We start from the raw sequence: 56,723 nt of genomic DNA on the forward strand, positions 1-56,723 counted from the left end.
TGTCGAGCCCGGCACCGTGGCGCACCGCCGCGCGCAGCCTGGTTGCCCGTTCGAACAGGTGCGCCGGCAGCGGCGTGCGCACGATGACGATTTCGGCCGCCTCGGCCTCGCGGACGAGCGTCTCGGCGTCGAGCGCGGAGGCGACCGCCAGCCGGGCCTGCCCCTCCAGCTTGGCCTCGGCCTGCGGGTGAAGCGGGTGGGTGGACAGGACGAGCGGGGTTTTGTCAGACATTCTCAAGCTGCGGATCGGGGTTGGCCGGTCCCGAACCGTCCACCGTCGTGCCGCGCTCGATCAAGCCCTTCCAGTAGCTTTCCGCGCCCTGAAGATGCGCGCTCATCAGCGCCTGGGCCAGATTGCCGTCGCGGCGCACCAGCGCATCGAAGATCTGCAGATGCTCGGCATGGGATTTCCGGCCCCGCTCGGGATCGCTGAAATAGACCGGCAGCCTGGCTTCGCCCATCACGTAATAGACGCTGCACACACGGTAAAACACGCTGTTCTTGGTCGCGCGGACGATCTCGAGATGGAAGTCGCGATCTTCCTTGTTGAGCGATTCGCCCGCCGCCAGCCGCTTTTCGGAGCGGTCGAGCACGGCGCGCAGCGCCTGATAGTTTTCTTCCGTGGCACGCTCGCAGGCGAGTTCGGAGGCCTTGATCTCGTGGATCTTGCGCAGTTCCACCGCCTCGTAGATCTGCACCGGGTCGAGCGGCAGCCCGGCGCGCGCAAACAGCGCCAGCGCTTCCACGCTCGCCCGGCTCTGGGTCAGGTAGATGCCGGATTTGGCGCGCCGCTCCACGATCTGCATGGCTTCGAGAATGGCGAGCGCCTCGCGGATCTGGCCGCGGCTGACGCAAAAGTGCTCGGCGAGCTCACGCTCGGAGGGCGTGCGCGCGCTCTGCTTGTCGGTATGGGCAAACAGGTAGGCGGCCAGGTCGGCGAGCAGGCTTTTTTCAGTCATTCCATTCAGTCCACCGCGTATTTTCTCACATAGTCCTCCGAGATGGTAAAACCGAGACCGGGTCGGTCCGGAACATCGATCATGCCGTCTTGCACGGAAATCGTCTCCTCGACGAGGTCGTGTATCATCGGATTGGCGCCAAGCGAATATTCGATGATGAAGCTTGCCGGGGATGCGGCACATAGATGCAGGCCGGCGAAGAAGCACGGTGCGCCGGCCCACAGATGCGGGGCGAGACGCAAATTGAAGCTGGAGGCGATCGCGGCGATCTTCCATCCCTCGCTGATGCCGCCGCAAAAGCCGAGATCGGGTTGGAAGATGTCCGCGGCGCGCAGGACCGCGAGATCGCGAAAGGCGAACCGCGTCGCCTCGCTCTCGCCGGCGGCGATCGGGATCGAGCAGGCCGCGCGTATCTCGGCCATGCCGGGCTTGTCGTCGGCGATCACCGGTTCCTCGAACCAGGCGACGTCCTGATCCGCGACCAGGGCGGCGAAACGCTTGGCGTCGCCGACATTGAAGGTGCCGTGTGCGTCGACCATGATGTCGACGCCGGGGCCGAGCGCTTCACGGGCGGCGCGCACGCGCGCGGCCGAGACGTGCGGCGGGCCGTCGATCGCGCCGACGCGCATCTTTACCGCGCGGAATCCGCCTTTTTCGATATAGGACGAAAGCTGCTCGCCGATCGTGTCGACGCCGGCCCAGCCGCCCGATGCATAGGCGGGCAGCCTGTCGGCCTTGCGTCCGCCCAGAAGCCGCCAAACCGGCGCGCCCAGATGCTTGCCCAAAATGTCCCACAGCGCGATGTCGATGGCGCTGATGGCGGCCAGCGTGTGGCCGCGCCGGGCCAGTTGCGGCATGGCGTGGCCGGCGCGCGCGGCGGTCTGGTGACGCACGCCGTTATAAAGCGTTTCCCAGATCACGCCCGGCTCGCGCGGGTCGCGGCCGATCAGCGCCGGCGCGACCTCGCGGTTGATCAAATGGACCAGGGCGGCATATTCGCCGGCGCTGCCGGCGGCGTTCTTGCCTTCGCCCCAGCCGACGATCCCGCACTCGGTTTCCACCCGAACGATGGCGGCATCGAATGTCGCGATCTGTCCGAAATCGCTTCGATGCTGGTTTTTCCTTTCGATGGGAACGCGCACCCACCAAGCTTCAATACGCGCTATACGCATCTTGTTCCCCGTGCCGTTCCCGCAGCCGCGGCGGGAACGGCCGAATCCGTCCCGATCCTAGCGGATCAGGGGCAGGATGGTTTCCGCCGTGATGCGCATCTGGTCGGCATAAAATGCCTCCGTCAGCACGCTCGATCCGTGATCCTGGATGAATTTGAGCTGTTCGGGCGGGATGTCGCTCGGATTGCGGTCGACCATGTCGGGATAGATCGCCGCCGGCGTCCGGTCGACGGGCGCAACGAACTCGTTGGTCAGTGCGCCGTCATAGCCGATCTCCTTCAGCGTGGCGACGATCTTGGCCCAGTCGAGATGGCCGAGCCCGGCCGCGAAACGGTTGTTGTCGGCGACGTGGAAGTCGAACAGCCGGTCGCCGGCAAGCCTGATCGCGTCATAGATGTCGGCTTCCTCGATGTTGAGATGGAAGGCGTCGAGGCAGACCCCGCATTCGGGGCTGACCGCGTCGGCGAGCGCCAAGGCCTGGGCGCAGCGGTTGAACAGATAGGTCTCGAACCGGTTCAGCGGCTCGACGGCGACGCGAACCCCCTTCTTCTGCGCATGTTCGAAACACTCCTTGGTCGATTCGACCACCCATTGCCACTCCTCTTCCTCCGTGGCGTCGGGGACCACCTTGCCGACGGTGCAGGGCACTAGGGTGATCATTTCGCCCTCAAGCTCGTTGACCATGGTGATCACGCTCTTGACGTAGTCGACCGAGGCGGCGCGCTGGGCGGGGTCCTTGGCGGCGAGATTGCGTTCGCCGAGCGTCAGCGTCACCGCACCCCAGCAGCGGATGCCATGCTCCTTGAGCAGGGCGCGCGTCTCCTTGGTGTCGTACTGGGTGGGTTCACCGGAAATCTCGATCGATTCGTAGCCGAACTTCTTGATCCGGGCGAGCGTGCGCTCGAGCGGCTCGGCGCGCATCCAGTTGTGCGTCGAAAGGTGCATGGTCCGTCCTTCTCCAAAATCGCTTGCGAGCGCCGCCGCCACGGGCACACGCTCTCCTCCCTCGAAACGGCCTGACTGGCAAACTGGTTGGACCAGTCTGGCGTTGGTGTTTTTCTAGCGGATTTCCAAACCGGTCGCAAGCATGTGCGGCAGTGAGTCTGATTTTTGGTCTAAATCTATGAAAAACATGGATTAAAAAAAAGATTATGCGCCTTGTGGAGCAAAATCGCCTTGTGGCGCATGGCTTGACCCTGACGGAAAATTTGGTAATACCAAAAATGCGAGCGGGGTAATGTCCAGTCGCGATCGCGGGTCTCCCGGACACGGCGCGACTGGACACTTGCTCCCCCCGGGAGGAGGGCGCGCCAAACGGTGCGGGGAGCATGGCGATGCTGCCCGCTTCGGGTGCGGTCCCGGTACGACCACGCCGACCAGGCAAGCCCAAGAGGGAGGAGACCATGCCGACGACAATGAAGGGCCCGGCGATTTTTCTCGCGCAGTTCGCCGGCGACGACGCGCCGTTCAATTCGCTGCCGGCGATCGCCAAATGGGCCGCCGGCCTTGGCTACAAAGGCGTTCAGATCCCGACCTGGGACGGACGTCTGTTCGATCTCAAGAAGGCGGCAAGCTCGAAGGATTATTGCGACGAGGTCAAGGGCGTCTGCGCGGAAGCCGGCGTCGAGGTGACGGAGCTTTCGACGCATTTGCAGGGCCAGCTCGTCGCCGTGCATCCAGCCTATGACAGCGCGTTCGACGCGTTCGCGCCGGCCGACGTGCACAACAACCCTAAAGCGCGCCAGAAATGGGCCGTCGACCAGGTGACGATGGCGGCCAAGGCCTCGCGCAATCTCGGTCTCGACGTGTCGGTGTCGTTTACCGGCGCACTCGCCTTTCCCTATCTCTATCCTTGGCCGCAACGCCCGGCCGGGCTGATCGAAGAGGCGTTCGCGGAACTCGGCCGGCGCTGGAAACCGATCCTCGACGCCTACGAAGAAAACGGCGTTTATCTCGGCTACGAGATCCATCCGGGCGAGGACGTGTTCGACGGCGCGACCTTCGAGATGTTTTTGGACGCAGTCGGCGGCCACAAGCGCTGCGCCATCAACTACGATCCGTCGCATTTCCTACTGCAGCAGCTCGACTATCTCGCCTTCATCGACATCTATCACGAGCATATCAGGGCCTTCCACGTGAAGGATGCCGAGTTCAATCCGACCGGGCGCCAGGGTGTCTATTCGGGTTATCAGGGCTGGGTCGAGCGGGCCGGGCGGTTCCGTTCGCTGGGCGACGGCCAGGTCGATTTCGCCGGCATCTTCTCCAAGCTTGCGCAATATGATTACGCCTCCTGGGCGGTGCTGGAATGGGAGTGCTGCCTGAAGCATCCCGAGGACGGGGCGGCCGAGGGGGCGCCGTTCATCGAGCAGCACATCATCCGGGTGACCGAGCGGGCCTTCGACGATTTCGCCGGCGGCGAGGTCGACAAGGCGGCGCTGAAGAAGATGATGGGGATCGAATAGGGAGGGCCGTCATGGTCGGCGCATCAAAGGCACAGGCGGGCGACGGACCGATCCGCTACGGCATGGTCGGCGGCGGGCAGGGCGCCTTCATCGGCGCGGTGCACCGCATCGCGGGCCGGCTCGACGGCGAGTTCGCGCTGGTGGCGGGCGCGCTCTCCTCCGATCCCGAGCGCGCGCGCGCCTCGGCGGCCGAGCTCGGGATCGATCCCGAACGCGGCTACGGCTCTTTCGAGGAGATGGCGAAGGCGGAGGCGGCGCGGGCCGACGGCATCGAGGCGGTGGCGATCGTCACCCCCAACCACATGCACTATCCGGCCGCCAAGGTGTTTCTGGAGGCGGGCATTCACGTCATCTGCGACAAGCCGATGACCGCCAATCTCGAGGACGCGAAAAAACTCGCCGCGCTGGTGAAGCAAACCGGCAAAGTGTTCGTGCTGACGCATAATTATACCGGTTACCCGATGGTGCGGCAGGCGCGCGCGATGGTGGCCGGGGGCGACCTTGGCGACCTGCGCGTGGTCCAGGTCGAATATCCGCAGGACTGGCTGACCGAGAAGCTGGAGGGCACCGGCCAGAAACAGGCCTCGTGGCGCACCGACCCCGCGCGCTCGGGCGTCGGCGGCGCGACCGGCGATATCGGGACGCATGCCTTCAATCTTGCCCGCTTCGTGACCGGGCTCGACCTCGACAGCCTGGCCGCCGATCTGACGGCGTTCGTCGACGGCCGGCCGCTCGACGACAACGCGCATGTGATGCTGCGCTTCAAGGGCGGGGCGAAAGGCATGCTGTGGGCGAGCCAGGTCGCGCCCGGCAACGAGAACGCGCTGAAGCTGCGGGTCTACGGCACCAAAGGCGGGCTGGAGTGGGAGCAGGAGCACCCGAACCATTTGTGGTTCACGCCGTTCGGCGCGCCGAAGCGGCTGATCACGCGCAACGGCGCGGGCGCGGGCGAGGCGGCGGGACGGCTTTCGCGCGTGCCGCCGGGGCATCCTGAAGGCTATCTCGAAGGGTTTGCCAATATCTATGCCGAGGCGGCCCGGGCGATCCGCGCCGCGCGGGGTGCGGGCGGCTCGGTCGATGGCGCCGTCCTCTATCCGAGCGTGGAGGACGGGGTGGAAGGCGTCGCCTTCGTGGAGGCCTGTGTGAAATCTTCGCAGCGGGACGGCGCCTGGACGACGCTTTGAGGCGGCTTTCCCGGCGCGTCCGGGGCATGGTCGGCCCTCTGCCGGGATCGCCCCGGGCGGGCGGCGGCCGACCCTGGCGGCCGCGCCGAACCCATCGAAAAACCGCAAAGCCTGGCGCGGATGTCAGGCCGGCGTGGTGGCAGCCAGCAGCGATTCGAGCTTGGCGTAGGCGCTGGCGCGCTCCGAGGCGTCGAGCACGTCGAGGCCGAGCAGGCGCGTCAGCCGCAGCCCTTCGACGGCCAGGAAGGCGACCAGCACCATATGCGGATCGCTTGCCGTGGCGGTCATGCGCGTGAGCGTATGACGATGGAAGCGCAGCACCGGCTCGAGGAAACCCGGATCTTCCGCCAGGGCGGCCAGTAGGCCGGACGGCGGTTGATCCTGCGGGCGATCCTGATCGCGGGCGAGGGCCAGAAACGCGGTCGCGAGCGCATTGGGGCTGCCGGCGCGGCGCGCGGCGTGGTCGCTCAATTCGGCCTCGACCTCGATCAAATGCTCCTCGACCAGCGCTTCCAGCAATTTCGACTTGGAGGGGAAATTGTAGAGCAAGCCGCCCTTCGACAGGCCGGCGCGCGCGGCGACCGCGTCGAGCGAGAAATGGCCGATGCCTGCCTCGCGGGCGACATCGGCGGCCGCCTTCAGTATTTTCGCACGCGAGGAAGGGCGTCTTGGCGCCATCGAAACCGTACCCATCGCTGTTGACTTTACCGACCAGACGGTACAGTTAAGCGCTCCGACGCGCAAGCGCCCGAAACGGCTTTGCCCTCGCCGGATGTCTCGTCAGCGAGTAGCATACCCAGACCCTAACTGCCGGAGCCCGCCCCGCATGGTCAAACGCTTCCTTATCGCCCTGGTTCTCGTCGCGCTGGTTGCGGGCGGTCTCGTCGGTTTCAACATGTTCAGGGACCAGGCGATCAGCCAGTTCTTCGCCAATCGGCCGCGGCCGGCGGTGACGGTGTCGACGGCAAAGGTCGAATCGCTGACCTGGACGCCGCGGATCCAGGCGATCGGCACGGTCGGGGCAGCGCGCGGCGTCGATCTGACGGTCGAGACGACGGGCATCGTCCAGGATGTCCGGTTCGAGGCCAACGATCGCGTCGAAGAGGGACAGACCCTGGTCGTGCTCGACAACAATGTGCAGCGCGCCGACCTGGAAGCCGCGCGCGCCAAGGCGCAGCTCGACAAACAGGTTTTGACGCGCGCGCAGGAATTGTTGAAGCGCGGCGTGGGGTCGGAGACGGCGGTGGAAAGCGCGCAGGCGGCGGCGACGGCCTCGGCCTCGCAGGTCGCCAAGCTCGAGGCCGTGCTTGCCCAGAAGGAGCTCATGGCGCCGTTTTCGGGCACGATCGGCATTCCGCGGGTGGAAAAGGGCCAATATATCGCGCCCGGCAACACGGTGGCGACGCTGCAGGACCTGGACACGTTGCGCGCCGATTTCAGCGTGCCGGAGCAGAATCTGCCGCTTTTGGAGATCGGCCTGCCCGTCCGCTACGGCCTGTCCGAGGACAGTCTCGACTTTTCCGGAAAAGTCACCGGCATCGAGCCGCGCGTCGACCCGCAGACGCGGCTGGTCGCGCTGCGCGCCGAAATCACCGACGCCGGCGGGCGGCTGAGCCCCGGCCAGTTCGTCCAGGTGCGGGTGGAACTGCCGGCCGAGGGCGACGTTCTGGTGGTGCCGCAGACGGCGCTCATCACCAGCCTTTACGGCGACTATCTGTTCGTGGTCGCGCCGGCCGAGGATGCGGCCGAGGCTTCCGACGGCGATGGCGCCGATGACGGGCCGGCCCTGATCGCGCGGCAGGTCTTCGTCAAGACCGGGCGCCGGGCCGGCGGCGTGATCGAGATCGTCTCGGGCGTATCGGCGGGCGACGAGGTCGTCACCGCCGGACAGAACCGGCTGACCAATAACGGCCCGGTCGCGGTCGACAACAGCGTCGAGCCGGCGGCGGCCCGCTCCGGGGAGGCGGCCGCGCAATGAATTTTTCCGACATCTTCATTCGCCGCCCCGTCCTGTCGACGGTGGTCGGCTTCCTGATCCTGCTGCTCGGCTTCCAGGGCATGATGAACCTCACCGTGCGGCAATATCCGCAGGTCGAGGAGACGGTGATCACCGTTACCACCATCTATCCCGGCGCCAGCGCCGAACTGATCCAGGGCTTCATCACCGCGCCGATCGCCGCGGCCGTGTCGACGACGGAGAATGTCGACTACGTCACCTCGCAAAGCCGGCCGTCGGCGAGCGTGGTGACGGTGCAGATGGAATTGGGCGCGGACCCCGACGTCGCGCTGACGGAGGTGATGTCGAAGGTGCAGGAGGTGCGCGGCAACCTGCCGACGGATGCGCGCGATCCGACCATCGTCAAGGGCACGGGCCAGCAATTCGCGATCATGTATCTGGCGATGCAGAACCCCAACATGTCCGCCGAACAGCTGACCGAATATCTCGACCGGGTCATCCGGCCGCGCCTGTCGACGGTCGAGGGCGTGGCCGAGGCGCAGATCCTGGGGGCGGCGGAGTATTCGATGCGGGTCTGGGTCGATCCGGTGCGGCTCGCCGCGCGCGGTATCACCGCGGCCGAAATGCTCAACGCCATCAACGCCTCGAACTTCCTGTCGGCGCCCGGCAAGGTCGAGAACGAGTATGTCGCCCATTCGATCACGCTGAAATCGACACTGCAGACGCCGGAGGCGTTCGCCGCATTGCCCCTGAGGGCGTCGGGCGACGACGTCGTTCGGCTGGGCGAGGTGGCGCACGTGGAACTGGCGGCCGAAAGCACCGACACGGTGGTGAGCTTCAACGGCAAGCCGGGCACCTTCGTCGGTATCTTCCCGACCCCGTCGGCCAATCCGCTCGACACGTCGGCGGCCGTGCTCAAGGAGCTGCCCGCAATCCAGGCGAGCCTGCCCGAGGGCATGACGGCGACCATGGTCTATGACGCCACCGAGACGATCAGCGCCTCGATCGAGGAGGTTTTCAAGACGATCGCCGAAGCGGTGGTGATCGTCATCCTGGTGATCCTGCTCTTCCTCGGCTCGTTCCGCTCGGTGCTGATGCCGATCGTGACCATCCCGCTGTCGCTGATCGGTGTGTGTTTTCTGCTCTTGGTGCTGGGCTATTCGATCAACCTCCTGTCGCTGCTTGCGATGGTGCTGGCGATCGGCCTGGTGGTCGACGACGCGATCGTGGTGGTGGAAAACATCCACCGCCACATCGAGGAGGGCATGAGCCCGATTCAGGCGGCCTATCGCGGCATGCGCGAGATCACCGGCCCGGTCGTGGCGATGACGATCACGCTTGCCGCCGTGTTCGCTCCGCTCGGCTTTACCGGCGGCCTGACCGGCTCGCTGTTTCGCGAATTCGCGTTCACGCTCGCCGGTGCTGTCATCATTTCGGGCATCGTCGCGCTGACGATCACGCCGATGATGTCGGCGCGCCTGCTCAAGGCCGGCAATCACAGCCGTTTCCAGCGCATCGTCGACGGCACGTTCGAGCGAGTGGCCAATGTCTACGAGCGGCTCGTGGCCGGTTCGCTGAACTACCGGGCCGTCACCTTCATGATCGTGGCGGTGCTGCTCGGCCTGACCGGCTATCTGTTTACCAAGACGTCCAGCGAGCTGGCGCCGGAAGAGGATTCGGGCGCGCTGTTCGCGCTCGTCAACGCGCCGCGCTACGCGACCACCAACTATACCAAGCTTTACACCGAGCAGATGCGGGAACTGACCAAGGACCTGCCGGAGCTGGACGCCAATTTCTCCATCGTCGGCCTGGGCGGGCAGACCAACAGCGCCATCGCGGTCTGGTCGTTCAAGGACTGGGCCGAGCGCGAGCGGTCGCAAGCGGAAATCCAGGCCGACATCACCGCGAGACTGTCGGAAATCGCCGGCGTGCAAGCCCTGGTGTTCGCACCGCCCTCGCTGCCGGGTTCGGGCGGCGGTCTGCCGATCTCCGTCGTCATCCGGGCGACCGGCGAATCGAGCCAGGTGTTCGAGGTCGCCGAGCAGATCAAGCGCGAGGCCGAGGCGAGCGGACGGTTCATCGTGGTGCAGAACTCGCTCGCCTTCGACGCGCCGCAGGTCACCGTGACCATCGACCGCGACCGGGCAGCCGCGCTCAACCTGCCGATCCGCGATATCGGCACCACGCTCAGCCTGCTGGTCGGTGGCGGGGCCGTGGCCCAGTTCGACCGTGAATCCAACAGCTACGACATCATCACCCAGGTGCCGCAGGACTATCGCGACAATCCGCATCGCATCGGCGAATTCTTCGTGCGCAGCGCCACCGGCGAGATGGTGCCCCTGTCGGCGGTCGTGTCGATCGACACCAATGCCGCTCCCTCGGCGATCGAGCAGTTCAACCAGTTGAACTCGGCCACGATCTCGGCCCTGCCTTTGCCGGGCGTCACCACGGGCGACGGGCTGTCGACGATCGTCGAAATCGCGGAGGGCCTGATGCCGAACGGGTTCTTCATCGACTATTCGGGCCAGTCGCGGCTCGAGGCCGAGCAGGGCAACACGATCCTGCTTGCCTTCGGTCTCGCCCTGATCGTCATCTATCTGGTGCTTGCGGCGCAGTTCGAGAGTTTCCGCGATCCGTTCATCATCATGATGTCGGTGCCCCTGTCGATCTTCGGCGCAATCGTGCCGCTCAATCTCGGCCTGGGTACGCTCAACATCTATACCCAGGTCGGGCTGATCACGCTGATCGGCCTGATCACCAAGCACGGAATCCTGCTGGTCGAGTTCGCCAATCAGCAGCGCCACGAGCACGGGCTCGACCGGTTCGCGGCGATCATCGCCTCGGCAAAGGTGCGCCTCAGGCCGATCCTGATGACGACGGCGGCGATGGCGCTGGGCGTCGTGCCGCTGATCACGGCGCAGGGTGCGGGTGCTGCTGCGCGCTATTCCATGGGGCTGGTGATCTTTTCCGGCATCCTGGTCGGCACGCTGTTCACGCTGTTCGTCGTGCCGATGTTCTACACCCTGATCACCCGGCGCGAACTGGCGCCGGAGCCCGAGCAGCCGCAGATCGCCGCGCCGGCCGAGTAGGGCGGGCGCGCCCCTCAGCGCATGGCGGAGAGGAAATCGAGCACTGCGCGGCGCATTTGCGGGGTTTCCTCATGTCCGGTCTCGGGCTGCGACAGGCGCACGAGCGCGCCGGCCGCGCCGGCGGCGCGATAGGCGGCGCGTGTCTGCCGGTAGGCGGTGTCGACGGCGTCGGGCGGGGTGAGCGGATCATGGTCGCCGGTGCAGATCAGTTGCGGGCGCGGGGCGACCATGCCGGCGATGCGCCCGGTCGAGGTGGCGGCAAGCAGGCCGGGTACCGTCATGTAGTGACCGTGCAGGTCGTGGGCGCCGGTCTCGACCAGGCTTTCGAGGTCGGCATAGGCGCATAGGTGCGCCGCGCGTGCCACGCGCGGCTCGATGGCGGCCAGAAAATAGGCGTGGGTCGCGCCCATAGACAGGCCGAACGTGGCGATGCGGGTCGCGTCGACGTCGGGGCGCGCGGCCAGGTGATCGAAGCCGGCGAGCAGGTCGGCAAGCATCAACCCCATCAGCGTGGCGCCGCGCCACAGCAAGGCCTTGGCGAGGGCGTTTTCGGTCTCGTCGGCCCGCTCGCCGAAGGTCGGCATGTCGAGCGACAGGGCCACGAAGCCCGCTTTGGCCATAAGCGGCCCATAGGGACCGATGAGACTCGGCCGGCCGACGAGAAGTTCCGAGGCGCCGATGGCGTATTTGTTGCCGTGAGCATGGCAGTAAAGCACTGCCGGGTGCGGCCCGCCGGCGCCTGCCGGGCGCGTCAGCAGCCCGCGCACCGGCCGGCCGTCACCAAAGTCGAATGCCAGGCGCTCGACGATATGGTCGCTCGCCTCGGACCGCTCGACCACCGAGACGTCGGGCGCGCGCCGCGCGCGCGGCAGGCCAATCAGGCGCTTGAGCTCATCCGGGGTCATGATGTCCTTCCGTGGCCGGTTCCGCCGTCCGGCGGATGCAGCCGCACGGTAGAGGCGCCGTGTCAAAAATCAAATAATTGACTTTGGCAATTACTTTATTGATTTTAGCATCAAATAAGGGGCAGCCATGATCGAGCAAGAGCAAGAGGATGTCGCATCCGCGCAGATCGCGGCCGTGCGTGCCTTCAACCGCTTTTATACGCGCCAAATCGGAGCGCTTAGCGAGGGCCTGCTGGACTCGACCTTTTCGCTGACCGAGGCGCGCATCCTCTACGAGCTGGCGCATCGCGACGGTCTGACGGCGAGCCTTCTGGCGCGCGCCCTGGAAATCGATGCCGGCTATTTGAGCCGCTGCCTCAAAAAGCTCGAGGATCGCGGCTTGCTGGTCCGGCAAAAATCCGAGACCGACCAGCGACAGTCCGTGCTGGCGCTGACGGGCCGGGGGCGGAAAGAGTTCGCGCCGCTCGAAAGCGGCGCCGATGCCGAAGTGTCGAAGCTGCTCAGCCGGTTTGCCGAAAGCGAACGGCGGCGGCTGGTCGAAGCGATGCGCACGGTGCGCGCCGTGCTCGGACCGGACGAGGACGCCGCCGCGCCCTATCTGCTTCGGGCGCCCGAAGCGGGCGACCTCGGCTTTATCATCCATCGCCAGGCCCGCCTCTATCACGACGATTACGGCCTGGATCAACGGTTCGAGGGGCTGATCGCCGGCATTGTCTCGGCTTTCGTGGAGACGTTCGACCCGGTCCGGGAGCGCGCCTGGGTCGCCGAGCGGCACGGCGCGGTGGTCGGTTCGGTCTTTTGCATGAAAGCGTCGGACACGACCGCCAAGCTGCGGCTGCTTTACGTCGAGCCCTCGGCGCGCGGGCTGGGCATCGGCCGACGGCTGGTCGAGGAGGTGATCCGTTTCGCGCGCGCCAAGAACTATCAGGCGCTGACCTTGTGGACCAACGACGTGCTAGACAGCGCTAGGCGCATCTACGAGGCGGCGGGTTTCGTGCTGGTCGAGGAGGAAAACCACCATTCCTTCGGCCAGGATCTGGTCGGCCAGAACTGGACCCTCGCGCTTTGAGCGGTGCGTGGCCGGAACCGTCCGGACGCCGGAGCGCGCGGTGTCGGCGGGCTTGACGGGCACAAAGTTGCGGATTTCGGGTATTTGCCGGTTTTTTCGGCGGCGGCTTCGTGGCATTGGGCTGCTATCGCTTCGAACCGGCCGGCTGCGTGGTCGCGCGGCCCGCCGGGAAAGCGGAGCACCGCAAGGATCGGACACACGGCGTGGACAGTCTCACCATCACCAGACCCGACGATTGGCACCTGCATCTGCGCGACGGCGCGATGCTGGCCGGTGTGCTGCCCTATACGGCGGCGCATTTTTCGCGCGCGATCATCATGCCGAACCTGGTGCCGCCCGTGGTGACCACGGCCGACGCCGCGGCCTATCGCAATCGCATCGAGATGGCGCTGTCGCCGGGATCGACGTTCCAGCCGCTGATGACGCTTTATCTGACCGAGGCGACCGACGCCGACGACGTCGCGCACGGCTTCGCCGACGGCGTGGTGCGCGCGGTCAAGCTTTATCCCGCCGGGGCGACGACCAATTCGCAAAGCGGCGTGCGCGATATCGACAAGGTCGTGCCGGTGCTGGAACGGATGGCGGAGATCGGCATGCCGCTTTGCATTCACGGCGAGGTGACCGACGCCGATGTCGACATTTTCGACCGCGAGGCGGTGTTCATCGACCGCGTGCTGGAGCCGCTGCGCCGGCGCGTGCCGGGCCTGCGGGTGGTGATGGAGCATGTGACGACCAAGAACGGCGTCGACTACGTGCTGGCCAACCCGGACGGGCTTGCAGCCACGATCACCACCCATCATCTGATCATCAACCGCAATGCGATCCTGGCCGGCGGCATCCGCCCGCATTATTACTGCCTTCCGGTCGCCAAGCGCGAAACCCACCGGCTGGCGCTGCGCGCGGCGGCGACCTCGGGCGACGGGCGGTTTTTCCTGGGAACCGATTCCGCCCCCCACACCGATGCGTCGAAGCAAACCGCCTGCGGCTGCGCCGGCATCTTTTCGGCCATCAACACCATGGCGTGCCTGGCGCATGTGTTCGAGGAGGACGAGGCGCTCGACCGGCTCGAGGCCTTCGCCTCGCTCAACGGCCCGGCATTTTACGGCTTGCCGGCGAACGAGGAGCGCATGGTTTTGAAACGCGCTGCCGACCCGATCGCCTTGCCGCCGCGCATCGAGACGGGCGCGGGCCCGGTGACGGTGTTCGACCCGATGTTTCCGATTCACTGGTTCGTGGCCGACGAGGCCGTCTAGGCCCCGACCGGTCGCACGAACCGCCACCAGCCCGAGGACGCCTCTATGTTTTCCAACACGTTTCCCGACCGCGCGGTGATCTCGACCACGGTGGCGCGGATGTTGCTCGAGATCGAGGCCGTTCATTTCCGCGCGGACGAGCCCTATACGTTCACGTCGGGGCTGGCGAGCCCGGTCTATATCGACTGCCGCAAGCTGATCTCCTATCCGCGCATTCGCGCCGCGCTGACGGATTTCGCGGCGTCGGTGATCCTGCGCGATGTCGGCTTCGAGCAGTTCGACGGCGTGGTCGGCGGCGAGACGGCCGGCATTCCGTTCGCGGCCTGGCTGTCGGACTCGCTCGGCCTGCCGATGCACTACGTGCGCAAGAAACCCAAGGGGTTCGGCCGCGACGCGCAGATCGAGGGGGCGCCGGTCGAGGGCAGGCGTATCCTTCTGGTCGAGGACCTGACGACGGATGGCGGCAGCAAGATCAAGTTCGCCGAGGCGCTGAATGCGGCGGGCGCGCGCGTCACCGATACGTTCGCGGTGTTTTATTACGATATTTTTCCCGACGCGCCGGAGCGGCTGAAGGCGGCCGGGATGCGGCTGCATTATCTGGCGACGTGGTGGGATGTCTTGAAAGTGTGCAAGGACGAGGGCCGGTTCCCGCCAGATGTGCTTGGCGAAGTCGAGAGCTTTCTGAAGGCGCCGCTTGCCTGGTCGGCGGCCCATGGCGGCATCGCCGAGATCGCGCGCTGAGCGTGTAGGCCGCACGCCGGCATTTGACCGACGCCGAAAATACGGCATTGTCCCGGGCGAGACGCTTTCGGGGCAAATAGGCGCATGGACGCGCAGGATGAGACGCATCAACCAGCCGTGACGCCGCCGGGTGCCGATGCTGTCGGCCCCGGACCGGCCGACGAGGCCGGCGCGGTGGTCGCGGCCGAACTGCTCGGATTGCTGCCCGATCCGTTGCGGATGGTGCTCGAGGCGCTGGCCCGCGCGCCGGAGGGCCTGGTCGCCGATGGGATCGATGCGGGTAGGCTGGTGGAGCTGTGCGACCGCTTTCCCGCCCTGGTGGCGGTCGAGCCGGGCAGCGGCCGGCTGGCCTTTCGCAGTGTCGCGCTCGCCGCGGCGTTCCGCGCCGCGCTGGCCCCGGAGCAGGCGGACAGGGACCGGCAGGCAGACAGGCCGCTGGCGCGCGCCGACGGCACCGTGGCCGCGATCCTGACCGCGCAGAAAAAGGGTGATTTCGACGAGGCGCTGCGACTGTTCCATGCCGGCGGCCGGGAATTCTTCATGCATTTCCATGGGCTGGACGCATGTCTTGAGGTCTTGGACGGATTTCCTCAAGCCTGGCGCGAGAACGAGAACGTGCTTGTGTTCGCCTACACCATGCATGCGCTCAAATCGGGCAATGTCAGCCGCGCGCGGCATTTGATCAATCGCCGCTTCGGCCCCGAGGCGCAAAATCTCAACGTGGTTCTGGACGGTCGCGACCGTTTTCCGCTCGATTTCAGGCTGTTTCGCTTCCTTATGGCCATGTACGAGGACGTCGCCATCACCGACACGACGCGGGCGCGGGTGTTCGACGCGCTCGGCGAGGTGGCGCTCGACGATCATCTGCAGCGCGGCAGCTTCTACAACGCCATGCTGGAAGTCGCGGTGCGCCGGCGCGAATACGAGACGGCCGACGAGATCGCCCGGCGCGCGCGCCACCACTATCGGCAGGCGCAGGCCCATCTGCTCGGCTTTTATGTCGATCTCTACCAGGCGATCCTGTGCCTGCTGCGCGGCGCGCTCACCGCCGCCGACGGCCATGCCCGCCATGCCGAGCAGACGCTGGCGCGGGTGCCGTTCGACACGCCGTCAGATGCGCGCTTGCTCGGGCTGGTCAGGGCGGTCATCCGCTACGAGCAGGGCGACGTGCGCACCCTGGTGCGCTTTCTCAACGACGAGTTCGACCGCTTCGCCTATGGCGAGATCTGGCCGACCGTTGCCGAACTGGCGATCAATTACGGCGGCCAGGCGCTGAGCCGGCACGTGTCGAGCGCGGCGGCGCGCGCGTTCCTCGACAAATGGCGCGTGCAGGAATGGCGCTCGAACCGGTTCCGGCTCGTCATCACCCTGCGCGAGGTCGCCATCCTGCAAAACGGCAATCGCTGGCAGGAGGCCGCCGACCTTCTGACCGCCGTGCAGTCGCGGGCAAACCGTACCTGGGTCGAGGGGGCGGTCGAAAATCTCATCCGGCTCGTCGATCCGCAGGAAATCGCGCTGGTGATGGCGTGGTTGCGCCACCTGATCTGGGAGGTGCCGACCCGACCGGTGCTGCGCGACCAGATCGGCGCCCTGTTGACCAACGACCATCTTACCGACCGCCAGCGCGTGACGCTGCGCGTGTGGTCGGCGTATCTGGCGCGGCGTCACCGCGACATCAGCACGGCCCGGTCGGACATGCTGAAGGCGCTGGAAGCGTGCGCGCGGCTCGGTACGATCATGCCGCTGGCCGAAGAGCCGCATCTGGTTCCGACGCTTCTCGACGACAAGCGCATCGGCTCCTTCGTACTGGTGTCCAACGATGTCCGCCAGGCCGTGCGCCGGCTCAAGGCGCTCGACATGCCGGCCTCGGACGGGCCGCAGCGGGCGGGGCTGACGCGCAAGGAAATGAAAGTGCTTCTGCTGGTGGTGGAGGGCGGCACCAACAAGTTCGTCGCCCGCCAGCTCGGCCTGTCGGAAGTGACGGTGAAATTCCACCTGTCCAACATCTATCGCAAGATCGGTTGCCGGCGCCGGGCCGAGGCGATCGCGACCGCCAAGGCGCTCGGCTGGGTCGCGTGACCGGCTAAAATCGACCAAACTTCCTAAAAACCTATACCTATTCTGTCAAAACCTATCCGGCCTTGCTCTTGATCGACGCGTGGTGATCGCGACAGACTTCCGGCAATGACAGCGCGGCAGCCAATGCCGCCACGAGGCGGAACCGGAGGCCCATGCACACCAATTTGCTCGATGTCATGCTGCGGCGGCTGCTTGGTTTCGCCGGCGTCATGCTGGTCCTGTCGCTGATGATCTTCGTGCTGGCGCGGGTCGTGCCGGGCGATCCGGCCCGCATCGCGCTCGGCCCCAGCGCCACCCAGGAGCAGGTCGACGCGATGCGCCTGGAAATGGGGCTCGACGATCCGGTCCTGATCCAGTTCGTGAATTATGTCGGCGGTGCCCTGCGCGGCGATTTCGGCCGCTCGCTGATCTCCGGCAAGCCGGTGGCGACCGAAATCCTCGAACTCCTGCCGGCGACGCTGGAACTCGTGCTGGTGACGGTGTTCCTGATGATCGTGATATCGGTGCCGCTGGGCGTCGTCACCGCGCGCTACCGCAACAGCTGGATCGACAATACCGGCCGTTTCTTCTCGATCATCGGCGTGACGATGCCGAGCTTCCTGTTCGCCATCCTTCTGCAGCTCGCGGCGGCGAACTTCTTTCCCGGCTGGCCGATCCTGGGGCGCATCGACTACACGCTGACCGTGCCGCAGGGGCCGACCGGACTGCTGTTGATCGATTCCATTGCCCATGGCCGCTTCGACGTCTTCGTCAGCGCGCTGCAGCATCTGGCTTTTCCGGCGCTGGCACTGGCGATGGCCGGTATCGGGCAGGTCACCCGCATCACCCGCTCGGCGATGATCGAGCACCAGCGCCGCGACCATGTGCTGACGCTGAAATCCTTCGGCGTGCCCGACCGGGTGATCATCTTCCGCTATTTGCTGAAACTGTCCTCGATCGCGCCGCTGACCATCATGGGGCTGGAATTCGCCTCGCTGATCGGCAACGCCTTCGTCGTGGAACTGGTGTTCTCATGGGGCGGGTTCGCCTCCTACGGGCTGGAGGCGATCCTGCAAAAGGACCTCAACGCGGTCATGGCCGTGGTGCTGGTGTCCGGGTTCTTTTTCATCGTCGCCAACCTGATCATCGACGTGGTGTTGCTGATGATCGACCCGCGCCTGCGTTTCAAGGAGGCGCGCTGATGACGGTTCCCGCGATGCCGCAGCCCGAGGCGCTGTCGACCCGCTATATGGCCTGGTACCGCTTCACCCGCAATCCGGCGGCGGTGATCGGCGCGGTCATGGTGGCGACCGTCATCCTGGCCGCGATCTTCGCGCCGCTGATCGCGCCCTATCCGGACCATGTCGGTGCGGTGGTCGATTTCCGCAATCGTCATTCCGCACCGGACCTGGCCCATCTGCTGGGCACCGACAAGGTCGGACGCGACATCTTGAGCCGGGTCGTGTTCGGCTTCCGGGTGTCGCTGCTGCTGGTCGTCGGCGTGCTCGGCGTGGCGGTGCCGGTCGGGGCGGCGCTGGGGCTGGCCGCCGGCTATTTCAGCGGCCTGACCGAACGCATCATCACCGGCTTCACCAATGTCATGCTGGCGATCCCACCGCTGGTCATGGCGCTGGCGATCGGCAACGTTTTGGAGCCCAACCTGGTCAACGCCATGCTGGCGATCACGCTGTTGTGGTGGACCTGGCACGCGCGGCTCGTCTACCGGGTGTCGAAATCGATCGCGGCGGAGGATTTCATCGAGGCGGCCCGGCTCGCCGGCGCCAGCCACTGGCACATCTTGACGCGCGAGATCCTGCCCAACTGCATCTCGGTGATCTCGGTCAAGACGACGCTGGACGCCGCCTTCGTCATCCTGTTCGGCGCGACCTTGTCCTTCCTCGGGCTCGGCGTGAAGCCGCCGACGCCCGATCTCGGCTCGATGGTCGCCGACGGGCGGCAGTTCCTGCCGGAAATGTGGTGGGAGGTGCTGGCGCCGGGTTTCGCCATTTTCTACGCCACGCTCGGCTTCAATCTGCTCGGCGACGGGCTGCGCGACATGTTCGACGTGGAGGCGTGAGGATGGACACTCTTCTCGACATCCGCGATCTCGACGTCGCCTTCCGCACCTACGGTTACCGCGCCCACGTTCTCAAGAACGTCTCGCTGTCGATCCCCGAGGGCGGGCGGGTCGCGCTGATCGGCGAGACCGGGTCCGGCAAGTCGGTGACGGCCAAGTCGATCCTCGGCACGCTGCCGGGCAACGCGCATGTGGAAGGCGGTTCGATCCTGTTCGAGGGCCGCGACGTGCTGCAGCTTGCCGAAGCCGAGCGCGACCGCATGAAAGGCACGGCCTTTTCGGTGATCATGCAGGACCCGCTCTCCTCCTTCAATCCGGTCTTCCGCATCGGACGCCATCTCGACGACGTGATGCGCTTCGCCGATATGCGCCTGGGCGAACGGTCCAGCCCGGCGGAGCGCCAGAAACGCATCTATGAGGTGTTGCGCAAGGTCCAGCTTTCCGATCCCGAGCGGGTGTTCTCGGCCTATCCGGCACAATTGTCGGGCGGCATGCGCCAGCGCGTGCTGATCGCGCTGGCGCTGTTGCACCAGCCCAAGCTGCTGATCGCCGACGAGCCGGGCACCGCGCTCGACGTCACCACCCAGGACGAGATCATGAAGCTGATCAACCGGCTGGTCTCCGAAAACGGCCTGTCGTTGTTGATGATCACCCATAATCTCGGCGTCGTGCGGCAGATGGCGGACGACATCTATGTCATGCGCCACGGCGAAATCGTCGAGCACGGGCCTCTGCGCCAACTCTTCACCAGCCCGCGCGAGGCCTATACGCGCGAGCTCGTCGACGCGATCCCGCCGCTCTACGGGCCCAAAGTGGTCGACCAGCCTGCCGTCGAGGGCGAGACGATCATCGCGCTCGAGGGCGTGTCGAAGACGTTCTCCGAGCGGCGCCTGATCGGCCGCGGCAGCGAGCACGTCGCCGTCAAGGACGTCGATCTGGCGATCCGCAAGGGCGAAATTTTCGGGCTGGCCGGCGAATCCGGCTCCGGCAAGACCACGGTCGCGCGCATGATCATGGGCCTGATCGCGCCCAGCGCCGGCGCCATCACCGTCGACGGCGCGACGATGGCCGGGACGGGGCGCAGCGACGCCTTCCGCCACCTGACCCAGATCGTCTACCAGAACCCCGGCACGTCGCTGAACCCGAAGCGCACCGTCGGGCAGACGCTGTCGGTGCCGCTCACCTTCGCCGGCCTCGAGCGGGCGCGTTTCGACGCGCGGATCGCCGAATTGCTGCGCCATGTCGACCTGCCGGCGCACTATGTGTCGAAATATCCGCACGAATTGTCCGGCGGCCAGAAACAGCGCGTGGCGATCGCGCGGGCGCTCGCGGCCAATCCCAAGATCATCGTGCTCGACGAGCCGACCTCGGCGCTCGACGTGTCGGTGCAGAAAAACGTCATCGCGCTTCTGCAACGCCTGCGCGACGAGCTGGGCCTGACCTATCTGTTCATCTCGCACGACCTGTCTTTGATGCGCAATTTCTGCAGCCGCATCGCGGTGATGCTGCGCGGCGAATTGGTTGAGGAGGGCGAGCCGAAGGCGGTCTTCGCCGAGCCGGCCCATGCCTATACGCGCGCGCTGATCGCGGCCGTCCCGGTCATGGGCGACGAGGAAGAACAAATGAAACCCTCCGTCTCGGCGGAGGAGAGAAAGCGGTTTCTTGTCGATGCGGTCGCCTGAGCGCCGCCGGCAAACCAGGAAAGGAGAAATGCGGTGTATCGTCTGGGGATCGATGTAGGCGGAACCAATACCGACGCCGTGGTCATGCATGACCGCGAGGTGCTTGCCGGCGTGAAGGCGGCGACCACGGAGGACGTGACCTCCGGCGTGCTCGAAGCGCTGGAAAACGTGCTGTCGAAGGCCGGCGTCGATCGCGCCAAGATCGCCAATGTGATGATCGGCACCACCCACTTCACCAATGCCGTCATCGAACGCAAACATATCAGCCCGGTCGCCGCGATCCGGCTCGGCCTGCCGGCGACCGCCTGCCTGCCGCCGATGGTCGACTGGCCGCAGGATCTGCGCGAGGCGGCGGGCGACCTCGGCTATCTGGTGCGCGGCGGCTACGAGTTCGACGGGCGCGAGATCGCACCGCTCGACGGCGAGGAGATCGACCGCATCGCCGACGACATTCTGGCCAAGAAGATCAGCACGGCCTCGATCAGCTCGGTCTTCAGCCCGATCAACCGGCAGATGGAACTCGACGCCAGGGATCGACTTTTGAAAAAATGCCCCGACCTGCAGGTGGTTCTGTCGTCGGATATCGGTCGCATCGGGCTCCTGGAGCGCGAAAGCGCGGCGATCATGAACGCCAGCCTGCTCGCGCTCAGCGCGCGCACGGTCGACGCCTTCGCCGGGGCGCTGAAGTCGACCGGTCTACACTGTCCGTTCTTCATCACCCAGAACGACGGCACGCTGATGGATGCGGCGATGGTCAAGCGCTTCCCGGTGCTGACCTTCGCGTCCGGACCGACCAATTCGATGCGCGGCGCGGCGTTTTTGACCGGCATCAAGAACGGCATTGTCGTCGATATCGGCGGCACGACCACCGATGTCGGTGCGCTGCAGCTCGGCTTTCCCCGCCAGGCGGCGACCGTGGTCGACATTGGCGGTGTGCGCACCAATTTCCGCATGCCGGACGTGTTTTCGATCGGCCTGGGCGGCGGGTCGCTGGTGCGGCGCGGCCCCGACGGAGCGGTGACGGTGGGGCCGCAATCGGTCGGCTACCGCCTGACCCGCGAGGCGCTGGTGTTCGGCGGCGACACGCTGACGGCGACCGACATCGCGGTCGCCCTCGGCGAAGCCGAGATCGGCGACAAGTCCAGGATCGCTTCGGTCGATGCCGACCTCGCACAAGGCGCCCGCGTCGCCATGACGGCGATGCTGGAGGCGGCGGTGGAGCGCAGCCGGATCTCGCCCGAACCGCTGCCGGTGATCGCGGTCGGCGGCGGCTCGATCCTGATGCCGAACCGGCTCGGCGATCTCGAAGTTCTGCGACCTGACCATTTCGCCGTCGCCAACGCCGTCGGCGCCGCGATCGCGCAGATCAGCGGCGAGGTTGACCGCATCTATTCGCTGGAAAACGGGCTGACGCGTGAAAGCTGCCTGAAACAGGCGGAGGAGGAGGCCACCGAAAAGGCGATCGGGGCCGGCGCCGACGCCGCCACGATCGAGGTCATCGAGCGCGAGGACGTGCCCTTGGCCTATCTGCCGGGCAACGCGACGCGCATCCACGTCAAGGTGGTTGGCGAGATGGGAGGCGGCGATGCTCTCCCGGCCTGACAAACTCTGGAGGTTGACGGAAGCCGACATCGAGGCGCTGGAGATCGGCTCGGCGATCCTGGGCACCGGCGGCGGCGGCAATCCCTATATCGGCAAACTCAGGGCGCGCCAGGCATTGCGCGCCGGTCACACGCTCAGCGTGATCAAGATGGAGGATCTGCCCGACGACGCCAAGGTGGTGTCGCTGGGCGGCATCGGCGCGCCGCTGATTTCGTTCGAGCGCATCAAGGAAGGTCGCGAGGGGCTGCGCTGCGTGCGCGCGCTGGAGGAGCGCCTCGGTTTCAAGGCCGACGCGATCGCCTGCGAGGAAATCGGCGGCCAGAACGCGATGGAGCCGCTGATCACCGCCTCGCTGGCCGGGCTGCCGGTGGTCGACGGCGACGGCATGGGGCGCGCCTTTCCCGAAATGCAGATGACGACCTATTCGATTTACGGCCACCGTTCCACGCCGTCGGTGATGTGCGACCCGCACGGCAACGTCGTCATCTTCGACCATGCGATTTCGGAGAAATGGCACGAGCGCATGGCGCGCGCCTGCGTGATTTCGCAGGGCGGGGCTTCGACGCTGGCCAGCGCGCCGATGAGCGGCGCCTTCGTCAAGCAGTTCTCCATCCCCGATTCCTATACCAAGGCGGTGGCGCTCGGCCGCGCGGTGATCGAGGCGCGTCAGCGCCACGCCGACCCGATCGCGGCGATCTGCGAGATGGAGAGCGGACGGGTCTGCTTCACCGGCAAGATCAAGGATCTCAAGCGGCACTTGAAGGGCGGCTTCGTCACCGGCGAGGCGATCATCGAAGGCTTCGACGGCTGTAACGACCAGACGGCCGCGGTGCTGATCCAGAACGAGAATTTGGTGTTCAAGCGCGACGGCGTAGTCGAGATCGCCGTGCCCGACCTGATCATCATTCTCGATATCGACACCGGCAACGCCATCACCACCGAGATGCTGCGCTACGGCCAGCGGGTCGCGGTGGTGGCCTTGCCCTGCCACCCGCTGCTGCGCACGCCCGAGGCGCTGGAAGTCGTCGGCCCGAAGGGCTTCGGCTTCGACGATATCGCCTACCGGCCGATACAAGCGGACGAGCCGACACAAGGGAGCGCCACATGACGACATTCACGGTTTCGGCCGACGATATGGAGCCGATCGCGCTGGGTGGCGCGTTTTTGGGAACCGGCGGCGGCGGCGACCCGCATATCGGCAAGCTGATGGCGCGCGCGGCGATCGAACAATACGGTCCGGTGCGTGTGATCGATGCCGAGGAGGTTGCCGACGACGCCTTGTGCGTGCCGGTGGCGATGATGGGCGCGCCGACGGTGATGGTGGAAAAACTGCCGCGCGGCGACGAGGCGCGCGAGGCGCTGGCCCAGCTCGAGACCTTTCTCGGGCGCAAGGCCGACGCGCTGATCTGCATCGAGGCGGGCGGGCTCAACTCGACCATTCCGTTCGCGGTCGCCGCCGCGACCGGGCTGCCGCTGATCGACGGCGACGGCATGGGACGCGCCTTTCCCGAACTGCAGATGGTGAGCTTCACCATGCACGGGGTCGCGGCCACGCCGATGGTGATCGCCGACGAAAAGGGCAATTCCTCCGTCATCAACACGATCTCGAACCAGTGGACGGAAAAGCTGGCGCGGGCCCAGACGGTGGAGATGGGTGGCGCGGCGCTGGTGGCGATCTATCCCATGCAGGGCGCGCGCATGAAGAAGGGGATCTTGCGCAACACGCTCTCGCTGATCAAGGAAGTCGGCGAGACGATCGCCGGCGAGCGGGCGCAGAACCGCAATCCGGCCGAGGCGCTGATCGCAAGGCTCGACGGGCGGCGCCTTTTTACCGCCCGCGTGGTCGATATCGAGCGGCGCACGACCGGCGGGTTCGCGCGCGGCAAGGCGATCCTGAAGGGGGTCGACGCCGATCAGGGCCGCAATTTCTCGGTCGAGTTCCAGAACGAGTTCCTGATTGCCCGCGACGGCGACGGGACCGCGCTCGCCACCACGCCGGATTTGATCTGCGCCCTCGACGCCGATGGCGGCCTGCCGATCACCACCGAGCAGCTTCGCTACGGGCTTGCCCTGTCGTTCATCGGCATGCCGAGCGATCCGCAATGGCGCACCAAGGCCGGGCTCGAGCTCGTTGGTCCGCGTTACTTCGGCTACGACCAGGACTTCATCCCCCTGGAAAAGCTGACCAAAGCCGCCTGACGTTCAAGAACCGCAACCATAAATCCAGAGGAGAAAGCCATGAAACATATGCTTCCAGTCGCACTTGCAGCCCTCTTGGGCACCAGCGCGCTGGCGCCGGCGGCCCTTGCCCAGGACAAGATATCGCTGGTCGTCAACGCGGTGCAGATCTTCGGCACGGTCGATCCCGCCAAGGTCAACGACTACACCGAATATATGGCGATCGTGAATCTCTACGACGCGCTGACCACCGTCGACGCGACGGGCGCGGTGGTGCCGCAGCTCGCCGAAAGCTGGGAGATTTCGGACGACAGCAAGACCTACACCTTCAAGCTGAAGGCCGACGCGACCTTCCAGGACGGCAGCCCGGTCGAGGCCAAGGACGTGGTCTATTCCATGCAGCGCCTGCTGGCGATCAACGAGGGCCCGGCCTATCTGTTTACCGGCCTGGTGGAGCCGGACGCCGTCAAGGCGCTCGACGACCGCACGGTCGAAATCACGCTCAACCGCGTCTACGCGCCGTTCATCTCCAACACGCCTTTGATCCTGGTGGTCAATTCCGACCTGGTGAAGGAGAAGGGCGACGGGGAATGGGGCGAGACCTATCTGGCCGACGCGTCGGCCGGCGCGGGACCCTACAGCCTGGCGAACTGGACCCGGGGCGCGCAGATGGTGATGGAGCGCTATGGCGACTACCACATGGGCTGGCCGAAGCAGAAGCCGATCGACGAGTTGCGGTTCGTGATCACCCGCGACGAGGCGACGGTCAAGGCGCTCGCCACCAAGGGCGAACTCGGCATGTCGTCGCAGTACCAGTCGAACGAAACCTATGACGCGATCGACAAGCTCGACAATTACAAGATCATCGCCGCCGACACGGCGACCGGCTTCTACATCAAGCTCAACAACCAGGTGGCGCCGACCGACGACGTTCATATTCGCCGTGCGATCGCCTATGCGACCGACTACGCCACGATCCGCGAGGTGATCTATCCGGGCGGCGAGTTGAAGGGGCCGCTGGCGCCGGTGTTCGCCGACGCCCATCTCGACAGCCTGCCGGCGCCGGAATTCAACCTCGAAAAGGCCAAGGAAGAGGTCGCCAAGTCGAAATATGCCGGCGACACGCCGATCAAGCTCGCCCACGCCTATGTCGCCAAGACCGCGTTCGAGGAAGAGATCGGGTTGCTGCTCAAGTCGACGCTCGAGACCATCGGCTTCGAGGTCGAGCTGCAGCCGGAGCCGTGGAACCGGATCACCGAACTGGCCTCGGCGGTCGACACGACCCCGGCTTCGACCCAGGTCTTCTACGGGCCGACCTATCCCTCGCCGGATTCCGTCTTCTACGTCCAGTATCATTCCAAGGCGAAGGGCACCTGGTCGTCGATGGAATGGGTGATGGACCCCGAGATCGACGCGCTGATCGACAAGTCGCGCGGCGAGACCGATGTCGAGGCCCGCAACGCGATCTACAAGGAAATCCAGCAGAAACTGCATGACCGGCAGTCCGACATCTACCTGCTGACCCAGAAGAAGCGGTTTGCCGCCAATAGCTGCCTGCAGGGTTATGCCTGGGTGCCGATGCAGAGTTGGGACACGGATTTCTCGCGCTTCTGGTGGGACTGCGAAGGCTAGCCGGAACCACCGGTTGGAGCGAACGGCCGGCGCCTCGTGCGCCGGTCGTTTTTGTTTGAGTAGCGATTCAAGGGCTTGCCGACGTGAATCGGCTTTTTGGTATAATTATCTGAGTTAACTTGATTTTTATCGGGTTGAGCGGTCGGTGCATGTCAGTCGTCGAAACGGAAATAGCCGTCGCGCACCAGCGAGTCGGAATATTCGACCGGTCGCCCCCTGTCGTCGACGACCAGCCGGCACAGCCGCAACAGGCTGGCGCCGGGCTCCAGGCCGAGATCGGAGGCCGGGCCGGGCGCGGCGGCGACGGCCGAATAATGCTGGGTGCCTATCCTGAGCGTCGAGCCGGTGGCGCGGCGGATCAGGTCGTAGAGCGAATCCCGCATCAGCCGGTCGACGGGCAGCGTGTCGGCCACCCATTGCGGCAGCACGCTGGACTGGCGGACGACAGCGCGCCCGTCGAGCAGCCGCAACCGTTCGATCTCGGTCACCGTCGTGCCAACGGGCAAGGCGAGCGCGCGGCTTTCGGCAAGACCAGACCTGCGGCCAGTAACGCCCAGGACACGGGTTGCCGGCGTCATGCCGACCTGGCGGGCGGCGGTGGGGAAATCGTCGAGATTGCGGCCCTGGCTTTCGATGACGCGCGCGCAATAGCGGGCGTTGCGGCCCTGTCCCTTGTCGATCAACCCGTCACTTTGCATCAGCGCCAGCGCGTGGCGCACGGTGCGCCGGCTGACGCCATACCCGCGGGCGAGTTCGTTTTCCGGCGGAAGGGCGTCGCCGCGGCGCCACAAGCCGGTTCTCAGCTCGGCAGCGAGACGTTGGGCCAGGCGTCGATAGACCGGCGGTGTGCGGGTCATCGTACGCCGCGCCCCGGCCGGCGCGCGCGGTCCGTGGCCGGATATGTGCCGGCACGGTTCGGGGAGGGGGGAGCCGACAGCTTTCGGTCACGGCACGATAGGGACAAGTTGTCTGTCTCCTTCTGGCAATGGAATCCCCGAAACGCGCCATTTTCGGGGCTGGAATGGCGAGACGACCGCGTTGCGGGTGTTTGACTTGTCACCTTATGCCATGCGCAGATAAAGGGATACAGACCGCTTAGGCCCCTTCGCCGCGTCAAGGACACCGACCAATGACCACCAGCGCCGCCCCCACCTTGAATTCGTTCCGCGCGGGACCAGACGAAGCCGGCATGTTCGGCATTTTCGGCGGCCGGTTCGTCGCCGAGACGCTGATGCCGCTGATCCTCGACCTGCAGGATCATTGGCAGCGTGCGCGCGCCGATGCCGAGTTCCAGGCCGAGCTGGACGATTTGAACCGGCATTATACCGGCCGGCCGAGCCCGCTCTATTTCGCCGAACGGCTGACGGAGCATCTCGGCGGGGCGAGAATCTATTTCAAGCGCGACGAGCTCAACCACACCGGCTCGCACAAGATCAACAACTGCCTCGGCCAGATCCTGCTTGCCAAACGCATGGGCAAGACCCGCATCATCGCCGAGACCGGCGCGGGGCAGCACGGCGTGGCGACGGCGACGGTGGCGGCCCGCTTCGGGCTCGACTGCGTGGTCTATATGGGCGCGACCGATGTCGAACGGCAGGCGCCGAACGTGTTCCGCATGAAGCTGCTCGGGGCGGAAGTGCGGCCGGTGACCTCCGGGCACGGCACGCTCAAGGACGCGATGAACGAGGCGCTGCGCGACTGGGTGACGAATGTCGAGGACACCTACTACCTGATCGGCACGGCCGCCGGACCGCATCCCTATCCCGAGCTGGTGCGCGAGTTCCAGTCGGTGATCGGCCGCGAGACGCGCGAGCAGATACTGGCCGCCGAGGGACGTCTGCCCGACCTGCTGGTTGCCGCCGTCGGCGGGGGATCGAACGCGATCGGTCTGTTTCATCCCTTCCTCGACGATCCCGATGTCGGCATGGTCGGCGTGGAGGCCGGCGGCAGGGGGCTGTCGGGGGAAGACCATTGCGCCTCGCTGACGGCGGGCCGGCCGGGTGTCCTGCACGGCAACCGGACCTATTTGCTGCAGGACGACGACGGCCAGATCAAAGACGGCCATTCGATCTCGGCCGGGCTCGACTATCCCGGCATCGGCCCCGAGCATTCGTGGCTGAAGGAAGCCGGGCGCGTGGACTACGTGCCGATCCTGGACGACGAGGCGCTGGAGGCTTTCCAGCTCCTGACCCGGCTCGAAGGCATCATTCCGGCACTGGAGCCGGCGCACGCGCTTGCCGAAGTGGTCAAGCGGGCGCCGACGATGGATCGCGAGGCGATCATCGTGATGAATCTGTGCGGGCGCGGCGACAAGGATATTTTCACCGTCGCCAAGATGCTCGGCCTGGATATGTGAAGGCAAGCCAGCGCACGGGAGGCGGATCGGCATGTTCGAGATCTATCGCTCCAGGCAGAACCGGCACCATTATGTCGCGATACGCGCCGACGATACGGGCGAGAACGCGCGGGGCATCCGCGAAAGCGGCAATCTGGCGTTCATGACCACGATCGCCGACGACGACCGCCCGCGCATCGCCTTCGACGCCGAGGAGGCGAAAAGCCGGATCGAACGCGACGGCTTTTATGCCTTCGCCGTTACCATCGAGGTGCGCGAACATGTCGAATGAACCGGCCACGCCAGGCCGTGTCGTGGTCGAGTATCACGTCACGTTCGGTAATGGCGATGATGCGCGCACGATGGCGCGCGCCGTGCTGGAGGCACGACTGGCCGCCTGCGCCAACATTTTCGAGGGTGTGCGTTCGCTCTATTGGTGGCAGGGCGAAATCGCCGAGGAGAACGAGGTGTCCGTCCTGTTCAAGACGAGCACGGCGCGTGCCGAGGCCCTGGCAACCTTCATCGCCGAACGCCACCCCTATGACACACCGGCCATCATCCGCCACGACGGCGGCAGCGTCGACGCCGCGTTCGCGCGCTGGATCGAAGAGGAAACGACACCATCATGAAATCGACGCGTATCGACCGCCGCATGGCGACCCTGAAGGAGCAAGGCCGTCCGGCCCTGGTCACCTACATGATGGGAGGCGACCCTGACTATGACAGCGCGCTTTCGGTGATGCGGGCCCTGCCACAGGCAGGCGCCGACATCATCGAACTCGGCATGCCGTTTTCAGATCCGATGGCCGACGGGCCGGCGATCCAGGCCGCAGGGCTGCGCGCGCTCAAGGGCGGCCAGACGCTGAAGAAAACACTCGCCATGGCCAGGGATTTCCGCGCCGCCGACGACGAGACGCCGATCGTTTTGATGGGCTATTACAACCCGATCTACAGCTATGGCGTCGCGGCTTTCCTGAAGGACGCGAAGGCGGCCGGCATTGACGGGCTGATCGTGGTCGACCTGCCGCCGGAAATGGATGACGAGCTGTGCGTGCCGGCGCTGGAGGCGGGGCTCAACTTCATCCGGCTCGCAACCCCGACCACCGACGACAAGCGCCTGCCGACCGTGCTGCAGAACACGTCCGGCTTCGTCTACTACGTCTCCATGACCGGCATTACCGGTTCGGCTCTGCCCGATACCAGCCGGGTCGGCCAGGCGGTCGGACGCATCAAGGCACACACGCCGCTGCCGGTCTGCGTCGGCTTCGGGGTTAAGTCGCCCGAACAGGCCGCCGCGATCGCGGCGGAGGCAGACGGGGTGGTTGTGGGCACGGCGATCGTCAACACGGTCGCTGCCACGCTCGACGCCGACGGCCAGCGCGGCACGGATCCGGCCGCCGCCGTCTCGTCTTTGGTGGCAAGCCTCAAGGCGGCGATGATCGAGGCGCGGGCCTGAGCCATACGGGCCGCGAAGGCGTCGACGGACCCGGCTTGACGGGGCGGGTCTAAATGGCCGCCGAATGGCGTTTGGCGCCGACATCGAGATAGCGGTCGAAACGCGCGGCGAGAGTACGCACCAGCGGCCGCGCCTCCGGCCGGACGACGAAATCGCCGTCGCGCCGCTCCAGCATCGCATCGGCGCCTTCGCCGGCGATTTGGCCCGCTTCGACGACGATTTCGCGGCCCTGCGCGCCGAACAATTCTTCGGCCCGACGCGGGGAAAAGCCGAAATCGCACATCAGTCTTTCAATCACCCAGGAGCGGGCGCGATCGTCCTGCGAAAAGGCGATCCCGCGGCAGGTAGCCAATTTTCCACCGGCGACCAGCCGTTCATACTGGGCGGTGGCGGGCGTGTTTTGCAGATAGCCCTGCGGCAGCCGGCTGATCGAGGACGGGCCGAGACCGATCAGCGTGGCGCAATCGTCTTCCGTGTAGCCCTGGAAATTGCGGTGCAGGCGTCCCTCACGCGCGGCCACGGCCAGGGGGTCGCCAGGCAAGGCGAAATGGTCGAAGCCGATCGCCTGATAGCCGGCCGCCTCGATCAGGGCGCGGGCTTTCTGGAACTGCGCCAGACGCCCGGCGCCGTCGGGAAGTGCTGCCTCGTCGATCATGGTCTGGTGCTTCTTGAACCACGGCACGTGGGCGTAGCCGAACAGCGCGACGCGATCGGGCCCAAGCGACAGCGCCTGGCCGATCGTCTCCGTCAGGCTTTCAAGTGTCTGGTGCGGCAAGCCGTAAAGCAGATCGAGATTGACCGAGCGCGCGCCGTGCCGGCGCGCCTTGTCGACCACCGCGCTGGTCAGCGCGAAGCTCTGTTCGCGATTGATCGCCTTTTGCACCTTGGGGTCGAAATCCTGGACGCCGATGCTGGCGCGGCTCATGCCGATCCTCGCCAGGGCTTCGAAGCGGGCGTCGTCCATGTCGTTGGGGTCGATCTCGACGCTGATCTCGGCATCGGGCTCGAAATGAAAGGCCGCGCGCAGCCGCCCTGCCAGCGCTACGAGATCGTCAGGCCTGAGCATGGTCGGCGATCCGCCGCCCAAATGCAGTGCCTTGACCGCAACGTCCGGTCGCAGCAGATGCCCGACCGTGGCGATTTCCTGGTGGAGCGCGCGCAGATAGGTTTGCACGGGCCCGTAGCGCAAGGTCTGTTTGGTATTGCAGGCACAGAACCAGCACAGCCGGTCGCAATAGGGAATGTGGACATAGAGCGAGACCGGCTCGTCCGCCGGCAGGGCGGCGACCCATTGCGCCGCGGTCGTCGCGTCGATGCCGGCGTGAAAATGCGGCGCGGTCGGATAGCTGGTATAACGGGGCACCTGCTCGCCGGCGCGCGCGATGATGTCCTTTGTCATGGGGCCGTCTCCGATCGTGCGTAGGACCTGGGCTCGGCACCAGCCATGCCGAGCCGGTTGCGTCGGCGCTTTGATGTTGATCAAATTCGCGAGCAAAGCCGGAGAAAACGACAAACTGACGCGGGATTTGCGGTCGGGCCGGTGTTATATAAGATGCTGTTCACATTCGAGGCGGCGCCATGACGACGCGAAAAGACATCCATAATTCCGATATTCCAGTCCTGTGCCAGTCGTGCGAGGCGCGTCATGGCGGGGTGTGCGCGGCGCTCGACCAGCACCAGTTGCAGGCCCTTTCGAAGGCGTCGTGGAAACGCAAGGTGGAGCCGGGAACCGAGCTGGTCGGCGACGCGGAGGCGGTCGATTCCTATTCCAACGTGCTTTCCGGCGTGGTCAAGCTCACCAAGGGGCTTTCCGACGGGCGCCAGCAGATCGTCGGGCTGCAGTTCGCGCCCGACTTCCTCGGCCGCCCCTTCAAGGTGGAAAGCAGGCTGGGCGCGGAAGCGACCACCGACGTGACCTTGTGCAGCTTTCCCAAGGCCGCGGTCGAGCGGATGATGAAGGAATCGCCCGGGCTCGAACACCGGCTCCTGCAGCAGACGCTGAGCGAACTCGACGACGCGCGCGACTGGATGGTCACGCTCGGGCGCAAGACGGCCGGCGAGAAGGTGGCGAGCTTTCTGCTCTTGATCGCCCGCAACATCGACCCGGCGGCGTCGCCGGAGGGGGGAAAGACCACGTTCGACCTGCCGCTGACGCGCGCCGACATCGCCGATTTTCTGGGGTTGACGATCGAAACCGTCAGCCGGCAGTTGACCAAGCTGCGCGCGGACGGCGTGATCACGATCGAAAACAACCGCCACGTGATCGTGGAAAGCCTGGAACGGCTCGAACTGCGCAGCGGCGACTGAAGCGGTCCGCGACCGCGGACCTGTGGCGCATTGCCATGGCCTAGCGGTCGAGCACCGGCAGGATGTGCGCGCGCTCGAAGGCGACGTGGCGGCGCATGGTTTCGAAAAAGCCGCGCAGCATGAAACCGACCGCCTCGGCATTGTCGATCGCCCGGCCATGTCCGATGCCGAGCAGGGTTTCGGTGACCTCGTCGGCGAAACACTGATCCTCGACATGTTCGGCCTTGAGGCGCCGCAGCGTCTCCATGTCGGCGTCGGCCGATACCGCCAGCGCCGCCGCATAGGCGGTGAAGATGTCGTTTTCCTCGCAGACGTGAATCTGCCGGATGGACGGCGCCAATATGTTGGCGATCCGCAGGCATTCCACGCGGTCGATATTGTCGGGCAGATTGTCGGCGATTCGTTCCAGCGCGTGGCACATGTCGAGCTTGAAGCCGTGCGCGCGCCGCAGCAACACAGCCGGCGGCAAGCCACTATCGAGAGGGAGGGGCGAGGAAAAGCTCCGGTCCATCCTGCCTGACGCCACGATCCGCATCGTTGTCCATTCTGTTTATTCTGTTGGGCACAGTGGTCGCGGCCGGTGCAATCGACCTTGACTCAGATCAAGGCATCGGGACGCTTGCTGCGTGAAGACGCATGGAGCGGATCGCCCGGAGGGGGGATTCGCCGCTTGAGACCATTGTCAGGGGATACGCAATGAGACACGGCACAGCGATCGCAGGGATCGGCATTATGACCTTTCTTGCCCTGGTCGCAGCGGCTTTCGCGCGCGATGCGCAGTTCGCCGCCCATATGTGGGTTCTGTTTTTCGTCCTGCTCGGGTCGGCCGTGGTGCTTTTGCGCAATACGAGCTTCTCGCCGGCGGGGCCGGCGGTCGATGAGCGGTCGGGCTACATGGACGGACCGATCCGCTATGGCGCGATCGCGACGCTGTTTTGGGGGATCGCGGGTTTTCTGGTCGGTGTCGTGGTCGCCCTCCAGCTCGCCTTTCCCGACCTGAACATCGAGCCCTGGCTGAGTTTCGGACGGCTGCGTCCCCTGCATACTTCGGCGGTGGTCTTCGCCTTCGGCGGCAACGCCCTGATCGCCAGTTCGTTCTACGTGGTCCAGCGCACATGCCGGGCCCGGCTTTTCGGCGGCGATCTCGCCTGGTTCGTGTTCTGGGGCTATCAGCTCTTCATCGTCATGGCCGCCACCGGCTATCTGCTCGGCATCACGCAAAGCCGCGAATATGCCGAGCCGGAATGGTATGTCGACCTGTGGCTGACCATCGTGTGGGTCGCCTATCTGGTCGTGTTCCTCGGCACCATCTTCAAGCGCAAGGAACCGCATATCTACGTCGCCAACTGGTTCTACCTGTCCTTCATCGTGACGATCGCGATGCTGCACGTGGTCAACAATCTGGCGATCCCGGTCTCGTTTTTCGGCAGCAAGAGCTATTCGGCCTTCGCGGGCGTGCAGGACGCGCTGACGCAATGGTGGTACGGCCACAACGCCGTCGGCTTCTTCCTGACGGCGGGCTTTTTGGGGATGATGTATTATTTCGTGCCCAAGCAGGTGAACCGGCCGGTCTATTCCTACCGGCTGTCGATCATCCATTTCTGGGCGCTGATCTTCCTCTATATCTGGGCGGGGCCGCACCATCTCCATTACACCGCGCTACCCGACTGGGCGCAAACGCTGGGCATGGTGTTCTCGATCATGCTGTGGATGCCCTCCTGGGGCGGCATGATCAACGGCCTGATGACGCTGTCCGGCGCCTGGGACAAGCTGAGGACCGATCCGGTGCTGCGGCTGATGGTGCTGGCGATCGCCTTTTACGGCATGTCGACCTTCGAAGGCCCGATGATGTCGATTAAGGCCGTCAATTCGCTGTCGCATTATACCGACTGGACGATCGGCCACGTGCATTCCGGCGCGCTCGGCTGGGTCGGCATGATCTCGTTCGCGGCGGTCTACTACATGGTGCCGAAGCTGTGGTACCGCGAGCGGCTCTATTCGCTCAGGCTGGTGACCTGGCACTTCTGGCTGGCCACGCTCGGCATCGTCGTCTACGCGGCGGTGATGTGGGTGTCGGGCATCCAGCAGGGCCTGATGTGGCGCGAATACGACGATCAAGGTTTCCTGGTCTATTCGTTCGCCGAATCGGTCGCCGCGATGTTCCCGTATTACGTGGTCCGCGCCATGGGCGGCGCCCTCTACCTCGCCGGCGCGCTGGTGATGGTTTGGAACATCACCATGACGATCCTCGGCCATCAGCGCGAGGAAGCACCGATCGGCGGGGCCGCACCCGCCCTCCAGCCGGCCGAATAGGGGAGCCCGCACGATGGGTTTGATGGACAAACACGAAATTATCGAAAAGAACGCCACGCTGCTTCTGGTGGGGTCGTTCCTGGTGGTCACGGTCGGCGGGATCGTCGAGATCGCACCGCTGTTCTACCTGGAAAACACCATCGAGAAGGTGGAGGGCATGCGGCCCTATTCGCCGCTCGAACTGGCCGGGCGCAACATCTATGTCCGCGAGGGCTGCTACACCTGCCACTCGCAGATGATCCGGCCGTTCCGCGACGAGGTCGAGCGCTACGGCCATTACAGCCTGGCGGCGGAATCGATGTACGATCACCCGTTCCAATGGGGTTCGAAGCGCACGGGACCGGATCTGGCCCGCGTCGGCGACCGCTATTCCAACGAGTGGCATGTCCAGCATCTGATCGAGCCGCGCTCGGTGGTGCCGGAATCGGTGATGCCGAGCTACGCGTTCCTGAAGGAAACGCCGCTGCCGGTCGACGAGATCGCCTATCACCTGGAGGCCAATCGCGGGGTCGGCGTTCCCTATAGCGACGAGATGATCGCCGAGGCCAAGGCCGACCTTCTCGCCCAGGCCGACCCGAATGCCGACACGTCGGGCGTCGAGGCGCGCTATCCGAAGGCCAAGCTCGGCGATTTCGACGGCAATCCGGCCGCGCTGACGGAGATGGACGCGCTCGTCGCCTATCTGCAGATGCTCGGCACGCTTGTCGACTTTTCCACCTATGACGAAGCTGCGGGATACCGGTGATGGAACGCTTCTTCAACTACGACACCATGCGCGCCTTCGCCGACAGCTGGGGGCTTTTGTTCCTGATGATCTTTTTCATCGGCGTCGTGCTGTTCGTCTTCCGTCCCGGAGGACGCAAGGCGGCCGAGCGTGCGGCGCAGATTCCGTTGAAGGATGACTGAGGCATGAGCAAGGACCATATCGACGAGGTGAGCGGGGTCGAAACCACCGGTCACGAGTGGGACGGCATCCGCGAGCTCAACAATCCCCTGCCGCGCTGGTGGGTGTGGACCTTCTACGCCACCATCGTGTGGTCGATCGGCTACACGATCGCCTATCCGGCCTGGCCTTTGATCTCGACGGCGACGACGGGCGTGCTGGGCTATTCGAGCCGCCAGGACGTGCGCACCGAGCTCAACGCGGCCGAGGCCGCCAAGGGCGACTATGTTGCGGCGGTGGCCAGCAAGGACGTTGCGGAGGTTCTCGCCGACGAGCAGCTGCGCCAGTTCGCCGTGGCGGCCGGTTCGGCCGCGTTCAAGGTCAACTGCGTGCAGTGCCACGGCTCGGGCGCACAGGGCTCGGCCGGTTATCCCAACCTCAACGACGACGAATGGCTGTGGGGCGGCTCGATCGAGCAGATCTACCAGACGATCGCCCACGGCATCCGCTTCGCCGGCGATGACGAGACGCGGTTTTCCGAGATGCCGGCCTTCGACTACCTGGAGGGCGAGCAGATCACGGATGCGGCCAATTACGTCGTGTCGCTGTCGGGCGGCTCGGCCGATGCGGCGGCCGCCGAGCGTGGCCAAACGGTCTATGCCGAAAACTGCGCGGCATGCCATGGCGACGACGGCAAGGGCATGGCCGATCTCGGCGCGCCGGACCTGACGGACGCGATCTGGCTCTACGGATCGACGGTCGCAGACATCGCCAGCCAGATGCGCGCACCCAAGCACGGCGTGATGCCGGGCTGGGGTGAGCGGCTTGGCGATGTGACGGTCAAGGAACTGGCCGTCTACGTGCATTCGCTTGGCGGCGGCGAATAGGGCATGGCGGGAACCTCCCTATTCGTCCTGGGGCCGTCCGGGCGAGGGGGGTCCGGCTTCGCGCCGGGCCCCTTTTTTATCTTTAGTCGGCCTTGTTGACCTGAATCAAGGCCGGGGCGATATGGATCGGGCATCTCGAGCTTGCCGCGGCCGGGCACGGGCCGAGCAGTCCCGCCCTGTTCCGTGCCGAGTGGTCGCGGTACGTCTGCCCAGGAGACGAGAATGCTGAATACGAGCGAAGTCGAACGCCACGAGGCGGAGGCTGTCAATTCGGCCAAGGTGCGCCAGCCGCTCTACGCCGCGCGCAAGAAGATCTTTCCCAAACGCGCCAGCGGACAGTTCCGGCGCTTCAAATGGCTGGTGATGCTGGTCACCCTCGGCATCTATTACCTGACGCCGTGGCTGCGCTGGGACCGCGGACCGCACGCGCCGGACCAGGCGGTCCTGATCGATCTCGCCAATCGGCGCTTCTACTTCTTCTTCATCGAGATCTGGCCGCAGGAATTCATCTTCGTGGCCGGTCTGCTGGTGATGGCCGGTGTCGGCCTGTTCCTTATCACCTCCACGGTCGGCCGGGCCTGGTGCGGATATACCTGTCCGCAAACGGTCTGGGTCGACCTGTTTCTGGTCGTGGAACGCTGGGTGGAGGGCGACCGCAATGCGCGCATGAAGCTCGACAAGGCCGACTGGAGCGCCGGCAAGATCGCCAAGCGGGTCGCAAAACACGCGATCTGGCTGGTCATCGCGGTGGCGACCGGCGGGGCATGGATTTTCTATTTCGCCGACGCGCCCGGCCTTCTGATCGATTTCGCGCGCGGCGAGGCGGCGCCGGTGGCCTACATCACCGTCGCCATCCTGACCGCCACCACCTATGTGTTCGGCGGGCTGATGCGCGAACAGGTGTGCACCTATATGTGCCCGTGGCCGCGTATCCAGGCGGCCATGCTCGACGAAAACTCGCTCACGGTCACCTATAATGACTGGCGCGGCGAGCCGCGCACGCGCGGCGCCAAGAAGGCCGCGGCGGCTGGCCAGACGGTCGGCGACTGCGTGGACTGCAACGCCTGCGTGGCCGTGTGCCCGATGGGCATCGACATCCGCGACGGCCAGCAGCTGGAATGCATCACCTGTGCGCTGTGCATCGATGCCTGCGACGCCGTCATGGACAAGATCGGCAAGGAGCGCGGCCTGATCTCCTATGCCACGCTGGACGAATACAACGCCAACATGGCGCTCGCGACCGTCGGCGGCACCGCGCCGATCGACCCGCGCCGGGTGCGCGACGACAGCGGCGGCCTGTCGGACAAGGTGCGCCATTTCCGTCTGCGCCAGCTCTTTCGTCCGCGCACCTTCGTCTATTTCGGCATGTGGGCGCTGATCGGCGTCGTGCTGCTTTATGCCCTGTTCTCGCGCGACCGGCTCGAGGTCAACGTGCTGCACGACCGCAATCCGCAATTCGTCACGCTCGCCGACGGTTCGATCCGCAACGGCTATACGGTCAAGCTGTTGAACATGATTCCGGAGCCGCGCGTGGTGTTCCTGTCGCTCGATGGCCTGCCGGGCGCGACGATGACGGCCAACGGCATCGACCAGCCGGAAGGGCGGTCGATGGTGATTCCGGTTGAACCCGACCGGCTGCGGACGCTAAAAATCTTCGTGCGCCAGCCGCAGGACCTGATCGACGGCACGACGCAGCGTTTCCGCTTCATCGCCGAGGACAAGGCGAGTTTCGAAAGCGACGCCTACACCGCGACGTTCAATGCGCCGGAGGCGAGATGATGAAGACTCCCACGCGCCCCAAGGGCGAATTCACCGGCCGGCATATGCTCATCATCATGCTCGCCTTTTTCGGGACCATCATTGCCGTAAACCTCACCATGGCGACGCTTGCGAACCGGAGCTGGACGGGCCTGGTGGTCAAGAACTCCTATGTGGCCAGCCAGCAGTTCAACGAAAAGGCGGCACTCGCCCGCGCGCAGCAGGCGCTGGGCTGGCGCGGCGAGTTGACGATCGCGGACGGCACGGTGAGCTACCGGCTGACCGACCGATCCGGCGACCCGGTATCGGCCGAGGCCGTACGCATGATCTTCCGCCGGCCGGTCTCCGAACAGGGCGACCTCACGCTGCGGCTCGCCCGCGCCGGCACGGGCGCCTTTGCCCAAACGATCAAAATCGCCGATGGCGGCTGGATCGTCGAGATTTTGGCCGATATCGGCCAGCCCGATCCCTATCGCCAGGTCGAGCGGGTTCGCGTCACCGGGGGCAGGATCAGATGAGCTGCTGCGCGCCGGGCGTCGAGGGGGCAGCGCGCGACGACGTGCCGGCCGGCCCCGGCCCGGAGGAGTTGCGTCTGGCCAGCCGCGATCTCGGCGACGGCGTGCGCCAGAGCGACCTGTCCGTGCCGGCGATCCATTGCGGCGGCTGCATCCACACGATCGAAACCGCGCTTGGCCGGCTCAACGGCGTGGAGGAGGCGCGCGTCAACCTGTCGACCAAACGGGTGCGGGTGCGCTGGCGCGACGACGCACAGCCGGCAATCGTCGACACGCTCAACCGCCTCGGCTACGCCGCGCATCTGAGCGACGACGGCACCGCCGGCAAGGACAAGACCCTGTCGGAACTGGTGCGGGCCCTGGCCGTCGCCGGGTTCGCGGCCGGCAACATCATGCTGTTGTCGGTTTCGGTCTGGTCGGGTGCGGACGGTGCGACGCGCGATCTGTTCCACTGGCTGTCGGCGTTGATCGCGATGCCGGCACTGTTTTTCGCCGGCGGCATATTTTATCGATCGGCCTGGGGCGCGCTCAAGCACGGGCGCATGAACATGGACGTGCCGATCGCGCTCGGCGTGTCGATGGCCTATGGGCTTAGCCTCTACGAGACGATCAACCACGGCCAGCACGCCTATTTCGACGCCTCGGTGTCGCTGCTGTTTTTCCTTTTGATCGGCCGCACGCTCGACCACGTCATGCGCGAACGCGCGCGCGTGGCCGTCAGCGGGCTGGCGCGGATGGCGCCGGGCGGGGCGACGGTGATCGGCGCCGACGGACAGGCGCGCTTCCTGCCGCTCGACGAGATCGAGCCCGGCATGCGGCTGCGTATCGCGGCCGGCGACCGGGTGCCGGTGGACGGGCATATCCTGGAGGGGCGGTCCGACATCGACGTGTCGCTGGTGACCGGCGAGGGCGCGCCGCAGCCGATGACGGCCGGCGACGCGGTGCGGGCGGGCATGGTCAATCTGACCGGCTCGCTGCTGGTCGAGGCGACGGCGGCGGCGCGCGAGTCCTTCCTAGCGGAAATGGTGCGGCTGATGGAGGCGGCCGAGGGCGGGCGCGCGCGCTACCGGCGTATCGCCGACCGCGCCTCCGCGCTTTATTCGCCGCTGGTCCATCTCGCCGCGTTCGCGACCTTTGTCGGCTGGATGGCGGCGACGGGCGACTGGCACCGCGCGATCACGATCGCCATCGCCGTCTTGATCATTACCTGTCCCTGCGCGCTCGGCCTGGCCGTGCCGATCGTTCAGGTCGTCGCCGCGCGGCGGCTGTTCGAACGGGGCGTGATGGTCAAGGACGGCTCGGGCATGGAGCGGCTCGCCGAAGTCGACACGGTCGTGTTCGACAAGACCGGCACGCTGACCGTCGGCCGGCCGGCGATCGCCGAGGCCGACCGCATCGACGCGGCGACCGCCGCGCATGTCGCCGCGCTGGCCGCCCATTCGCGCCATCCCGTCTCGCGCGCACTGGCCCGGGCCTTCGACAGCCCGCGCAGCAACGCGCTGGTTTTCACCGATATCGAGGAAGTGCCGGGCTGCGGCATCGAGGGCCGGTCGGACGGCAGCCGCTACCGGCTGGGCCGTGCGGACTGGGCGTGCGCGGGCGCCGAGGCGGGAGCGGCCGGGGACGCCGGCGATCCGGTGCTGACGCGGGACGGCGTGATCCTGGCGCGGTTTGGCATGCGCGACCGGCTGCGCGCCGATGCCGGTGCCGCGCTCGCAGCATTGCGGGACCAAGGGTTCGACGTCGAACTGCTGAGCGGCGACACGGCCGCCAACGCCAACACCGTGGCCGCGGAGCTTGGAATTGCGACCGTGCGCGCCGGGGTCCTGCCCGCAGACAAGGCCGAACGGCTGGCGCGCCTGGCGCAGGACGGCCACAAGGCGCTGATGGTCGGCGACGGCCTCAACGACGCGCCGGCGCTGGCGGCCGCCCATGTGTCGATGGCGCCGGCGACGGCGGCCGATATCGGACGCAATGCCGCCGATTTCGTCTTTCTGCACGACAGCCTCCAGGCGGTGCCGTTCGCGATCGCGATCGCGCGCCGGGCCGACCGGCTGGTGCGGCAGAATTTCGGGCTCGCCATCGCCTATAACGTGATCGCGGTGCCGATCGCCGTCGCCGGCTTCGTCACCCCGCTGATCGCGGCGGCGGCGATGTCGTTGTCCTCGCTGCTGGTGATCGCCAATGCGCTGCGGTTGCGGGGCGGCAAGGCCGCCGCGAAAGCCGACGCGTTTGTTTCGGAGCGGGCCCCGGTTGCTGCCGCGCCGGCCGGCGGCAAGACGGCATGATCAACCTTGCCATTCTGATCCCTGTCGCGCTTTTTCTGGGCATGATCGGCCTCGCAGCCTTCCTGTGGTCGCTCAGGAGCGGACAATATGACGATCTCGACGGCGCGGCCGAACGTATCCTGCACGACGACGGGGAAGACCCGGTCGAGGACGAACGCGGCAGGGATGGGGGGCGGCAGTCCTGACCAGGCTCGCCTGGCCGCGTCCGGGAGGCCCGGCTGAGAAATGAGCGGAGGTTTGTGGGCCGACGGCGGCTCCAGGGCCGTTCTCTGACTTGTTGTTTTAACGTGTTTTTTGAATGGCGAACCGGCTTCCGTTGCGCCCGGAGAGGTTCTACTCGGCGTGCACGCGCACCCACTCGACGATCCAGTCAACGACCCGGTCGTTGTTGCCGGGCGACAGCGCGTCGCCGGCGATCACGTGATGGGACGGGTCGTCGCTTTGTTCGACGGTGCGCAGCTCGTGCGCAGTCCCCCAGCGTCCGGCGATCTGCCGGGTGATGTCGGGGCGCACGACCTTGTCGCGGTCGGACAATATGAACAGCGCCGGGGCCGTTGCGGTCTCGACGGGGGCCGTCGCGGCGATTTCGACCATCGCCGCCATCGGCAGCAGCGCCTCGGTGGGATAGCGCGAGGTCCAGAAGCGGCCATGCGCGTCGTTGTGCGGCTCGAACCCGCGTTCGTCGCCGGCGACGAGCTTGGCGATCTGCAGGCCCCAGGGCCCGGCCAGGAAGCCGGCACCGCCGGCCTGCACGCCGAAATTGGGTGAGATCAGCACGTAGCCGGCAACGCCCTCGGCCAGGTCCGGCCGGGTCGCCGCCCAGGCGGCGATCGAGGCGCCGGTCGAGACCGCGACGACCACCACGCGCTCGCCCAGCCGCCGGCCGACCGCCAGCGCCTCGGCATAGTCGTCGACCCAGGCTTTGACGCTGGCCTCGGCCATCGCCGGGCCATCGCGGCCGTGACCGGTCAGGCGGGTGAAGAACAAATTTGCGCCCAGCGTCGCGGCGACGCGGTCGGGCACCGGCCTGATCTCGTCCTTGGAGGCGGAAAACCCGTGCACGTAGACGATGGCGAGCGGCGTGCGGGCGCGTGAGGCGGGAAAAGCCCACACGACCTGCTTTTCCGCGCCGGGGCGCAGGTTGGGCACGCGGGCTTCCTTGTCGGCGAGCCAGGCTTCGACATCCTGGCCGATCGCGGCGGGGTCGAAACTGACGGTGGTGTCGCGCGCCACGCGCGGTCCCAGAAACCAGGCTGCCGCTCCGGCGGCGATCGCAACCACGACGATACCGATCATCCGCCGCATGTGCTCCTCCGTTTCCTTGCCGTCCGATCCATAGGCCGGCTTGGCGGGCCGCGCAATCGCTCGCGGTCGCACGGCGCGCGGTTCTAGGTTTTGCGGGGTCGCCGGTGCCAGCCGGTGGCGCGCCGGACGAGCGCGAAATAGGCGGGATAGGGCAGCAGCGCGAGCAGTTTCAGCACCCATGTGAAGCGGCGTGGGAAGGAGACCTCGAAACCGCCCGTGCGCAGCCCGTCGCGGATGCGCCCGATGGCGGTCTCGACGCTGATCAGAGCCGGCATCGCAAAACGGTTCTGTTCGGTGAGCGGGGTCGCGACGAAGCCCGGATTGAAGACCTGGATGCGGATGTTGAGCGGGTCGAAGTCGAACTTCAGCCCGGCTGCCATGGTGTTGAGAGCGGCCTTGGTCGCGCCGTAGGCTGCGGCGCGCGGCAATCCGCCGTAGCTGGAGGCGGAGCCGATGATGGCGACATGGCCGCGGCCCCTGGTCTTCATGCGCTCGACGACCGGCACGAGGCCGAACACGGTGCCCAACACGTTGACGCCGAACGTGTCGACGAATTCGCGCGTGCCCAGAGCCTCGCCGCGGGTGGGGAAATAGTCGCCGGCGTTGAAGACGGCGAGTGCGATCGGCCCGCAGTCGCGTTCGATCGCCGCCACGGTGGCCGCCATGGCGTGCTCGTCGGTGACGTCGCAGGCGAAAGGCCGGATGCTGCCGGCGAGCGGCTCGGCCTCGACCGCGAGCGCCTCAAGCCGCTCCGTGCGCCGGGCGGTGACGGCGACAGTGTAGCCGTCGCGGGCGAGCTCGAGCGCCAGGGCGCGGCCGATGCCGCTGCTGGCGCCCGTCACCCAGGCGACGCCATCCGTTGGTCCGGCGCGATAAAGAGACATCGAAACCTCGTCGGTGCGGGCAGGAATTCCGGCTGCGTCGTCAGCCGCCGACAATGTCGATCAGCCTGCGGCCGAGCGGACCGCTCAGACGCAGCGGCGCGTCGGTGACGGCCAGGCCGATGCAAGGACGGTCCTTCTCGGCGACCGGCCGGTGCTCGACCGTCTCGTCGGCGATCGATATGTCGCCGCGTGCGTAGCGGCCGTTGACGTCGTTGAAGGCGCCGTCCAGCACCAGCGTCAGTTCCAGCCCGCCATGGGTATGGGCGGGGATGGCGCGGCCGGGCCGGATCCAGAACAGGCTGACATGGCAGCCGTCGATCTCACCGACATCGTGCTCGCGAAAACCGGGCATTTTTGTGCGCCAGGGCACATCGGCGACGTCGAAGCCGACAAAGTCGCGCAGCACGGGCGGAAACAGGCCGTCTCGAGCCTCTTGCGGGTGCGATGGGGCGGCCGGTGCGGGGCCGTCGAGGACGGAGGCGAGCCGGCGGTCGCGATCCGACAGCGCGACGGGTCGGGCCTGCGACAGGCCAAGCCCGCCGAGGCGTTCCAACTCGCCGGCGAAGGCGCGGTTGTCGTTGTTGAGTTGCAGGTGCGCGGCCACGAGCACGTGCGCGGGCAGCGGCAAGGTGCCGGCAACATGGCTCGCGATCAGCGAATCGGCGGTTTGTACGGCGGACATGGTGTGACCTCGGAAGGCTGGCCGTGGGCGAAAACCGGACTTCGATCCGATTTTCGGCGACGTTCTTGTGCCACATACGGACGCCGGCTCCAACCGGATCAACCGGAAAGCCGGTTCGGGTGTCGTGTCGGCAAGGCGCAAAAATAATCGCTGTTTGGCCTGTTTTGGCAAAAAAACGCGACTTGAAAGCCACCCGTCGCCTGCTTAGACCTGAAATAGAAGGGTGCCGCCGGCCGGTCCGGCGCGCGGCCATTGGGCAGACGAAGGAAAATATCATGGACCGATCGGTGATCGACGCCATCGGAAACACGCCGCTGATCAGGCTGAAGCGTGCTTCGGAGGAGACCGGCTGCGAGATTCTCGGCAAGGCGGAATTCATGAACCCGGGCCAGTCGGTCAAGGACCGGGCCGGCCTGTTCATCGTGCGCGATGCCGAAAAGCGCGGGCTCCTGAGGCCGGGCGGGCTGATCGTGGAAGGGACGGCCGGCAATACCGGCATCGGGCTGACGCTGGTGGCCCGCGCGCTCGGCTATCGCACCGCGATCGTCATTCCCGAAACCCAGAGCCAGGAGAAGAAGGACGCCATCCGCATCCTCGGCGCGGAATTGATCGAGGTGCCGGCGGTTCCCTACCGGAACCCGAACAACTATGTGAAACTGTCTGCCCGGCTGGCCGAGCAACTGGCCAAAACCGAGCCCAACGGCGCGATCTGGGCCAACCAGTTCGACAATGTCGCCAATCGCCAGGGCCATGTCGAAACCACGGCGGTCGAGATCTGGCAGCAGACGGTCGGCAAGGTCGACGGTTTCGTGGCTTCCGTCGGCAGCGGCGGCACGCTGGCCGGCATCGCCGAAGGGCTGCGTGCGCACAACAAGGACGTCAAGATCGCGCTTGCCGACCCGATGGGGGCTGCGCTTTATTCCTATTACACCGAAGGGGAGCTGAAATCGGAAGGCTCCTCGATCACCGAGGGCATCGGCCAGGGGCGCATCACCGCCAATCTGGAAGGGTTCACGCCCGACTTTTCGTATCGGATCGCCGACGACGAGGCGCTCGGGATCATTTTTGATCTCGTGCGCGAAGAAGGCCTGTGCATGGGCGGCTCGACCGGCATCAATATTGCCGGTGCGGTGCGCCTGGCCCGCGAGCTCGGCCCCGGCCACACCATCGTGACGGTGCTGTGCGATTACGGTACGCGCTACCAATCGAAACTGTTCAATCCGGCGTTTCTGCGCAGCAAGGCGCTGCCAGTGCCCGAGTGGATCGAAAAGACCAGCGACATAAGCGTGCCGTTCGAGGAGGTGGCGTAATGGATGCCGCGACCCAGGCGCTGTTTCGCGAGGATGCCTATCTGTCGACCGCCGAGGGCACGGTGACGGGCATCAACGAGCGCGGCGGAATGGTTCTCGACCGGACGAATTTCTATGCGACGTCCGGCGGACAGCCCGGCGATACCGGCTTTTTCGAGCGCGCCGACGGATCGCGGATCGCCATCGCGGGCACGATCACCGGCCAGACCAAGGACGAGGTCGTCCATCTGCCGGCCCCGGATGCCGCCCGGCCGGAGATCGGCGAGACGCTGGTGCTGCATATCGACTGGGCGCGGCGCTACAAGCTGATGCGCATGCATACCGCCTGCCATCTCTTGAGCGTGGTGTGTCCCTATCCGATTACCGGTGCGGCGGTCGGCGAGGACGAATCGCGGGTCGATTTCGACCTGCCCGACGCCAGCGTGACCAAGGAGGGCTTGACGGCGGAGATGATGGCGCTGGTTACGGCCAATCATCCGATCTTCACCCAATGGATCGGCGAGGACGAATTGGCCGCCAATCCGGGCCTGGTGAAATCCAAGAACGTGCGCCCGCCGGCGGGTTCGGGCCGTATCCGGCTGGTGTGCATCGGCGCCGAGGCGTCGGTCGACAGCCAGCCCTGCGGTGGCACGCATGTGTCGGAAACCCAGGAAGTGGGCGAAATCCATATCGGCAAGATCGAGAAGAAGGGACGCGAAAACCGCCGCTTCCGCATCCGGTTCGGCGCGTTGCCGACCTGACTGTTGATCCAATAGTCAGGCCGGACTGCCGGTCCACAACGTTCCACGACCGTCCGGCCGGAACCGTCGCGGGCCGCGCGAGTTGTTCTTCCCGGCGGCTTCGCGAATAAGCGACCGTCCAACTGGCTCGCGGCTTTTCGCGCGTTGGCAAAAATGCGACAGGAATGCAGTGTTGTGTTTCGCCGCCGATGGCGGTTCGGGAGCGGGTGATCGCGATGACAGACAAGGACGCCTTCTTCGTCACGACCGATTGGCTGGCCGAGCATCTAAATGATCCGGGCCTGTCGGTGGTCGACGCTTCCTGGTACCTGCCCGCGCAGGGCCGCGACGCGCGCGCCGAATATGAGGCAGGCCACATTCCCCGGGCTGTGTTTTTCGATCATGACCTGGTTGTCGATCCCGATTCGAACCTGCCGCACGCACTGCCGTCGCCGCGGACCTTTGCCACCTTCGCCGCCTCGATGGGGATTTCGGCCAGCGACACGATCGTGGTCTATGACGGACCGGGTCTGTTTTCCTCGGCCCGCGCCTGGTGGATGTTCCGCGTCATGGGCGCCAAGACGGTCCGCATTCTGGAAGGCGGGATCGACCGCTGGAAAGCGGAGGGACGGTTCGTGACCGCGAAGCCGACCAAGGTCGCCTCCTGCCTGTTCGAGACCGATTTCGACGAAGGCCGGGTGGCCACGCTGGACGAGATGCGCCGGATCGTGGAGCAGGGCACGAGCCAGATCGCGGATGCGCGATCGCCGGGGCGTTTTGCCGGCAGCGAGCCGGAGCCGCGCCAGGGCGTGCGTTCGGGTCACATGCCAGGCGCGCGCAACGTGCCGATCGCGTCCGTGGCCGAAAACGGGGCGCTGTTGCCGCCGGCCGCCTTGCGGCAGGCCTTCGAGGCGGCCGGCATCGACCTGTCGCAGCCGGTGGTCACCTCCTGCGGATCGGGCGTGACGGCCGCCGTGCTGGTGCTGGCGCTGGAGAGCCTCGGCCATGCCGACGCCCGGCTTTACGACGGCTCCTGGACGGAGTGGGGCGGTCGCGACGACACGCCGGTCGAGACCGGCGCACCGTGACCATGGCTGGGACGACGAACACGCTTGTGGCGCGCGTCACCCATCTGGAAATGACCGCGCCTCCTGGCAAGCCGGTGCCGATGCCGCTCGGGGCGCGGCTGGCCATGATGCGAGTCGGTTCCATCCCGCTGCATTTCTACCGCTATCTCTACGAGCAGGTCGGCCGGCCGCATCACTGGTCGCTGCGCCGAAACTGTTCGGATGCCGCGCTCGCACAGGCCGTTCACGGAGCGACAACCGAGATCGAGGTGCTTTATGTCGACGGCGCCCCGGCCGGGTTTTTCGAGCTCGACCTGTCGCGTCTCGCCGGCGAGGTCGAAATCCTCTATTTCGGGCTGATGCCGGATTTTCAGGGCAGGGGGCTGGCCCGCTTCTTCCTGTCGGGCGCGATCGATGCCGCCTGGGCGCACGATCCCGACAAGGTCACCATCCACACCAACACGCTCGACAGTCCGCGCGCGCTGCAACTTTATCAGAAGATGGGTTTTGTTCCGGTCTCCTGGTCGCAGGAGACGGTCGAGCCGTGGACGTGAAGGGCTTTTGTGCGGCGTGAAACGGGTGGCGGGACATTTCCGGCAGCTCTATGGATGGCCTCCGCTCCAAGGAGGTCGTCAATGCGCATTCGTTTCGTTGCCTTACCTACCGATGCGGTCCGCGCCTTGCAGGCAGGGGGCACCGACGCTTACGGAAACGTCCCCGAACGGCATATTTCCGACGGTTCCAAAGTGCCGTGCCGCCATTGTCTTAGAAATGTCGACGAGGGCGAACCCTATCTGATCCTTGCGTACCGACCGTTTGCGGACCTGCAGCCCTATGCCGAGACGGGCCCGATCTTTCTGCATGCCGAACACTGCCAGCGGGCGACGGAAAGCGACGTCATGCCGGTGATGTTCCAGGCGACGCCCGCCTATATCCTGCGCGGTTACGGATTCGATGATCGCATCGTCTACGGGTCGGGTTCGGTCGTGCCGACACATGACATATGCACACGGGCGCATGCGTTGTTGCAGCGTCGCGAGATCGCCTATCTGCACATGCGCTCGGCCAGCAACACATGTTATCAGTTGCGCGTCGAACGCGGCTGAGCCGCAGGCTTGTCGCCGACCGATCAAAAAGAAGACCCGCGGGATCGAAACCCGCGGGCCAGTGGGGAGGATTTTTTGAGTCGGCTCAGGCGGCGAGCACGGTTTTGGGTTCGGCCATTTCGTAGCCGAGGGCCTCGGCCACCGCGCGATTGGTGATCTTGCCGCGGTGCACGTTGAGGCCGTTTCTGAGATGGGTGTCGTCGGCCAGCGCGCGCAACCCCTTGTCGGCAAGCTGAAGACCGTGGTGCAAGGTGGCGTTGTTGAGCGCATGGGCGGAGGTGACGGGAACCGCGCCCGGCATGTTGGCCACGCAGTAATGGATGATGCCGTCGACCTCGTAGGTCGGCTCGGCATGGGTGGTCGCATGCGAGGTCTCGAAGCAGCCGCCCTGATCGATCGCGACATCGACCAGGACCGCGCCCTTCTTCATGCCCGACAGCATCTCGCGGGTGACCAGCTTCGGCGCCGCGGCGCCCGGGATCAGCACCGCGCCGACGACGATGTCGGCCGAAAAACACTCCTCCTCGAGCGCCTCGACGGTCGAATAGCGGGTGTGGATGCGGCCGTTGAAAATGTCGTCGAGCTGGCGCAGGCGCGGGATCGAGCGGTCGATGATGGTGACGTCGGCGCCGAGGCCGACCGCCATCTTGGCCGCCTGCAGGCCGACGACGCCGCCGCCGATAATGGCGACCTTGCCCGGCAGCACGCCGGGCACGCCGCCCAGAAGCACGCCGCGGCCGCCATTGGCCTTCTGCAGCGCGGTGGCCCCGGCCTGGATCGCCAGCCGCCCTGCGACTTCCGACATTGGCGCCAGCAAAGGCAGCCCGCCGCGGTCGTCGGTCACGGTCTCGTAGGCAATCGCCGTCACGCCCGACTTCACCAGACCCTCGGTCTGGTCCGGATCGGGGGCGAGATGCAGATAGGTGTAGAGGATCTGGCCTTCGCGCAGCTGAACCCATTCGCCGGGCTGCGGCTCCTTGACCTTCACCACCATGTCGGCCTTGGCGAAAATCTCTTCCGCGGTCTTGGCGATGCGCGCGCCGGCCGCCTTGTAGGCGTTGTCGTCGGCGCCGATGCCCGCGCCCGCCCCGCTTTGAACCAGCACGTCATGGCCGTGGGCGATGTATTCGCGTACCGAACCCGGGGTCAGGCCGACGCGATATTCATGGTTCTTGATCTCCGTCGGGCAGCCCACAAGCATAACAGCTCTCCTCCACCGGTTGCGGGTTGTATTCGGGATGGATGTTGATTAGAGCACATTGCGCTGCGCATGTGTTTGCGAAGTCGACGAGGGTGCTCGGAAATTTTCGCCGATCTTTGCGTATTTTAGAGAAAAACTCGAAGATAATCCCGATTATGAGCCTGGACCGGATCGATTACGCCATTCTCGACACGCTGCAGCGGGATGGGCGGATTTCCAATGCCGCGCTTGCCGAAAAGGTGGGACTGTCGCAGTCTGCCTGCTCGCGCCGTCTCGACAATCTCGAAAAAACGGGCGTCATTCACGGCTACCACGCCAAGCTGTCCAATGCCGCGCTCGGCTACAGGATGACGGCGATCGTGCATATTTCGCTGTCGGGCCAGTTCGAAAAGTCGCTGGCCGAGTTCGAGGCGGCGATCAAACGTTGCCCTAACGTGCTGTCGTGTCATTTGATGTCGGGCGAATACGACTACGTCATCAGGATCGCGGCGCGCGATCTCGAAGATTACGAACGCGTGCACAAGGAATGGCTGACGGCGATGCCGCATGTCATCAAGATCAACTCCTCCTTCGCCCTGCGCGAGGTGATCGACCGCACCGGTGTCGGCGTCGGGCCCGATCTTGCCTGAGACGGTGTCGGTCTCGCGGCGACGGGGCGGCAAGACGCATTTGGGGGCCTATGCCCGCTGCCGGGTGCCGAGACCGCGGCAAGCCGACACGCGACCGGATGCTCGGGCCGACGGCGCCGAACGCCAAAGCGCTACGCGATGGCAATCCTTGCCGGTTTGTTTCATAAGACGTCGCTAAGGTTTGTAAGGAGTCAAGCATGAACGAGCTTGCCGGAAAAGTGGTGGTCGTCACCGGCGCCGGGCGCGGATTGGGGGCTGCCTTCGCCCTGACGCTTGCGGATGCCGGCTGCGAGCTGGTTCTTTGCGGGCGACGGGTCGCCGATCTCGATGCCGTCGCCGGACTGGTGATCGAACGCGGCGGCGCGGCGCCGCAGACCGTGGCACTGGACCTTGCCGACGCGGCCTCGGTGCGACGGGCTGTCTCCCGGATCGGCGCGCTGAAGCAGCGGGTCGACATCCTGATCAACAACGGCGCCATGTGGCTTGAAGCCAGCGCAGAGCCTTATGACGAGGCCGACGTTCTGGCGGTGGTCAATGCCGCGGTCACGGGAACGTTCCTGCTCGTTCAGGGCCTGCGCACGGCGATGGACAATTCCGACGCGCCGGACGTGGTGACCATTGGCTCGATCAGCGGGCTGCCCAATGCCGCACTGCAGTCGGTCTCGGTTCCCTTCTATGCCGCCAAGCGCGGACAGGTGGCCCTGGCGGACGGGTTCAGGCAGGCGTTTTCGGGAACGAAATTCCGCTCGATCCTGGTGAACCCGCCCTATCTCGACGACGCGCAGCCGGGGCAGGACGACTGGGAGGAGGCCGGCATCAGGCGCAAGGGACGCCAGGCCACCAGCCGCGACGTGGTCGAGGCGGCGATCTTCGCCCTGACGCGGCCCCGTCACGTCTCGCTCGCCATCGAAATCGGCGCCGACGAGGGCGGGCTGTTTGAGACGGCTTGAACAGGGTTGGCCGTCGGTCCCGCGTCAGTCTCGCGGCGGCGGGGCGGCCGGTTCGCCGCTCTCGACCCGGACCGGCGTCTTCATGACGATCTCGCGGTGCGGGTAGGGGATCTGGACGCCGTTTTCCCTAAAAGCGTCCCACAGAGCCAGGAGCACGCGGCCACGGACATTGGTCAGGCCCTGCTGGGGATCGCGAATCCAGAAGCGCAGCACGAAATCCAGGGATGAGTCGCCGAAGCCGGTCAGCCAGCATACCGGCCGACGCTCGGCGTCGACGCGCCCGACATTCGCCGCCGCCTCGATCGCCAGCGCGCTGACGGTGTGCGGGTCGGCCTCGTAGGAGACGCCGAAGGCGACGTCGAGACGCACCAGCTCGTCGCTGAACGACCAGTTGATCACCCGCTGGGTGATGAAATCCTCGTTCGGGATCAGATATTCGCGCCCGTCACGGGTGACGACCGACACGAAGCGGGCGCGCAATTCGCGGATCCAGCCGAACGTGTCGCCGAGCGAGATGGTGTCGCCCGGCTTGATCGACTTGTCGAGCAGGATGATGATGCCGGAGATGAAATTCGAAACCACCTTTTGCAGGCCGAAGCCCAGGCCCACGCCGACGGCGCCGGAAAACACCGTCAGCGCGGTCAGGTCGACGCCGACGGCCGACAGCGCCACGACGCCGGCCAGCAGCACCAGTCCGATCTTGGCGATCTTGCCGATCAGAACCCGGATCGACGGCGTCAGTTCCTGCGAGCCCTGGACACGGCGTTCGACGAAATTGCCGATCGCGCTGGCCAGCCACAGCGCGGCGCTGAGCAGGATGGCGGCCTTGAGCACCATCAACGCGGATATGCGCAGCTCGCCGACCGGCAGGGCCAGCCGGTCGAGCAGCGCCGCGGCGGTGGTGTCGAGCCGCAGGATGACCAGGGCGGCGTAGAGCCAAAGCAGCCAGGCGACCGTGCGTGCAACGACGCGGTTGCGGATCACCCGCGAGGCCACGGACACCAGAAGCCACACCAGCGCCAGCGAGAACGCCGTCGCGACCAGCCAACTCCGGCTCGGCCAGGTGAGTTCCCTGAGCGCCGTCAGCGCTACGAACAGGAGCACGACGAAGACGATCCAGTCGCTGCGCCGGATCGTTGCCACGGCGATCCGCAACAGGCCGGGCTGGCCCTTGATGTGCCGCGCCAGGCCCTCAAGCCGGGTCTCCAGCACCGTGCCGATCGGTTTCGCCAGCACGAACAGCAGCACGACGAGTCCGATCTGGTAGAAGAACCACGCGTCGGAGGCATAGCGGACCGCGGTTTCCACAAAAAGCGCGAGGCGGTCCGCCAGAAATTGCACGTAATCGTTCATCGCGTCTGGACTGTCCTCCGGCCAAAGCGGCGGCGCGCGCCGCCCGACGGCGAAGCCGAATGCGCATGGTAGAACCTTTCGCGGCGAGTTTGAACCGCTGCCGGGCACGCCGCGTATGACAGATGCATAACCAACCGTTAAAATCCGAGCGGATCGGTAAGGCTTTTCGTACCTCGGCACACCTATGGTCGACCTGCCGCACGGGAATCAGGTCGGGACAGATATGGGTGAGCGCGCCGGGATGGCCTTCCTGCGTGAATGGCCGGGCAAGGGTTTTGCAGCAAGGATCATGCGTGGCCGGTCGATGACGGCCGAGCAGCGTCTTTTGGTGCGCATCGACCAGGTGGAGGCGATCAACCGGTTGCGGCCGGTGGCGATCCTGGCCCATTTGCTGGGCGCCTTGATCGCGCTCGACGCGCTTGTCGCGCGTCCCGGCGGCGCGGCGATCGCCGCGGCCTGGTTCGCTGTCATGCTGGCGGCGCTGATTTTCGATATTCTCAGCGGACCGCCCCTGGCCGGGCACCGGCCGGCGCGTGACGAGGTCGCCGCCCAATATTGGCGCAACATCGCCACTTGTTTCCTGTTCGGCGCGGTGTGGGGCAGTCTGCCGCTGATCTTCTACGCCAGCGCGGACGAGAGCGTGCGGCACGTCCTGACGGTGTTGATGACGGCCTATCTGGCCTCTTCTGCCTTCATCCTCGCCGCCCTGCCGCTGGCGGTCTTCGCCTTTTCGCTGCCGATCGCGATCATGATGGTCGTGACCTTCATGCGGGCCGGCGTCGCCGATCACGCTTTCGAACTCCAGTTGATCGGCGTTTACGCGCTCGCCTTCCCGATCGCGCTGCGTCAGCATGCCGGCGCGTTCGCGGAACGGGTGGTGGCCATGGCGCAGGTGCGCGAGCAGACCCAGCTCATCGCGCTGCTTCTGCATGATTTCGAAGCCAATTCAAGCGACTGGCACTGGCAGTGCGATTCCCAGTTGAGGCTGGTTCGCGTTTCCGACTCTCTTGTCAGGCAGTCCGGCCTGTCGCCGGCCGCACTCGATCGGCTGCGGCTCGACCGCGTCCTGACGACGGGCGCCTCGCCGGAGGAGAGGGCCGGCGACAGGCGCGAAGAGGTCTTGCGGCACCTCCTGCGCGGCGAGGCGTTCCGGGACTGTTCGGTGCTTTTGATGATCGACGGGCACGAGCGCTGGTGGTCGATCACGGGCACGCCGACCTATGACCGCGACGGGGTGTTCGCGGGGTTCCGCGGCATCGGGCGCGATATCGGGGCGCAGAAGACCAAGGAGAGGGAGCTCGAATATCTCGCCCATCATGACAGCCTGACAGGGGTCGGCAACCGGGCCCGCTTCAACCAGGAATTGTTGCGCGCGCGCGGACTTGCCGAAGCGGCCTCGCGCCGTTTCGCGCTGGTGCTGTTCGACCTCGACGATTTCAAGGCGATCAACGATACCGCCGGCCATTCCGTCGGCGACACCGTACTTCAGACCACCACGCGGCGGATCGCGGGCTTTCTGCCGCGCGATTCCGTCCTGGCGCGGATCGGCGGCGACGAATTCGCCGCCATCGTCGCGATCAAGGACGACATGGATACGGTGCGCCTACGCGAGATCGTCGAAAAGGTCGTGCATGAGGTCGCGCAGCCGGTCGAAACCCCGGCCGGCACCTTCAAGGTCGGCGTCAGTGCAGGGGTCGCCGTCCTGCCCGACGACGGCCGCGATCCCGAACAGCTGATGCAGCTTGCCGACATTGCGCTCTACGACGCAAAGTCGCGCGGCAAGGAGCAGGTGCGCCTGGCCAGCAGCGAGGCGGGCGCGGCCTTCGCGCGCAGAAAACAGCTCGAACTCGATCTTTGGAAGGCGGTTTCGCGCGGCGAGATCTTTATCGAGTTCCAACCGGTGGTTTCGGCGCGCAGCGGCCGGCCGATCCTGTTCGAGGCGCTGGCGCGCTGGCGCCATCCCGTCTACGGGCTGGTCGAACCCGGCGATTTCGTCGCGCTCGCCGAGCAGACCGGCAGCATCGACGAGATCGGCGCCTGGGTGCTCGCCGAGGCCTGCGGTCGTGCTACCGCCTGGCCGCAGGCCGTGCGCGTGGCCGTCAATATTTCCCCGCGCCAGCTCGAAAATGGCGATCTGCCGCAACGCGTGCGCGGCGTGCTGGAGGCGACCGGGCTGGCGCCGGAGCGGCTGGAGATCGAAGTCACCGAAAGCGCCTATCGCGGCGGTGTCGACCTGGTGGCGCGGGTGGTCGCGCAACTGCACGCGCTCGGCGTTACGGTCGCCATGGACGATTTCGGGACCGGCTATTCCTCGCTGTCGTCGCTGCGCGAGGTGCCCTTCGACAAGATCAAGATCGACCAGTCCCTGGTCGGCCAGGGCGCCGCCGACAAGCGCACCGTCAGCGTGTTGCGGTCGATCGTCACCATCGGCCGCACGCTCGGCATGCAGGTCACGGCCGAGGGGGTGGAAACGGCCGAGCACGAGGCGTTTTTGCGTGGCATCGGCGTCGACAGTCTGCAGGGCTTCTATTTCGGCCGTCCGATGCCGGGCGACGCGGTTGCCGCGTTCCTGGCCGCGCAGGCGGGGCCGAACGATGCGCCGGCTTCCTCGCGCACCAGCGCCGCTTGAGCCTGGCGCGGGCCTTCCGGCTCATGCCCGATGAGCCTGGCGATCGCGGCGATGGTCCCGTTTCGGCCTTGCCTCGCGCGCTTTTCGGACCGACACTCGATTTCCCGGTGATGGCGACAGGGTTCGCGCCCGCGACCGTTTCAGGCGCAGTCATGCGGCCGTCATCGAAATCTGGTGGATGAAGCGCGCAACGCCGCGACCCGACACGGGGTCTCGCCGGCGCGTCCGTCCAGAATTTCAGGGAGATGAAAATGTCCGAAATGCTTCATCCGATATCCCGCCGCTCCTTCCTGTCCGGCGTGGCGGCGCTGGGCGGTGTCGTCATGCTTCACCCCTTCGCCGCACGGGCGAACGCCAATCAGGCCCATCTGCGGCTGATGGAAACGACCGACCTGCACGTGCATGTATTTCCCTACGACTATTATGCCGACCGGCCGAACGACACGATGGGACTGGCGCGCACCGCCGCGATCATCGACCGGATCCGCGCCGAGGCCGGCAATTCGATGCTGATCGACAATGGCGATTTCCTGCAGGGCAACCCGATGGGCGACTATATCGCATATGAGCGCGGGATGAAGGATGGCGACATGCATCCGATCATCTCCGCCATGAACACGCTCGGCTATGAATGCTCCACGCTTGGCAATCACGAGTTCAATTACGGGCTCGACTTCATGTTCAAGGTTCTGGCGGGCGCGAACTTCCCGTTCGTGTGCGCCAATCTGACCAAGGGGTCGCTGGCGGCCAGCGCGCGCGACGACGACTTGTTCATCAAGCCCTACGTGATCCTCGACAAGACGATCACCGACGGCGCCGGCCAGGACCATCCGATCCGGGTCGGGCTGATCGGCTTCGTGCCGCCGCAGATCATGAACTGGGATGCTCGCCACCTGACCGACAAGGCGATGACGCGCGATATCGTCAAGGCGGCCGAGGCCTGGGTGCCGCAGATGCGCGAAGAGGGGGCCGATATCGTGATTGCCCTGTCGCATTCCGGCGTCGGTCCGGCCCAGTACGAAGAAAACCTCGAAAACGCCTCGCTGCACCTGGCCGGCGTCGACGGTATCGATGCGATCGTCACCGGGCACAGCCACCTCGACTTCCCCGGCCCGAAATTCGAGGGCATGGAGGGTGTCGACAATGCAAAGGGCACGATCGGCGGCAAGCCGGCGGTGATGGGCGGATTCTGGGGCTCGCATCTCGGCCTGATCGACCTGATGCTGGAGCGCGACGGCAACAGCTGGCGGGTGAGCGCCTCGACCAGCGAGGCGCGGCCGATCTTCGAGCGCGTCGACCGCAAGGCCAAGCCGTTGGTCGAAAGCAAGGCCGAGGTCGAAGACGCGGCGCGCGCCATGCACGAGGCGACGCTGAAATATGTGCGCACCGCGGTCGGCAAGACCTCGGCGCCGCTGCATTCCTATTTCGCGCTGGTGGCCGACGATCCCTCGGTACAGATCGTATCCCAGGCACAAACCTGGTACATCGCCGACATGCTGAGCGAGACCGAGCACAAGGACCTGCCGGTTCTGTCGGCAGCAGCGCCCTTCAAGGCCGGCGGTCGCGGCGGGCCGGATTATTACACCGACGTGCCGGCAGGCGACATCGCGATCAAGAACGTCGCCGACCTCTATCTTTATCCCAACACGGTCCAGGCGGTGCTGGTGACCGGCGCCCAGGTCAAGGACTGGCTGGAAATGTCGGCCGGCATCTTCAACCAGGTCGAGCCCGGCAAGGCCGATCAGACGCTGATTAACACGGCGTTCCCGTCCTACAATTTCGATGTCATCGACGGCGTGACCTACAAGATCGACCTGGCCCAGCCGCCGAAATACGATCCCAAGGGCAATCTCATCAATGCGGATGCCAACCGGATCGTGGATCTGGAATTCGAAGGCAAGCCGATCGATCCAGGGCAGAAATTCGTCGTCGCGACCAACAATTACCGCGCCGGCGGCGGCGGCAATTTTCCCGAGATCGGCCCGGACAAGGTGATTTTCCAGGCGCCCGACACCAATCGCGACGTGATCGTGCGCTTCATCGTCGAGCAGGGCACCATCAACCCGGCCGCCGACGCCAACTGGTCGTTTGCGCCGGTGGACGGCGCGACCGTGCTGTTTGAGACC

General features: G+C 65.9%; 51 protein-coding genes (2 of these 51 running past the window's edge). 37 read left to right on the forward strand and 14 right to left on the reverse strand.

Annotated features, from left to right (window positions below):
• The 4 genes in view from C7T96_RS13575 to C7T96_RS13590 are tightly spaced (at most 57 nt apart) and all read right to left on the reverse strand, a layout consistent with a single transcriptional unit that may run on beyond the window.
• Positions 1-232: the beginning of a hydroxyacid dehydrogenase gene (locus C7T96_RS13575; RefSeq protein ID WP_106571753.1), read on the reverse strand. 758 nt of this gene lie to the left of the window's left edge; the window shows 232 of its 990 coding nt (coding positions 1-232); its start codon is at positions 230-232; the stop codon falls past the left edge of the window.
• A complete protein-coding gene (locus tag C7T96_RS13580; RefSeq protein WP_106571754.1) occupies positions 225-959 on the reverse strand; it encodes a FadR/GntR family transcriptional regulator in 735 nt (244 codons plus the stop codon). Before C7T96_RS13580 ends, C7T96_RS13575 begins: the two co-directional genes overlap by 8 nt.
• 5 nt (positions 960-964) lie before the next feature.
• Positions 965-2,131 (reverse strand): mandelate racemase/muconate lactonizing enzyme family protein, encoded by a 1,167-nt coding sequence (locus C7T96_RS13585; RefSeq protein WP_106571755.1) that lies wholly within the window; start codon positions 2,129-2,131, stop codon positions 965-967.
• A gap of 57 nt (positions 2,132-2,188) precedes the next feature.
• Positions 2,189-3,076 (reverse strand): sugar phosphate isomerase/epimerase, encoded by an 888-nt coding sequence (locus tag C7T96_RS13590; RefSeq protein ID WP_106571756.1) that lies wholly within the window; start codon positions 3,074-3,076, stop codon positions 2,189-2,191.
• Positions 3,077-3,534: 458 nt separating this feature from the next.
• Here C7T96_RS13590 and C7T96_RS13595 point away from each other — a divergent pair, with 458 nt between their 5' ends.
• Positions 3,535-4,593, forward strand: coding sequence for a sugar phosphate isomerase/epimerase (locus C7T96_RS13595; protein ID WP_106571757.1), 1,059 nt, complete (start codon positions 3,535-3,537; stop codon positions 4,591-4,593).
• Between the two features lie 11 nt (positions 4,594-4,604).
• Positions 4,605-5,777 (forward strand): Gfo/Idh/MocA family oxidoreductase, encoded by a 1,173-nt coding sequence (locus tag C7T96_RS13600; protein WP_106571758.1) that lies wholly within the window; start codon positions 4,605-4,607, stop codon positions 5,775-5,777.
• Positions 5,778-5,900: 123 nt separating this feature from the next.
• Here C7T96_RS13600 and C7T96_RS13605 read toward each other — a convergent pair whose 3' ends face one another.
• On the reverse strand, positions 5,901-6,455 hold the full coding sequence (locus C7T96_RS13605; protein WP_106571854.1) for a TetR/AcrR family transcriptional regulator: 555 nt from the start codon (positions 6,453-6,455) through the stop codon (positions 5,901-5,903).
• 148 nt (positions 6,456-6,603) lie between these two features.
• On the opposite strand from C7T96_RS13605, the gene C7T96_RS13610 reads away from it, so the two are divergent.
• Both C7T96_RS13610 and C7T96_RS13615 read left to right on the forward strand, forming a co-directional pair.
• Positions 6,604-7,755 (forward strand): efflux RND transporter periplasmic adaptor subunit, encoded by a 1,152-nt coding sequence (locus tag C7T96_RS13610; RefSeq protein ID WP_106571759.1) that lies wholly within the window; start codon positions 6,604-6,606, stop codon positions 7,753-7,755.
• Positions 7,752-10,823, forward strand: a complete 3,072-nt coding sequence (locus C7T96_RS13615; RefSeq protein ID WP_106571760.1) for an efflux RND transporter permease subunit — start codon at positions 7,752-7,754, stop codon at positions 10,821-10,823. The genes C7T96_RS13610 and C7T96_RS13615 overlap by 4 nt, the downstream gene beginning before the upstream one ends.
• Positions 10,824-10,837: 14 nt before the next feature.
• Here the strand turns inward: C7T96_RS13615 and C7T96_RS13620 are convergent, their stop codons facing one another.
• The gene (locus C7T96_RS13620; RefSeq protein WP_106571761.1) at positions 10,838-11,728 is read right to left on the reverse strand and encodes a dienelactone hydrolase family protein; all 891 of its coding nucleotides are present in this window, start codon (positions 11,726-11,728) and stop codon (positions 10,838-10,840) included.
• A 127-nt stretch (positions 11,729-11,855) separates the two neighbouring features.
• On the opposite strand from C7T96_RS13620, the gene C7T96_RS13625 reads away from it, so the two are divergent.
• The 11 genes from C7T96_RS13625 (at position 11,856) to C7T96_RS13675 (ending at position 26,020) form a co-directional block, all read left to right on the forward strand.
• Positions 11,856-12,797: a bifunctional helix-turn-helix transcriptional regulator/GNAT family N-acetyltransferase gene (locus tag C7T96_RS13625; RefSeq protein ID WP_106571762.1), complete on the forward strand. Its 942-nt coding sequence runs from the start codon at positions 11,856-11,858 to the stop codon at positions 12,795-12,797.
• 203 nt (positions 12,798-13,000) lie between these two features.
• Positions 13,001-14,050: a dihydroorotase gene (gene pyrC, locus C7T96_RS13630; RefSeq protein ID WP_106571855.1), complete on the forward strand. Its 1,050-nt coding sequence runs from the start codon at positions 13,001-13,003 to the stop codon at positions 14,048-14,050.
• Positions 14,051-14,095: 45 nt separating this feature from the next.
• Entirely contained in the window at positions 14,096-14,791 is a 696-nt protein-coding gene (locus C7T96_RS13635) for an orotate phosphoribosyltransferase (protein ID WP_106571763.1), read from the forward strand.
• 84 nt (positions 14,792-14,875) lie between these two features.
• Entirely contained in the window at positions 14,876-16,870 is a 1,995-nt protein-coding gene (locus C7T96_RS13640; RefSeq protein WP_106571764.1) for a LuxR C-terminal-related transcriptional regulator, read from the forward strand.
• 152 nt (positions 16,871-17,022) lie between these two features.
• The gene (locus tag C7T96_RS13645) at positions 17,023-18,051 is read left to right on the forward strand and encodes an ABC transporter permease (RefSeq protein ID WP_106571765.1); all 1,029 of its coding nucleotides are present in this window, start codon (positions 17,023-17,025) and stop codon (positions 18,049-18,051) included.
• The gene (locus C7T96_RS13650; protein WP_106571766.1) at positions 18,051-18,926 is read left to right on the forward strand and encodes an ABC transporter permease; all 876 of its coding nucleotides are present in this window, start codon (positions 18,051-18,053) and stop codon (positions 18,924-18,926) included. The genes C7T96_RS13645 and C7T96_RS13650 overlap by 1 nt, the downstream gene beginning before the upstream one ends.
• A gap of 2 nt (positions 18,927-18,928) precedes the next feature.
• Positions 18,929-20,608, forward strand: coding sequence for an ABC transporter ATP-binding protein (locus C7T96_RS13655; protein ID WP_106571767.1), 1,680 nt, complete (start codon positions 18,929-18,931; stop codon positions 20,606-20,608).
• A gap of 33 nt (positions 20,609-20,641) precedes the next feature.
• Positions 20,642-22,210: a hydantoinase/oxoprolinase family protein gene (locus C7T96_RS13660; RefSeq protein WP_106571768.1), complete on the forward strand. Its 1,569-nt coding sequence runs from the start codon at positions 20,642-20,644 to the stop codon at positions 22,208-22,210.
• Positions 22,194-23,318, forward strand: a complete 1,125-nt coding sequence (locus tag C7T96_RS13665; protein WP_106571769.1) for a DUF917 domain-containing protein — start codon at positions 22,194-22,196, stop codon at positions 23,316-23,318. Before C7T96_RS13660 ends, C7T96_RS13665 begins: the two co-directional genes overlap by 17 nt.
• Positions 23,315-24,409 carry a DUF917 domain-containing protein gene (locus C7T96_RS13670; RefSeq protein ID WP_106571770.1) on the forward strand — a complete coding sequence of 365 codons (1,095 nt, stop codon included), beginning with the start codon at positions 23,315-23,317 and terminating at the stop codon, positions 24,407-24,409. The genes C7T96_RS13665 and C7T96_RS13670 overlap by 4 nt, the downstream gene beginning before the upstream one ends.
• 39 nt (positions 24,410-24,448) lie before the next feature.
• On the forward strand, positions 24,449-26,020 hold the full coding sequence (locus tag C7T96_RS13675; protein WP_106571771.1) for an ABC transporter substrate-binding protein: 1,572 nt from the start codon (positions 24,449-24,451) through the stop codon (positions 26,018-26,020).
• A gap of 152 nt (positions 26,021-26,172) precedes the next feature.
• Here C7T96_RS13675 and C7T96_RS13680 read toward each other — a convergent pair whose 3' ends face one another.
• Positions 26,173-26,877 (reverse strand): GntR family transcriptional regulator, encoded by a 705-nt coding sequence (locus C7T96_RS13680; protein ID WP_106571772.1) that lies wholly within the window; start codon positions 26,875-26,877, stop codon positions 26,173-26,175.
• A gap of 272 nt (positions 26,878-27,149) precedes the next feature.
• Between C7T96_RS13680 and trpB the strand changes: the two genes are divergently transcribed.
• From trpB to trpA, 4 genes are read left to right on the forward strand one after another with little or no spacing between them, the layout of a single operon-like run.
• Positions 27,150-28,376 (forward strand): tryptophan synthase subunit beta, encoded by a 1,227-nt coding sequence (trpB, locus tag C7T96_RS13685; RefSeq protein WP_106571773.1) that lies wholly within the window; start codon positions 27,150-27,152, stop codon positions 28,374-28,376.
• 31 nt (positions 28,377-28,407) lie between these two features.
• Positions 28,408-28,647: a hypothetical protein gene (locus C7T96_RS13690; RefSeq protein WP_106571774.1), complete on the forward strand. Its 240-nt coding sequence runs from the start codon at positions 28,408-28,410 to the stop codon at positions 28,645-28,647.
• Positions 28,637-28,984, forward strand: a complete 348-nt coding sequence (gene cutA, locus C7T96_RS13695) for a divalent-cation tolerance protein CutA (protein ID WP_158264365.1) — start codon at positions 28,637-28,639, stop codon at positions 28,982-28,984. The genes C7T96_RS13690 and cutA overlap by 11 nt, the downstream gene beginning before the upstream one ends.
• On the forward strand, positions 28,981-29,811 hold the full coding sequence (gene trpA / locus C7T96_RS13700) for a tryptophan synthase subunit alpha (RefSeq protein ID WP_106571776.1): 831 nt from the start codon (positions 28,981-28,983) through the stop codon (positions 29,809-29,811). The genes cutA and trpA overlap by 4 nt, the downstream gene beginning before the upstream one ends.
• Positions 29,812-29,860: 49 nt before the next feature.
• Here the strand turns inward: trpA and hemN are convergent, their stop codons facing one another.
• Positions 29,861-31,210 (reverse strand): oxygen-independent coproporphyrinogen III oxidase, encoded by a 1,350-nt coding sequence (gene hemN / locus C7T96_RS13705; RefSeq protein ID WP_106571777.1) that lies wholly within the window; start codon positions 31,208-31,210, stop codon positions 29,861-29,863.
• A 179-nt stretch (positions 31,211-31,389) separates the two neighbouring features.
• On the opposite strand from hemN, the gene C7T96_RS13710 reads away from it, so the two are divergent.
• Positions 31,390-32,118 (forward strand): Crp/Fnr family transcriptional regulator, encoded by a 729-nt coding sequence (locus C7T96_RS13710; RefSeq protein ID WP_106571778.1) that lies wholly within the window; start codon positions 31,390-31,392, stop codon positions 32,116-32,118.
• Between the two features lie 40 nt (positions 32,119-32,158).
• On the opposite strand, the gene C7T96_RS13715 is transcribed toward C7T96_RS13710, so the two are convergent.
• Positions 32,159-32,587, reverse strand: a complete 429-nt coding sequence (locus C7T96_RS13715) for a hemerythrin domain-containing protein (protein ID WP_238719848.1) — start codon at positions 32,585-32,587, stop codon at positions 32,159-32,161.
• A gap of 227 nt (positions 32,588-32,814) precedes the next feature.
• Between C7T96_RS13715 and ccoN the strand changes: the two genes are divergently transcribed.
• The 8 genes from ccoN to ccoS all read left to right on the forward strand — a co-directional run bounded on the left by ccoN (position 32,815) and on the right by ccoS (position 40,947).
• Positions 32,815-34,431: a cytochrome-c oxidase, cbb3-type subunit I gene (gene ccoN / locus C7T96_RS13720; protein WP_106571779.1), complete on the forward strand. Its 1,617-nt coding sequence runs from the start codon at positions 32,815-32,817 to the stop codon at positions 34,429-34,431.
• A 13-nt stretch (positions 34,432-34,444) separates the two neighbouring features.
• Positions 34,445-35,176, forward strand: a complete 732-nt coding sequence (gene ccoO / locus C7T96_RS13725; protein WP_106571780.1) for a cytochrome-c oxidase, cbb3-type subunit II — start codon at positions 34,445-34,447, stop codon at positions 35,174-35,176.
• Positions 35,176-35,337 (forward strand): cbb3-type cytochrome c oxidase subunit 3, encoded by a 162-nt coding sequence (locus C7T96_RS13730; protein ID WP_106571781.1) that lies wholly within the window; start codon positions 35,176-35,178, stop codon positions 35,335-35,337. The genes ccoO and C7T96_RS13730 overlap by 1 nt, the downstream gene beginning before the upstream one ends.
• Positions 35,338-35,340: 3 nt before the next feature.
• On the forward strand, positions 35,341-36,201 hold the full coding sequence (gene ccoP / locus C7T96_RS13735; RefSeq protein WP_106571782.1) for a cytochrome-c oxidase, cbb3-type subunit III: 861 nt from the start codon (positions 35,341-35,343) through the stop codon (positions 36,199-36,201).
• A 222-nt stretch (positions 36,202-36,423) separates the two neighbouring features.
• A complete protein-coding gene (gene ccoG, locus C7T96_RS13740; RefSeq protein ID WP_106571783.1) occupies positions 36,424-37,980 on the forward strand; it encodes a cytochrome c oxidase accessory protein CcoG in 1,557 nt (518 codons plus the stop codon).
• Positions 37,980-38,477, forward strand: a complete 498-nt coding sequence (locus C7T96_RS13745) for a FixH family protein (protein ID WP_106571784.1) — start codon at positions 37,980-37,982, stop codon at positions 38,475-38,477. Before ccoG ends, C7T96_RS13745 begins: the two co-directional genes overlap by 1 nt.
• Positions 38,474-40,762: a heavy metal translocating P-type ATPase gene (locus C7T96_RS13750; protein WP_106571785.1), complete on the forward strand. Its 2,289-nt coding sequence runs from the start codon at positions 38,474-38,476 to the stop codon at positions 40,760-40,762. Before C7T96_RS13745 ends, C7T96_RS13750 begins: the two co-directional genes overlap by 4 nt.
• Positions 40,759-40,947, forward strand: a complete 189-nt coding sequence (ccoS, locus tag C7T96_RS13755) for a cbb3-type cytochrome oxidase assembly protein CcoS (RefSeq protein WP_106571786.1) — start codon at positions 40,759-40,761, stop codon at positions 40,945-40,947. The genes C7T96_RS13750 and ccoS overlap by 4 nt, the downstream gene beginning before the upstream one ends.
• Positions 40,948-41,095: 148 nt before the next feature.
• Here the strand turns inward: ccoS and C7T96_RS13760 are convergent, their stop codons facing one another.
• The 3 genes from C7T96_RS13760 to C7T96_RS13770 all read right to left on the reverse strand — a co-directional run bounded on the left by C7T96_RS13760 (position 41,096) and on the right by C7T96_RS13770 (position 43,633).
• The gene (locus C7T96_RS13760) at positions 41,096-42,067 is read right to left on the reverse strand and encodes an alpha/beta fold hydrolase (protein ID WP_106571857.1); all 972 of its coding nucleotides are present in this window, start codon (positions 42,065-42,067) and stop codon (positions 41,096-41,098) included.
• 83 nt (positions 42,068-42,150) lie between these two features.
• Positions 42,151-42,951: an SDR family NAD(P)-dependent oxidoreductase gene (locus tag C7T96_RS13765; RefSeq protein WP_106571858.1), complete on the reverse strand. Its 801-nt coding sequence runs from the start codon at positions 42,949-42,951 to the stop codon at positions 42,151-42,153.
• Positions 42,952-42,991: 40 nt separating this feature from the next.
• Positions 42,992-43,633, reverse strand: a complete 642-nt coding sequence (locus C7T96_RS13770) for a ChrR family anti-sigma-E factor (RefSeq protein ID WP_106571787.1) — start codon at positions 43,631-43,633, stop codon at positions 42,992-42,994.
• A 275-nt stretch (positions 43,634-43,908) separates the two neighbouring features.
• Between C7T96_RS13770 and C7T96_RS13775 the strand changes: the two genes are divergently transcribed.
• From C7T96_RS13775 to C7T96_RS13795, 5 genes are all read left to right on the forward strand, one after another.
• The gene (locus C7T96_RS13775; protein WP_106571788.1) at positions 43,909-44,943 is read left to right on the forward strand and encodes a cysteine synthase A; all 1,035 of its coding nucleotides are present in this window, start codon (positions 43,909-43,911) and stop codon (positions 44,941-44,943) included.
• Entirely contained in the window at positions 44,943-45,683 is a 741-nt protein-coding gene (locus C7T96_RS13780) for an alanyl-tRNA editing protein (RefSeq protein ID WP_106571789.1), read from the forward strand. Before C7T96_RS13775 ends, C7T96_RS13780 begins: the two co-directional genes overlap by 1 nt.
• 215 nt (positions 45,684-45,898) lie before the next feature.
• Positions 45,899-46,750: a 3-mercaptopyruvate sulfurtransferase gene (gene sseA, locus C7T96_RS13785; RefSeq protein ID WP_106571859.1), complete on the forward strand. Its 852-nt coding sequence runs from the start codon at positions 45,899-45,901 to the stop codon at positions 46,748-46,750.
• Between the two features lie 2 nt (positions 46,751-46,752).
• A complete protein-coding gene (locus C7T96_RS13790) occupies positions 46,753-47,283 on the forward strand; it encodes a GNAT family N-acetyltransferase (protein ID WP_106571790.1) in 531 nt (176 codons plus the stop codon).
• An 81-nt stretch (positions 47,284-47,364) separates the two neighbouring features.
• Entirely contained in the window at positions 47,365-47,835 is a 471-nt protein-coding gene (locus C7T96_RS13795; protein ID WP_106571791.1) for a DUF1203 domain-containing protein, read from the forward strand.
• An 85-nt stretch (positions 47,836-47,920) separates the two neighbouring features.
• On the opposite strand, the gene ald is transcribed toward C7T96_RS13795, so the two are convergent.
• Entirely contained in the window at positions 47,921-49,036 is a 1,116-nt protein-coding gene (ald, locus tag C7T96_RS13800; RefSeq protein ID WP_106571792.1) for an alanine dehydrogenase, read from the reverse strand.
• Between the two features lie 155 nt (positions 49,037-49,191).
• On the opposite strand from ald, the gene C7T96_RS13805 reads away from it, so the two are divergent.
• Both C7T96_RS13805 and C7T96_RS13810 read left to right on the forward strand, forming a co-directional pair.
• Positions 49,192-49,665 carry an Lrp/AsnC family transcriptional regulator gene (locus tag C7T96_RS13805; protein ID WP_106571793.1) on the forward strand — a complete coding sequence of 158 codons (474 nt, stop codon included), beginning with the start codon at positions 49,192-49,194 and terminating at the stop codon, positions 49,663-49,665.
• Positions 49,666-49,862: 197 nt separating this feature from the next.
• On the forward strand, positions 49,863-50,615 hold the full coding sequence (locus C7T96_RS13810; protein WP_106571794.1) for an SDR family oxidoreductase: 753 nt from the start codon (positions 49,863-49,865) through the stop codon (positions 50,613-50,615).
• 24 nt (positions 50,616-50,639) lie between these two features.
• Here the strand turns inward: C7T96_RS13810 and C7T96_RS13815 are convergent, their stop codons facing one another.
• The gene (locus tag C7T96_RS13815; protein ID WP_106571795.1) at positions 50,640-51,968 is read right to left on the reverse strand and encodes a mechanosensitive ion channel domain-containing protein; all 1,329 of its coding nucleotides are present in this window, start codon (positions 51,966-51,968) and stop codon (positions 50,640-50,642) included.
• Positions 51,969-52,191: 223 nt separating this feature from the next.
• Between C7T96_RS13815 and C7T96_RS13820 the strand changes: the two genes are divergently transcribed.
• Positions 52,192-54,597 carry an EAL domain-containing protein gene (locus tag C7T96_RS13820; RefSeq protein ID WP_158264366.1) on the forward strand — a complete coding sequence of 802 codons (2,406 nt, stop codon included), beginning with the start codon at positions 52,192-52,194 and terminating at the stop codon, positions 54,595-54,597.
• Positions 54,598-54,848: 251 nt separating this feature from the next.
• Positions 54,849-56,723 carry the 5' portion of a bifunctional 2',3'-cyclic-nucleotide 2'-phosphodiesterase/3'-nucleotidase gene (locus C7T96_RS13825; RefSeq protein WP_106571797.1) on the forward strand. Its footprint extends 102 nt past the window's final position, so only the first 1,875 of its 1,977 coding nucleotides appear in the window; its start codon is at positions 54,849-54,851; the stop codon falls past the right edge of the window.

This window comes from Nitratireductor sp. StC3 (assembly GCF_003015025.1).
GTDB lineage: Bacteria > Pseudomonadota > Alphaproteobacteria > Rhizobiales > Rhizobiaceae > Mangrovimarina > Mangrovimarina alexandrii.

Excerpts from the sequence above, each read along its gene's own strand:
- ccoS (WP_106571786.1), top strand. The coding sequence starts at position 40,759 with ATGATCAACCTTGCCATTCTGATCCCTGTCGCGCTTTTTCTGGGCATG.
- C7T96_RS13790 (WP_106571790.1), top strand. The coding sequence starts at position 46,753 with ATGGCTGGGACGACGAACACGCTTGTGGCGCGCGTCACCCATCTGGAA.
- trpA (WP_106571776.1), top strand. The coding sequence starts at position 28,981 with ATGAAATCGACGCGTATCGACCGCCGCATGGCGACCCTGAAGGAGCAA.
- C7T96_RS13645 (WP_106571765.1), top strand. The coding sequence starts at position 17,023 with ATGCACACCAATTTGCTCGATGTCATGCTGCGGCGGCTGCTTGGTTTC.
- C7T96_RS13765 (WP_106571858.1), bottom strand. The coding sequence starts at position 42,951 with ATGTCTCTTTATCGCGCCGGACCAACGGATGGCGTCGCCTGGGTGACG.
- C7T96_RS13650 (WP_106571766.1), top strand. The coding sequence starts at position 18,051 with ATGACGGTTCCCGCGATGCCGCAGCCCGAGGCGCTGTCGACCCGCTAT.
- C7T96_RS13780 (WP_106571789.1), top strand. The coding sequence starts at position 44,943 with ATGGATGCCGCGACCCAGGCGCTGTTTCGCGAGGATGCCTATCTGTCG.
- C7T96_RS13690 (WP_106571774.1), top strand. The coding sequence starts at position 28,408 with ATGTTCGAGATCTATCGCTCCAGGCAGAACCGGCACCATTATGTCGCG.
- C7T96_RS13770 (WP_106571787.1), bottom strand. The coding sequence starts at position 43,633 with ATGTCCGCCGTACAAACCGCCGATTCGCTGATCGCGAGCCATGTTGCC.
- ccoG (WP_106571783.1), top strand. The coding sequence starts at position 36,424 with ATGCTGAATACGAGCGAAGTCGAACGCCACGAGGCGGAGGCTGTCAAT.
- cutA (WP_158264365.1), top strand. The coding sequence starts at position 28,637 with ATGTCGAATGAACCGGCCACGCCAGGCCGTGTCGTGGTCGAGTATCAC.
- C7T96_RS13620 (WP_106571761.1), bottom strand. The coding sequence starts at position 11,728 with ATGACCCCGGATGAGCTCAAGCGCCTGATTGGCCTGCCGCGCGCGCGG.
- C7T96_RS13595 (WP_106571757.1), top strand. The coding sequence starts at position 3,535 with ATGCCGACGACAATGAAGGGCCCGGCGATTTTTCTCGCGCAGTTCGCC.
- C7T96_RS13600 (WP_106571758.1), top strand. The coding sequence starts at position 4,605 with ATGGTCGGCGCATCAAAGGCACAGGCGGGCGACGGACCGATCCGCTAC.
- C7T96_RS13580 (WP_106571754.1), bottom strand. The coding sequence starts at position 959 with ATGACTGAAAAAAGCCTGCTCGCCGACCTGGCCGCCTACCTGTTTGCC.
- ald (WP_106571792.1), bottom strand. The coding sequence starts at position 49,036 with ATGCTTGTGGGCTGCCCGACGGAGATCAAGAACCATGAATATCGCGTC.
- C7T96_RS13675 (WP_106571771.1), top strand. The coding sequence starts at position 24,449 with ATGAAACATATGCTTCCAGTCGCACTTGCAGCCCTCTTGGGCACCAGC.
- C7T96_RS13710 (WP_106571778.1), top strand. The coding sequence starts at position 31,390 with ATGACGACGCGAAAAGACATCCATAATTCCGATATTCCAGTCCTGTGC.
- C7T96_RS13820 (WP_158264366.1), top strand. The coding sequence starts at position 52,192 with ATGGGTGAGCGCGCCGGGATGGCCTTCCTGCGTGAATGGCCGGGCAAG.
- C7T96_RS13745 (WP_106571784.1), top strand. The coding sequence starts at position 37,980 with ATGAAGACTCCCACGCGCCCCAAGGGCGAATTCACCGGCCGGCATATG.
- ccoO (WP_106571780.1), top strand. The coding sequence starts at position 34,445 with ATGGGTTTGATGGACAAACACGAAATTATCGAAAAGAACGCCACGCTG.
- C7T96_RS13760 (WP_106571857.1), bottom strand. The coding sequence starts at position 42,067 with ATGCGGCGGATGATCGGTATCGTCGTGGTTGCGATCGCCGCCGGAGCG.
- C7T96_RS13640 (WP_106571764.1), top strand. The coding sequence starts at position 14,876 with ATGGACGCGCAGGATGAGACGCATCAACCAGCCGTGACGCCGCCGGGT.
- C7T96_RS13730 (WP_106571781.1), top strand. The coding sequence starts at position 35,176 with ATGGAACGCTTCTTCAACTACGACACCATGCGCGCCTTCGCCGACAGC.
- sseA (WP_106571859.1), top strand. The coding sequence starts at position 45,899 with ATGACAGACAAGGACGCCTTCTTCGTCACGACCGATTGGCTGGCCGAG.
- C7T96_RS13585 (WP_106571755.1), bottom strand. The coding sequence starts at position 2,131 with ATGCGTATAGCGCGTATTGAAGCTTGGTGGGTGCGCGTTCCCATCGAA.
- C7T96_RS13635 (WP_106571763.1), top strand. The coding sequence starts at position 14,096 with ATGTTTTCCAACACGTTTCCCGACCGCGCGGTGATCTCGACCACGGTG.
- C7T96_RS13795 (WP_106571791.1), top strand. The coding sequence starts at position 47,365 with ATGCGCATTCGTTTCGTTGCCTTACCTACCGATGCGGTCCGCGCCTTG.
- C7T96_RS13590 (WP_106571756.1), bottom strand. The coding sequence starts at position 3,076 with ATGCACCTTTCGACGCACAACTGGATGCGCGCCGAGCCGCTCGAGCGC.
- trpB (WP_106571773.1), top strand. The coding sequence starts at position 27,150 with ATGACCACCAGCGCCGCCCCCACCTTGAATTCGTTCCGCGCGGGACCA.
- C7T96_RS13670 (WP_106571770.1), top strand. The coding sequence starts at position 23,315 with ATGACGACATTCACGGTTTCGGCCGACGATATGGAGCCGATCGCGCTG.
- C7T96_RS13775 (WP_106571788.1), top strand. The coding sequence starts at position 43,909 with ATGGACCGATCGGTGATCGACGCCATCGGAAACACGCCGCTGATCAGG.
- ccoN (WP_106571779.1), top strand. The coding sequence starts at position 32,815 with ATGAGACACGGCACAGCGATCGCAGGGATCGGCATTATGACCTTTCTT.
- C7T96_RS13815 (WP_106571795.1), bottom strand. The coding sequence starts at position 51,968 with ATGAACGATTACGTGCAATTTCTGGCGGACCGCCTCGCGCTTTTTGTG.
- ccoP (WP_106571782.1), top strand. The coding sequence starts at position 35,341 with ATGAGCAAGGACCATATCGACGAGGTGAGCGGGGTCGAAACCACCGGT.
- C7T96_RS13625 (WP_106571762.1), top strand. The coding sequence starts at position 11,856 with ATGATCGAGCAAGAGCAAGAGGATGTCGCATCCGCGCAGATCGCGGCC.
- C7T96_RS13665 (WP_106571769.1), top strand. The coding sequence starts at position 22,194 with ATGCTCTCCCGGCCTGACAAACTCTGGAGGTTGACGGAAGCCGACATC.
- C7T96_RS13810 (WP_106571794.1), top strand. The coding sequence starts at position 49,863 with ATGAACGAGCTTGCCGGAAAAGTGGTGGTCGTCACCGGCGCCGGGCGC.
- C7T96_RS13750 (WP_106571785.1), top strand. The coding sequence starts at position 38,474 with ATGAGCTGCTGCGCGCCGGGCGTCGAGGGGGCAGCGCGCGACGACGTG.
- hemN (WP_106571777.1), bottom strand. The coding sequence starts at position 31,210 with ATGACAAAGGACATCATCGCGCGCGCCGGCGAGCAGGTGCCCCGTTAT.
- C7T96_RS13605 (WP_106571854.1), bottom strand. The coding sequence starts at position 6,455 with ATGGCGCCAAGACGCCCTTCCTCGCGTGCGAAAATACTGAAGGCGGCC.
- C7T96_RS13610 (WP_106571759.1), top strand. The coding sequence starts at position 6,604 with ATGGTCAAACGCTTCCTTATCGCCCTGGTTCTCGTCGCGCTGGTTGCG.
- C7T96_RS13680 (WP_106571772.1), bottom strand. The coding sequence starts at position 26,877 with ATGACCCGCACACCGCCGGTCTATCGACGCCTGGCCCAACGTCTCGCT.
- C7T96_RS13805 (WP_106571793.1), top strand. The coding sequence starts at position 49,192 with ATGAGCCTGGACCGGATCGATTACGCCATTCTCGACACGCTGCAGCGG.
- C7T96_RS13615 (WP_106571760.1), top strand. The coding sequence starts at position 7,752 with ATGAATTTTTCCGACATCTTCATTCGCCGCCCCGTCCTGTCGACGGTG.
- C7T96_RS13655 (WP_106571767.1), top strand. The coding sequence starts at position 18,929 with ATGGACACTCTTCTCGACATCCGCGATCTCGACGTCGCCTTCCGCACC.